A 47029-nucleotide genomic window follows, 5' to 3' on the forward strand; every position below is an offset into this window, starting at 1 on the left:
GCCGGCGGCCGGCGCGGTGGCCGCCTCGGCCGCGCCGACCGGCGATCCGGCGGTCTGGACCCGCAGCACGCTGCGGAACAAGCTGATGGCCGAGATGACCGCCACCGACCCCGGGGTGGCGCTGGCCGACCTGGACAGGATCACCAAGGCCAAGCCGTACACCGTGCGGTTCTGCCACCCGATCGCCCACGAGCTGGGCCACGCGGCGGTCAAGCGGTACAACTACGACTTCGCCAAGGTGCTCTCCTTCCCGCACGACACCTGCGCCTCCGGCTACCTGCACGGCGCGGTCGAGGAGATGCTGGCCGCCTCCACCGACCCGGGCGAGGACCTGCTCAAGCTCTGCCAGCCGCAGATGTCCGGGCCCTGCGTGCACGGCACCGGCCACGGCACCATGTTCGTCACCAAGCAGAACGTGCCGGCCGCCCGCGACCTGTGCAGCCGGTACGGCTCGCAGAGCCGGATCATCACCTGCTCCGAGGGCCTGTTCATGCAGCTCTTCGCCCCGGACGAGGAGGACGAGAACGCCAAGGCGCAGCTGCCCGCCGACAAGCTGGCGAGCGAGCCGTTCTACCCCTGTCCCGAGCAGCCGGCGCTCTTCCAGTCGGCCTGCTACTTCTACGCCCCGACCTACTACCTCTCCTCGCACGACTACCCGAACCACGACGAGGTCTACGGGCAGGCCCTGAAGTGGTGCCTGGGCGCCCAGGCCACCGGCGGGGCCGACGACTGCAGCCGGGGCGTCGGCTCGCGCACCATGAAGTACAACCTGGACCGCGAGGACTGGGTCGGCCACCAGTGCGCCGGTGCGGCGGAGAGCTGGCAGCGCAAGGCCTGCGTGGACGGCATGGTGAGCTACTACACGGTCAACTACACCGACGCCGGTGCCGCGGGCCGGCTCTGCGCCAAGCTCACCGACCAGGAGATCGCCCGCGACTGCCGCTCCACGGCCCACCTCTCCGGTTCGCTGGACTGACCTCGTACGATCGGGCCCATGCCCGAGCCCCTGACCTCCCCGTTCCGGGCGGCCGCCCACGCCGCCGCCGACCTGGTGGCCGACTACCTGGCGGCCGTGCCCGAGCGGCCGGTCTGGCAGCCGATGGCGCCCGCCGCCCGGGAGCGGCTGCTGGCGGCGGCGCTGCCGCAGTCCGGCCGGGAGCTGACCGAGCTGCTGCGGACCATCGAGGCCGAGGTGCTGCCCGCCCCGATGGGCAACGGGCACCCGCGGTTCTTCGGCTGGGTGAACTCGGCGCCCGCCCCGGCCGGGGTGCTGGCCACCCTGGCGGCGGCCGCGATGAACCCGAGCTCGGCCGGCGGCGACCATGCCGACGTGCACCTGGAGCGGACCGTGGTGCGCTGGCTGGCCGAGCTGGTCGGCTTCCCGCACCGGGTCGGGGCCGGGCTGCTGACCTCCGGCACCTCGATGGCCACCATCGTCTGCCTGGCCGCCGCGCGCGGCCGGGCGGCCGCCCGGCTCGGGCACGACGTGCGGGCCGACGGGCTGGCCGGCCTGCCGCCGCTGGTCGGCTACCTGAGCGCGGAGACCCACTCCTGCGTCCGCAAGGCCGCCGAGCTGCTGGGCCTGGGCAGCCGGCAGCTGCGGGTGGTGGCCGGCGACGCCGAGGGGCGGCTGGACCCGGTCGCGCTGCGCGCCGCTATCGCCGCGGACCGGGCGGCCGGGCGGGTGCCGTTCCTGGTGGTGGCCTCGGCCGGGACGGTGAACACCGGCGCGGTCGACGCCTTCGAGCCGCTCGCCGACCTCTGCGCCGAGCAGGGGCTGTGGCTGCACGTGGACGGCGCGTACGGGGCCTTCGGGGTGCTCGACCCGGCCCTGGCGCCGCGGTACGCGGGCCTGGCGCGGGCCGACTCGCTGGCCCTGGACCCGCACAAGTGGCTCGGCGTGCCGGTGGACTGCGGCTGCGCGCTGGTCCGCGACGGCGAGCAGCTGCGGGAGACCTTCAGCCTGGTCCCGGCCTACCTGCGGGACGAGGCGGGTGACGGGCTCGGCTGGTACTCCGAGTACGGGATCGAGCAGACCCGCCCGTTCCGCGCGCTCAAGGTGTGGGCCACCATCGCGCACCGGGGCCGGTCGGGGCTGGCCGCGGACATCGCGCACTGCACCCGGCTGGCCCGCCGGCTCGGCGAGCTGGTCGCGGCCGACCCGGAGCTGGAGCTGCTGGCGCCGGTGGAGACCTCGATCGTGGCCTTCCGGGCCCGCCCGGCCGGCCTGGGCGCGACCGGGCTGAACGCGCTCAACCAGGCGCTGCCGGCGGCGGTGCAGCGGCGCGGCCGGGCCTTCGTCACGGGCACCGTGCTCGCGGGGCGCGAGGCGCTGCGCGCCTGCCTGCTGAACGCGGCCACCACGGAGGCGGACCTGACCGTGCTGCTGGACGAAGTGCGGGCCGCGGCAGGCGATCTGACCACCCGACAGTAGGGCCGGTCGGCGGGCGCGGGACCCGGGAGACATTTACCGGGCGGTCATAACCGATTCGTGATCGTGAAACACCACTGCGTCATGGTGGGCTCATGACCGATTCCCCGCGCCCCCTCCAGGGCTCCCGGCCGCACCGCCCGGAGCCGTCCCGCGCCCAGCGCCGACTCGCCCGGGCGGACCGCTGGCGCCGCTCGGCCGTCGAGCTGGCCGGCGTCTTCGTCGCGGTGGCCGCCGCCGACCTGATCGCGAACGTGGTGGTGCACGGCCACGACGGCCCGGTGCTGCTGGCCGCCTCAGCCGCCGCCCTGCTCGCCACCGCGGTGTTCCACAGTTGGTGGGCACACCGCCATCCGCACGGACCGCCGGGCGAGCCGCTACCGCCCGCCGCCGACCGGCCGGTCTCCGACGCGCTGGACGCCGCCCTGCCGGAGCCGACCCGGCTGTGGCGGCTGCGCACCACCGTCTCCGACGCACCCGGCTCGCTGGCGGCCGTCTGCACCGCCCTGGCCGCCCTGCGGGTCAACATCCTCGCGCTGCAGACCCACCCGCTGCCGGCGGCCACCGTCGACGAGTTCCTGCTGCGCACCCCGCAAGCACTCCCCCGCGCCACGCTGACCGAGGCGGTGGCCCGGGCCGGCGGGCGGGAGATCTGGACCGACCCGGCCGACGCGCACGACCTGGTGGACGTCCCGACCCACGTGCTGGCGCTGGCCACCCGGACCGCACTGGACACCGCCGAACTGCCGGTGGCGCTGCGCCAGCTGTTCGGGCAGGTCACCATCCGCCAGTTCCCCGGGCGCGAGGCGGAGCGCGCCGGGGCGCCCCGGCTGGCCGGCACCGTGATGCGGCTGCCCGCGCCCGGCGGCGAGCTGATCGAGCTCAGCCGCCCGCACCTGCCGTTCACCCCGACCGAGTTCGCCCGGGCCAAGGCGCTGGTCGAGCTGGACGGGCTGCTCGGCCCCCGGGTGCCGAAGGTCTCCGACCGGCTGCGACTGCCGGCCGGCAGCGCGGGCGGGCAGGCCGAGCTGACCGTCCGCCGGGCCGCCCCCGCGGACAAGGCGGCCGCCCTCGCGCTGCACCGGCGCTGCTCCCCGGCCACCCTGCGCCGCCGCTACCACGGCCCGGTGCGCGACGCCGACCGCTACCTGGACCACCTGCTCGACCCGCGCCACGGCCAGTCGCTGACCGTGGAGAGTGCCGACGGCCGGCTGGTCGCGCTGGCCCACCTGATGTGGGACGACGACAGCGCCGAGCTCGCGGTGCTGGTCGAGGACGCCTGGCAGCGCCGCGGCCTGGGCCTGGACCTGCTGCGGCGGATGGCCGCGCTGGCCGCCGAGGCGGGCGCCGGCACCGTCTACGCGGTCACCCAGGCCGGCAACACCGCTCTGATCGCGGCCATGCGCCGGCTCGAACTCCCGCTCGACTACCAGGTCTCCGACGGCACCCTGGTGATCACCGCCCACCTGGCCGGCGCCGCCGAGCAGCTGCCCGCCGCCTGGCCCGGCCTGGTCTGACGCTTCGTACGGGCACGGCCTCCGGTCGCCGGGAGCGCCGCAGGTGACCGGGGTGCCGGGTGGTGGCCTGATCAGGCACGGCAGGATGGGGGCGTGGCTCGGCCTGCTTCCCATGAGCCGTTAGGCTGGCCCCGTCCCCGCCGCCCGACGGCCCCGTACGAGGTCGAGGGGGGCGCCAGCTAGAGGAGGAACCCCTGAGCAGCACCGGATCGGAGGCCGCCGCCACCGGCGCGCGGGACTCCTCACTGCCCGCCCGCTCCAAGCTCGCCGTCACCGCGGGCCGGGTGGCCGCCGCCGCCTCGCGCTCGGTCGGGCGCGGCAGCGGTTCGGTGATCGGCGGCAAGGTCGCGCTGCGTTTCGACCCGGACCTGCTGGCCCGGCTCGCCGACCACCTGGACGTGGTCCTGGTCAGCGCCACCAACGGCAAGACCACCACCACCCGACTGATCGCCGAGGCGCTGCGCGCCGCCGGCCCGGTGGTCTCCAACGCGCTGGGCGCCAACATGCCCGCCGGCATCACCTCGGCGCTGGCCGGCGGCTCGGACGCCCGGTACGGCGTGATCGAGGTCGACGAGAAGTACCTGGCCGGCGTCGCCCGGGACACCCGCCCCAAGGCCATAGCGCTGCTGAACCTCTCGCGCGACCAGCTCGACCGCGCCGCCGAGACCCGGATGCTCGCCGAGAAGTGGCGCGAGGGCCTGCAGGGCACCGAAGCGGTGATCATCGCCAACGCGGACGACCCGCTGGTGACCTGGGCCGCCTCCTCCTGCCAGCGGGTGGTCTGGGTGGCCGCCGGGCAGGCCTGGAAGGAGGACGCCTGGTCCTGCCCGTCCTGCGGCGGCGTGATGCAGCGCCCCGGGGACGACTGGTACTGCCAGGAGTGCGGCTTCCGCCGCCCGCAGCCGCACTGGGCGCTGCAGGGCACCCACGTGATCGACCCGAACGGCGCCGCCTGGCCGATCCAGCTGCAGCTGCCGGGCCGGGCCAACCTGGCCAACGCCACCAGCTCCGCCGCGGTCGCCGCGGTCTTCGGCGTGGCCCCGCAGGCGGCGCTGGAGCGGATGCAGTCGGTCACCGCGGTGGCCGGCCGCTACGACGTGGTCAACTACCAGGGCCGCGACGTGCGCCTGCTGCTGGCCAAGAACCCGGCCGGCTGGCTGGAGACCTTCTCGCTGATCGACGGCCCGCCGGCACCGGTGATCCTCTCGGTCAACGCGATGGACGCGGACGGCACCGACACCTCCTGGCTGTGGGACGTCGACTACGAGCGGCTGCACGGGCACCCGATCTTCGTGATGGGTCAGCGCAAGCTCGACCTGGCGGTCCGCCTGGAGGTGGCCGGCCTGCAGTTCCACGTGGTGGAGACGCTGGAGGAGGCGGTCCGGATGGCGCCGCCCGGGCGGATCGAGGCGATCGCCAACTACACCGCGTTCCAGCAGCTGCGCAAGGTGGTGGCCTCGTGACCACGCCCCCGCCCGGGTACCCGCAGCAGCCCGGCTACCCCCAGCACCCCGGCCAGCCGCAGCACCCCGGCCAGCCCCAGCAGGGCTACCCGCAGCACCCGGGTCACCCCGGTCAGCCGCAGCCGGGCTACCCGCAGCAGCCGCAGCACCCGGGCCAGCCGCAGCAGGGCTACCCCGCACCGCACCCGGGCCAGCCCTACCCCGCCCAGCAGCCGCCCGCGGGCTACCCGCAGCAGCCGCAGCACCCGGGTCAGCCCCAGCAGGGCTACCCACAGCAGGCGCAGCAGCCCTACCCCGCGCAGCCGGGGCCGCAGGCCCAGCCGCCGCAGCAGGCCGCCCCGCACGGCCGGCAGCAGCCGGGCCAGCAGCAGCCCGACCCGCAGCACTACGGAAGGTCCTCCAGGATGAGCGACAGCAGCCTGCGGCTGGTCTGGGTCTACCCGGACCTGCTCAGCACCTACGGCGACCGCGGCAACGCGCTGGTCGTGGAGCGCCGGGCCCGCCAGCGGGGGCTGAACGTCCAGCGGATCGACGTCCGCTCCGACCAGCCGGTGCCGACCAGCGGCGACATCTACCTGATCGGCGGTGGCGAGGACCGCCCGCAGCGGCTGGCCGCCGAGCGACTGCGCGCGGACTCCGGCCTGCCGCGGGCCGTGGACAACGGCGCGATCGTCTTCTCGGTCTGCGCCGGCTACCAGATCCTGGGCCACGAGTTCATCAACGACCTGGGCCAGCGCGAGCCGGGCCTGGGCCTGCTGGACGTCTGGTCCACCCGCGGCGAGGGCGCGCGCAGCGTCGGCGACGTGCTGGCCGAGGCCGACCCGCGCCTGGGCCTGCCCACCCTGACCGGCTTCGAGAACCACCAGGGCGTCACCCACCTCGGCCAGGGGGTCTCCCCGCTGGCCCAGGTCACGGTCGGCGGCGGCAACGGTGACGGGAACGGCACCGAGGGCGCCTGGCGGGACACCGTCTTCGGCACCTACCTGCACGGTCCGGTGCTGGCCCGCAACCCGCTGGTGGCCGACATGCTGATCAAGCTCGCGCTGGACGTCAACGCGCTCCCGCCGGTCGACACCACCTGGTACGACGCGCTGCGCACCGAGCGGATCGCCGCCACCAACCAGTCGGCCTGAGCCGACCCCCGCCGTCCACCGCGACGGCCCGCACACCGTCAGGAAGGGCAGCCTGACACCGGGTCCGGACCACGGCGCCTCGAGCAGGCGTCGATCGGTCCGGACCATCCTGGATCCCGCTGGCACCCCGTCAGCCGAACCAGGTGAACGTTTCCCGCCCGCCGGGTGTCCAGCATCCGGCGGCGGGAGATTCCGCGACACGGAATTGCGACAATAAGCTCGTCGGATGCAACCCTCCTCGGCACCCGGCACCATCGCGCGGGCGCGCCGACGACGCCGCCCCCGTGCCTGCTCCCACCCGGCCGGAGGTGGGGGCCGCTAAGCTCAGCATCGGGCCGAAATGTCCGATTCTGACCCGCCCGTTCACGGTGGTTGTCCGGCTGTCCGGTTCTTCCTCCCAGCCCGAGCGGCTGGGAGGTGCCCCCAGGGGAGTTGCAAAACAGATGCGTATTGGTGTGCTGACCAGCGGCGGCGACTGCCCCGGACTGAACGCCGTGATCCGCTCCGTGGTCCACCGGGGGGTGGTCGACCACGGCGACGAGATCATCGGCTTCCAGGACGGCTGGCGCGGCCTCCTCGAAGGTGCCCACCGTCCGCTGACCCTCGACTCGGTCAGCGGCATCCTGGCCCAGGGCGGCACCATCCTGGGCTCCTCCCGGGTCCAGCCCAGCCACCTGCGCGACGGGGTGGAGCGGGCCAAGCGCTACTGCGCCGACCTGGGCATCGACGCGGTGATCCCGATCGGCGGCGAGGGCACCCTGAAGGCCGCCAAGCTGATGAGCGACGCCGGTCTGCCGGTGGTCGGGGTCCCGAAGACCATCGACAACGACATCGCCTGCACCGACGTCACCTTCGGCTTCGACACCGCCGTCTCGGTGGCCACCGAGGCGCTGGACCGGCTGAAGACCACCGCCGAGTCGCACCAGCGGGTCATGGTGGTCGAGGTGATGGGCCGGCACACCGGCTGGATCGCGCTCAACGCGGGCATGGCGGCCGGTGCGCACGCGATCGTGGTGCCCGAGCGCCCGTTCCACATCGACAAGCTCACCGAGGTGGTGCGCGAGCGCTTCGAGCGGGGCAAGAAGTTCGCCATCGTGGTCTGCGCCGAGGGCGCCAAGCCGGAGGCCAACACCATGCACTGGGAGGAGGGCTCCCGGGACATCTACGGCCACGAGCGGTTCGCCGGCATCGCCACCCGGCTCTCCGGCGAGCTGGAGCACCGCCTGGGCAAGGAGGCCCGCCCGGTGATCCTCGGCCACACCCAGCGCGGCGGCACCCCGACCGCCTACGACCGGGTGCTGGCCACCCGCTTCGGCTGGCACGCGGTGGAGGCCGCGCACAAGGGCGCCTTCGGGCACATCACCGCACTCCAGGGCACCCAGATCAACCTGGTGCCGCTGGCCGAGGCGGTGGCCGACCTGAAGACCGTGCCCGCCGAGCGCTACACCGAGGCCGAGACGGTCATCTGACCGACCGTCCGAGCCCAGCGAGTCAACCCCCGATGCCCCGCCGCCCCGGCGGGGCATCGGCGTTCCACGGCCGGGGGCCGCTTACCGTGACGCCATGGAGATCCTCGCCTACGGCGTGCAGGCCGACGAGCAGCCGCTGCTGCGGGCCGCCTTCGACGCCCGCCACCAGCTGCGCACCCTGGCCGTCTTCCTGAACCACGACACCGCACCGCTGGCCGCCGGCTACCCGGCGGTGAGCAGCGGCGTCAACGCCGAGCTGGACGCCGAGACGCTGGAGATCCTGGCCGCCGGCGGCACCCGGCTGATCGCCCAGCGCGCCACCGGGTTCAACAACATCGACCTGGAGGCGGCCGCCGAGTTCGGCCTCACCGTGGCCCGGGTCTCGCACTACAGCCCGCACGCGGTGGCCGAGCACGCCTGGACCCTGGCGCTGGCGGTCAACCGCCGGCTGGCCCGCGCGGTCGGCCGGGCGCGCGAGTTCGACTTCCGGCTGGACGGGCTGCTCGGCCGGGACGTCCACGGCATGACCGTCGGGGTGATCGGCACCGGCAGGATCGGCGCCTGCTTCGCCCGGATCGCGCACGGCTTCGGCACCGAGCTGCTCGGCTGGGACCCGACCGAGAACCCGGACTGCCTGCGGCTGGGCCTGCGCTACGTGGCACGCGAGGAACTGCTCGCCCGCAGCAACCTGGTCAGCCTGCACCTGCCGCTGGTGCCCGCCACCCACCACCTGATCGACGCGAGCGCCCTCGCCCTGCTGAAGGACGACGCGATCCTGGTCAACACCAGCCGCGGCGGCCTGATCGACACCACGGCCCTGGTCCGGACCCTGCGCGCGGGCCGGCTGGCCGGCGTCGGCCTGGACGTCTACGAGGAGGAGACCGGGGTCTTCTTCCACGACCGCTCGCTCGAAGGCATCGACGACGACCTGCTGGTCCGGCTGATCAGCTTCCCGCAGGTCCTGGTGACCTCGCACCAGGCCTACTTCACCCGCACCGCCGTCGGCCAGATCATCGAGGCCACCCTGCGCAACGTCGACGACTTCGAGGCCGGCCGCAGCAGCGAGAACGTGCTGGTCCCGCGTCCCGGCACGCGAGCGCTGGGGGTGCCCGCACCGGGGCGGTGAGGCGGCCGTAGTCTGGATGCCGACGAAAAACGGACGAACCGGACCTCAGACGGCCCGGGACGTCCGCTGGCACGACGGAAAGCGGGACCGCCGATGGACGGCATGTCGGGGATGCACCACCACGGCGGGGAGGGGCTCGCCCCGTTCTCGCTCCACGCGGTGCTCACCTGGTCGCCCGACTGGCCGTTCCTGCTGGGGTGCCTGGTGGCACTCGGGCTCTACGGGGCGGGGGTGGTCCGGCTCGCCCGGCGCGGCGACCGGTGGCCCGTCGGCCGCTCGGTGGCCTGGGCGGCCGGGGTGCTGACCGTCGTCGCGGTGACCTGCTCGGGGCTGAACGACTACGGCATGGCGCTGTTCAGCGCGCACATGATCCAGCACATGGTGCTCAGCATGCTGGCGCCGATCCTGCTGCTGCTCGGCGCGCCGATCACGCTGGCGCTGCGCTCGCTGCGGCCGGCCGGCAAGGGGCGCCCGCGCGGGCCGCGCGAGCTGCTGGTGGCGCTGCTGCACAGCCGCTACGTCAAGGTGGTCTCGCACCCGGCGTTCACCATCCCGCTCTTCATCGCGAGCCTGTACGGCCTCTACTTCACCCCGCTGTTCGACACCCTGATGCAGTCCCGGATCGGGCACCTGGGGATGATGGTCCACTTCCTCGCCGTCGGCCTGCTCTTCTTCTGGCCGATCATGGGCGTCGACCCGGGCCCGCACCGGCCGGGGTACGTGATGCGGATCATCGAGCTCTTCATGGGGATGCCGTTCCACGCCTTCTTCGGCGTCGCGGTGATGATGGCGACCCACCCGCTGGTGACCACCTTCGGCTCGGCGACGGCCCCGCCCGGCACCGACCTGATGGCCGACCAGAAGATGGCCGGCGGCATCACCTGGGCGTTCGGCGAGATCCCGACCGCGGTGGTGCTGATCGCGCTGGTCTTCCAGTGGTCCAAGTCGGAGCAGCGCCACGCCACCCGCAAGGACCGGGCCGCGGAGCGGGACGGCGACGCGGAGCTGGCCGCGTACAACGCCTACCTCGCCTCGCTGGAGCAGCGCGGCAACCGGCCGGCCCAGGCCGGCTGAGCCCCGAGGAGCCCGCGCGGGCCCCGTTCGCCGACGTGGCGGGCGGGGCCCGCGGCGTTCGTGGGGTGGACGAACCGTGCGGGCGACGGTTGTCCGAAAGTGCCGGTTTGGCACGGGTGTTCGCAGGACTCCGCGACGATCTGACGATCCGTCACGATATAACCGTGCTCCCGACTTTCACCGTGGGGGGAAATCATGAAGATCGCACGCACCCTTGCGTGTTCGCTGCTCGCCCTGGCCGGCGCGCTGGCCACCGCGCTGCCCGCCGCCGCCGACCCGCCGACCGCCGGTCAGGACGAGTCGGTCGGGCTCTACAGCGAGATCATCCCGGGCTACATCGGCATCGTCGGCGTCAGCTGGGAGCCGAGCGGCAACACCGCCACCAGCGGCCCCACCCAGATCACCCTGGACGTCCCGGCCGGCCTGAAGATCATCGACGCCCTGATGTACTCGATGCCCTACGACTACACCTGGGCCCAAACGCTCTCGCCGGACGGGCAGCACTTCACCGCCACCTTCACCGGCCTCCGCCAGCCCGGCCACTCGGACTTCATGAAGGTGCACGTGTGGGCCCCGAAGACGGTCCCGGCCGGGGTGATCACCGCGACCGTCTCGCACCGGAACGACGTGAACCCGACCAACAACGTGGCCAGCACCACCACCACGGGCACCGCGCTGACGCCGGTCATCCCGCCCGCGCCGCGGGTGCACAAGGTGGACGGGTTCTTCGGCCCGGGCGCCGGCGGCACCCCGGTGACCATCACCGGGCGCCACCTGACCAACGCCATGGTGCTCTTCGGCGACACCCCGGCCACCAGCGCCACGTGCACCGACACCAGCTGCACCGCCACCTCGCCCGGCGGGCTCGGCGTGGTTCCGGTACGCGTGGTCACCCCCGGCGGGACCGACGACTTCGCCTCCGTCTTCGGCTACTACGGGCCGCCGCCCGTCGTGCCGGCCCCCGCGGTGTCGACGGTGTACATCAAGAGCGGCCCGGCGGCCGGCGGCACCACCGTCTACCTGGCCGGCAGCAATCTGGCCGGCGGGCGGTTGTACTTCGGCGGCGTGCCCGGGACCGACAACTCCTGCGGCACCTCCTTCTGCGACGCCACCGCACCGGCGGGCACCGGCACGGTCGACGTCACCGTGGTCACCCCCGGCGGGGCCAGCCCGACGGTGAGCGCCGACCAGTACACCTACACCGGCTGACCGGGGATCCGATGAGACTCGCACGCATCCTCGCCGCCTCCGCGCTGGTCCTGGCCGGTGCGCTGGGCACCGGCCTGCCGGCGACGGCGGACCCGCCGGTGACCGGCACCGACGAGGCGGTGTCGCTCAGCGCCGTCCTGCCCACCGGGCAGCCCGGCTGGGTGACCGTCGACTGGAACCCGGTGGGCACCGCCGACACCTCCGGCACCACCCAGATCACCGTCGACCTGCCGGACGAGCTGACCGTGGACCACCTGCAGGGCACGCTGGTCCCGGAGGACTACACCTTCGACGACACCGTCTCACCGGACGGCCACCACGTCACCATGCGGTTCACCGCGACCCGCAAGCCCGGCGCCGACTCCTGGATGAAGGTCTACGTCGACGGGCCGAGCACCCTCCAGCCGGCCGTGGTCACCGCCACCGTGGCCAACCCCGACGACGTGAACCCGACGAACAACACCACCGGCATCGGCATCGGCGGCGCCCCCGACCCGGCCCCGGTGACCGCGCCCGCGCCCACCGTCACCGCGGTCGACACCGCCACCGGGCCCGGCACCGGCGGCACCACGGTGAACCTCACCGGCACCGCGCTCGACCACGGCATGGTGCTCTTCGGCAGCGCCGTGGCGAGCAGCTACACCTGCACCGACACCGGGTGCACCGCCGTCGCGCCCGGCGGCACCGGGAGCGTGCCGATCACCGTGGTCACCCCCGGCGGCAGCGCCGCCGCCCCGGCCGCCTTCGCCTACACCGGCCCGCCGCCGCCCGCTCCCCCGGCGCCGGTGCTCGGCGGGGTCTACGGCTCCAGCGGCCCGGCGGCCGGCGGCAGCACCGTCGAGCTGCCCGGCGGCAACCTGCTGAACGGCCAGGTGTCCTTCGGCGGGGTGCCGGCCACCGACGTCTCCTGCGGCCCCACCCTCTGCTCGGTGACCGCGCCCGCGGGCAGCGGCACGGTCGACGTCAGCATCACCACCCCCGGCGGCAGCACCGCGATCACGCCGACCGACCAGTACACGTACACCGGTTGAACACGTACACCGGTTGAACACGGACACCAGCTGAACACGTGCACCGGCTGAACACGGGCACCGGCTGAGCCGGCGGCTGCGGTCAGCCCCCCAGCGTCCGCCGCAGCACCAGGGCGTCCGGGGCCAGCGCGACCAGCAGCCGCGCATCGTCGCCGGGGAGGAGCAGGCTCGCCGACTCCGCCCTGGCGACGGCACCCGGGTCCGCCCCGGCCGCGGCGGCGGGGCCGGGGCACCCGACGGTGAGCAGTTGGCCCGCGGCGCGGTGCGGGCCGAGCACCGCGGGGCCGTCCCAGCCCGCGGCGCCGGGGCCCAGGTCGCTCTGCTGGTCGAGGAGCAGCCGGCCCTGCTGCCGGACCGTCAGCCGGGTGGTGAGCCGGCCCGGCCGACCGTGCACCAGCCAGTCGTGGTCCCGCCCGAGCACCAGTTCCTCGCGCAGCCGCAGCACCGCGCCCGCGGCCAGCTCGACCCGGGTGTGCTGGACCAGGTGACTGCCGGCCGCGGCCACCACCGGCTCGGGCAGCCACTCCAGCAGGCCGCCGGCCGCCACCGCGAGGTCCAGCGCGTACTCGGCCGGGCCGTCGCCGGGCAGGCTCACGGTGGCGGCCGTGCTGCCGACCCGCAACCGGGCGCCGGCCGCCACCACCACCCGCACGGCCAGTCGGTCGCCGCCCAGCGGCGCAGCCATCGCCCCGACCAGCGCCACCTCCGCCGTCCCGGCGGCCGTCGGCCCGGGGAGCACCCCGGTGGCCCGCAGCCGGCGCAGCGCGAGCGGCCCGGCGCCGACCAGTTCGGGCAGCGCGGTGCGCCCGCGCCCGTCGCACTCCGCACGGATCCGGGCCACGGCCGTCGGCGTCACCCGTGCGCCCAGGCGGCCAGCCGCTGTCGCACCCAGGCGGCGACCTCGGCCACCCCGCCGGGTCGGGCCAGCGAGCAGAAGACCACCGGGAGCTCGCCGCGCTGGGCCCGGGCGTCCCGGGCCATCACGTCGAGGTCGGCACCGACCAGCGGGGCCAGGTCGGTCTTGTTGACCACCAGCAGGTCGGCGGTGCGGATGCCGGGCCCACCCTTGCGCGGGATCTTGTCGCCGCCGGCCACGTCGATCACGAAGACCTGGGCGTCCACCAGGCCGCGGCTGAAGGTGGCGGTGAGGTTGTCGCCGCCGGACTCGACCAGCACCAGGTCCAGCCGGCCCAGGGTGGCCTCCAGTTCCTCGACCGCCTCCAGGTTGGCGGAGATGTCGTCGCGGATCGCGGTGTGCGGGCAGCAGCCGGTGGCCACCGCGGTGATCCGCTCGGGCGGCAGCACCGCGTGCCGGAGCAGGAACTCGGCGTCCTCGGTGGTGTAGATGTCGTTGGTCACCACGGCCAGCGACAGCTCCTCGCGCAGTTCGCGGCAGAGCGCGGCGACGGTGGCGGTCTTGCCGGAGCCGACCGGGCCGCCGAGCCCGATCCGCAGCGGGCGCCGGCGGCCCGACGCGGGCGGGGCCGCCGTGGCGGCGGGGGCGCCGGGCGCGCCGAAGGGGTCGGTGGGGTGGTCACGGTGCAAGGGCTTCACCTTCCGGGAGGGGTGGCGGGCGCCGGGGTCAGGAGGCGGGCGCGGTCGAGGGGCGACCGCGGTCACGGGGTGAGCGGGCTCAGGAGGTGAGCGGGGTCAGGAGGCGAAGAGCTTCACCGCCCAGCCGTGGTGGCGCTCGGCGAGGAGGTCGAGCAGCGGCGCACCGGCGCAGGGCAGCAGGTCGGGGTCGGCGTGGCGGTCGGCGGCCCGGGCCGCGGCGGCGGCCTCGGCGGCGACCGCGTCGACCGCGGGGGCCAGCCGGGCGAGCAGGCCGACCACCTGGTACGGGTCCAGGCCGAGCAGTCGGACGGCGGCGGTGGCCGGGCCGTTGACGCTCTCGTGGGCGGCGACCACCGCGGCCTGCTCCGGCGCCAGGCCGGCGGCGCGGGCGAGCAGGCCGAGCACCACCGGGTGGTGCGGGTCGGTGAGCGTCGCCCACTGCGGGTCGGGCCAGCAGGCCCGGGCGGCGCGCAGCAGTTGGCGGCCGAGCCGGCGGCTCGCGGTGCGCAGCGCGGGTGCGGGGGTGCGGGCGTCGGCCGCCTGGTCGAGCAGTTGCGGGTCCAGCCCGCCGGCCGCGGCCGCGGCGAGGCCGGCGGCGGTGCGGCCCGCGGTGTGCAGGCGGCCGGTCAGGAAGCCGGTCAGGGTGGCGAGGTCGGTCACGCCGCCGGCGGCGACGGCGGCCTCGATGCCGCCGGAGTGCGCGTGGCCGCCGGCCGGGAAGCGGCCGTCGGCGAGCAGCAGCAGGGCGGAGCCGGGTCCTCCCCGGGGGTGCTCCATCGCCGGCTCAGAAGAGGAAGTAGCGCTGGGCCATCGGCAGTTCGGCCGCGGGCGCGGGCACCACCGGCTCGCCGTCGATGGTCACCCGGAAGCTGTCCGGGTCGACCCTGACCTCCGGCCGGGCGCTGTTGTTGATCAAGTGGTCCTTGGTCACCGCCCGGGTGTCCCGGATCGCCCGGAACTCCTTGCCCAGGCCGAGCCGTTCCGGCAGCCCGTCGGCCATCGCCTGCTGCGAGGTGAAGTTGACCGAGTTGGCGGCCGGCGCCCGCCCGAAGGCGCCGAACATCGGCCGTGGCAGCACGGGTTGCGGGGTCGGGATGGAGGCGTTGGCGTCCCCCATCTGGGCCCAGGCGATCTGGCCGCCCTTGACCACCAGGTCGGGTTTGACGCCGAAGAAGGCGGGGTGCCAGAGCACCAGGTCCGCCAGCTTGCCCGGTTCGACCGAGCCGACCTCGTGGTCGATGCCCTGGGCGATCGCCGGGTTGATGGTGTACTTGGCGACGTAGCGCCGGGCCCGGGCGTTGTCCGCCCGCCCGTCGCCGGGCAGCGCGCCGCGCCGGCGCTTCATGCAGTGGGCGGTCTGCCAGGTGCGGCTGATCACCTCGCCGATCCGGCCCATCGCCTGCGAGTCCGAGCTCATGATGGAGATCGCGCCGAGGTCGTGCAGGATGTCCTCGGCGGCGATGGTGCTGGGGCGGATCCGGGACTCGGCGAAGGCGAGGTCCTCGGGCACGGCCGGGTTGAGGTGGTGGCAGACCATCAGCATGTCGAGGTGCTCGTCGATGGTGTTGACGGTGTGCGGCCGGGTCGGGTTGGTCGAGCTGGGCAGCACGTTCAACTCGCCGACCACGGTGATGATGTCGGGCGCGTGGCCGCCGCCGGCGCCCTCGGTGTGGTAGGTGTGCACCCCGCGGCCGCCGATCGCGGCCAGCGTGTCGGCGACGAAGCCGGCCTCGTTCAGGGTGTCGGTGTGCAGCGCGAGCTGGACGCCGGTGGCCTCGCAGACCCGCAGGCAGGCGTCGATCACCGCGGGGGTGGCGCCCCAGTCCTCGTGGATCTTGAAGCCGAGTGCGCCGGCCCGCAGTTGGGCGTGCAGCGCCGCGGGGTTGACCGTGCTGCCCTTGGCGGTCAGCCCGAGGTTGACGGGCGCGTCGTCCAGTGCGGCGAACATTCGGGCCAGGTGCCAGCCGCCGGGCGTCACCGTGGTGGCCTTGGTGCCCTCGGCCGGGCCGGTGCCGCCGCCGATCATCGTGGTGATGCCGGAGCCGATCGCCTCCCGGACCAGCTGCGGGGCGATGAAGTGCACGTGGGCGTCGATCGCCCCGGCGGTCAGGATCCGTCCGTTGCCGGCGATCACCTCGGTCTCCGGGCCGATCACCAGCGCGGGGTGCACGCCGTCCATGGTGTCCGGGTTGCCGGCCTTGCCGAGGGCGACGATCCGGCCGTCCCGGATGCCGAGGTCGGCCTTGACCACGCCCCAGTGGTCCAGCACCACCGCCCCGGTGATCACGGTGTCCGGGGCGCCCTCGGCCCGGCTGGTCCGGGCCTGCCCCATCGACTCGCGGATCACCTTGCCGCCGCCGAAGACCACCTCGTCGCCGCCCGCGCAGTGGTCCAGCTCGACCTCGACCAGCAGGTCGGTGTCGGCCAGCCGGATCCGGTCGCCGGCGGTCGGGCCGTACAGCTCGGCGTACCGCTCGCGGGAGAGCCGCAGTCCGGGCTCAGTCATCGAGCGGCCCGCCGACCGCACCGCGCAGCCCGGGCACCTCGCGCCGCCCGCCCAGCGGCACCAGCGCGACCTCCACCGGGATCCCCGGCTCGAACCGGACGGCCGTGCCCGCGGGCACGGCGAGCCGCTGTCCGTGGGCGGCCGCGCGGTCGAACTCGAGGCCCGGGTTGGCCTCCGCGAAGTGGTAGTGGGAGCCGACCTGGACCGGGCGGTCGGCCAGGTTGCGGACCCGCAGCCGGGTCACCGGGCGGCCCGCGTTCAGCGTGATGTCGCCCTCCCCGGTGATGATCTGACCGGGGGTCGGCTCGTCCGCCGGCCCCTCGTCGGGCTCGGGCCGGGTGCCGGTCACTGGATCGGCCCGTGCACGGTGACCAGCTTGGTGCCGTCCGGGAAGGTGGCCTCGACCTGGACGTCCGGGATCATCTCGGCGATGCCGTCCAGCACGTCGGCCCGGGTCAGCACCCGCCGCCCGGACTCCATCAACTCGGCCACGCTGCGCCCGTCCCGGGCGCCCTCCAGCAGGTGCGAGGTGAGCAGGGCGACCGCCTCCGGGTGGTTCAGCCGCAACCCGCGGGCCCGCCGGGCCCGGGCCACCTCGGCGGCGACGTGGATCAGCAGGCGTTCCTGCTCGTGGGGGGTGAGCCTCATCTGCGCGCACCTCGAGGGGAGTTCAGAGGGCGCGGACACAGCGCTGTGCCGCGGGGTCTGGTGGCCGTAACCGTAGCGGACCGGCGCCCCGCACGGGAGGGCGCCGCGGGCGCGTGTCGCGGGCGGGGCGGGCCCCCGTCCGCTCCGGCCGGGGGTTGCCGTCACCCGGATCGGTGTACCGCAGCGGGACACCCGAGCCATCACACGGGAGGGTGAACAGCTCGCGATCGGCCACCGGATGGTGGCAGGCTGGAGAGGCGGCAGGCGGTGATCACGATGACGGTGTTCTACGGCGGCACACACCACGGCCGGACCTTCCGGGACCGGGCCGAGGCCGGGCGGGTGCTCGGCGAACGGGTGGCGGACTGGGCCGCCGACACCCCCGTGGTGATCGGCCTGCCCCGCGGCGGCGTCCCGGTGGCCTACCCGGTCGCGCAGGCGCTCGGCGCCCCGCTGGACATCCTGGTGGTCCGCAAGATCGGCGCCCCGGGCCAGCCGGAGCTGGCGCTCGGCGCGGTCGGCGAGGGCGGCATCCGGCTGTACAACCACGACATCATCGCGGCGCTCGGGATCACCCCCGACCGCCTGGAGCGGCTGGCCGACGCCACCGCCGCGGAGGTCGCCGAGCGCACCGGGCAGCTGCGCGGCGACCGCCCGCCACTGGAGGTGGCGGGGCGGGCGGTGGTGCTGGTCGACGACGGGATCGCCACCGGCGCCACGGTCCGGGCGGCGATGGCGGTGCTGCGCCGCCGCGAGGTGGGCGAACTGCTGCTGGCCGTCCCGGTCACCGCTCCCGAGGCGCTGCGGGTGCTCGGGCCGCTCGCCGACGACCTGGTCTGCCTGACCGCTCCCCCGTCCTTCCAGGCCGTCGGCCAGTTCTACAACGACTTCGAGCAGACCACCGACCAGGAGGTGCGCCGGCTGCTCGACCTGGCGGCCGCTCCTGTCGCTCCTGCCGCACCGGCCGCTCCTGCCGCACCGGCCGGCGATGCCGGCGCGGCCCCGGGCGACGCCGGGTAGCGACCGGCGGGGGCGCCGCGAGGGCCGGGGCCGGGTGGGTCCAGCCCCCCTCCAGCGGTGCCCGACGGAACCTGCTCACCCTCGGAAGGGACGGCCATCCGCACGGACCGAGGACGGAACCCATGGCAACCGCACGGCGAGGTCGACCCGCTGCCCACCCGGACCGCCCGCGGCTCCGCCCCACCGACGCGCGGCGGCCGCGGTGAGCGCGCCGTGGGGGCCGGCGCTGGCGGCCAACCGGGACCTCTGGGACGACTGGGCCCGGCGCAACGACGAGCACGTCGCCCGGCACACCCGGGCGCTGCTGAGCGGCCGGAGCACGTTGCGGGACTACGAGCTCGAGGAACTCGGCGACGTCACCGGGAAGTCGCTGCTGCACCTGCAGTGCCACCTGGGCACCGACACCATCGGCTGGTCCCGGCTCGGCGCCCGGGCCACCGGCGTGGACTACTCGCTGGAGTCGATCACCATCGCCCGCCGGATCGCCGCCGAGGTGGGGACCGACACCAGGTTCCTGTACACCGACGTCTACCACCTCCCCGAGCGCACCAACCAGCGGTTCGCCATCGTCTACGCCTCCCGCGGGGTGCTCAGCTGGCTGCCCGACCTCGACGCCTGGGCCAAGGTGGTGGCTCAACTGCTCGCCCCGGGCGGCGTGTTCTACCTCACCGACGTGCACCCGGTCTTCACCGCGCTGCGCGAGGAGAGCGCCGAACCGCGGATCGGGCACCCCTACTTCGCGCGGCCCGAACCGGTCACCGTGCCCGCCCGGCTGACCGCGCCGGAGTCCGCCGACGGGCCCGCCGCGCCGCTCCAGCACCTGTGGCCGCACAGCATGGGCGAGGTGATCACCGCGCTCTGCCAGGCCGGTCTGACCCTGAGCTTCTACCACGAGTTCCCGTGGGTGGACCGGGGGCGGCCGTTCCTGCGCAAGCGGGACGAGGGGACCTGGACCCTCAAGGACGGCGAACTGCCGCTCTACTTCTCGCTCAAGGCGGTGCTGGCCCCCGGGGCCCGCTGACGACTGCCGACCGACCGACGGCCGGCCGGCGTTCGGCGGGGTCAGCCCGCCAGGAAGGTGAACTGGGCGCCCAGCTCGCGGAACCCGAGCCGCTCGGCCACCCGGCGGGAGGCCGGCACCCGGGCCCGCCACTGCGGCAGCAGGCCGGCGGCCAGGGCGTGCGCGGCCGCGGCCGAGGCGGTGGTGCGGGCCAGGCCGCGGCCGCGGTGCGCCGGGTCGGCGAGCACGCACAGGTGGGCGATGCCCCCGGGCCAGGTGCGGTAGCCGGTGGCGGCGAGCACCCGGCCGGCGGGGTCCAGCACGGTGAAGGCGCTGGAGGTGATCTCGTCCAGGCCGGCCTCGTTGGCGTCGTCCGGGGCGACCCGGGCGATCAGCCCGCGGACCTCCGGGTGGCGCGGGCGCAGTTCGGTGACCACGCCGGCCGGCTCCGCGCCGCCGTCGGGCCGGAAGGCGGCCGGCTCCAGGTAGGCGAGGGCGGCCGGCCCGAGCACCCGGGTGGCCCCGAGCGCCGCGCCGAGGTCGAGCGGCGCCGTGCCGGCCGGCACGGACCGGATCCGCGCGGCGCCCGGCTGGTCGGGCGCGGTGATCAGCGGCCGGCCGTCGAGCACCACCACGCCGACCCAACCCGGCGGGCAGAGCCCGGAGTCGGGCGAGACGAGGACGGCGGGCAGCTCGGTGCCGGCGGGCGCCTTGGCCAGGTGCAGCCAGCGGCGCTCGACCTGGCGCAGCAGGTGGTCGGTGGTCACCGGGGCATCCTGGCACGGGAACTGCGCGGGCTGCCGCCGCTTTTCCGCGGCCCGCCGGTCCGGCCCGCTCAGCCGGCGGCCAGGCGGTCGACCAGCGCCAGCGCGTCCTCCACCGAGCCCGCGGGGTCGGTCACCGGGTAGAGGACGCCGCGCACGGTGCGGCGGGCGTCCAGCACCAGGGTGAGCCGCTTGAGCCGGTCCACCCCGGCCGCCCGGAAGGTGGGCAGACGGAGTGCGGTGGTCAGCCGCAGCTCGGCGTCGGAGAGCAGCGGGAAGGGGATCCGCTGGTGCTCGGCGAACGCCGCCAGCTGGTCCGGCCGTTGCGTGCTCACGCCCAGGACCTGCGCGTCGCGGGCGGTGAACTCGGCCATCCGGTCCCGGTAGCTGCAGGACTCCAGGGTGCAGCCGCGGGCGCCGGGGATGCTGCTCCAACCGGGCGGGTAGTCCAGGCCGCCGGGCGCGTACGCACCGGGGAAGCAGTAGAGCACCGTCCAGGCGCGGTCGGCGACCGGGTCGACCGCCTCGCCGCCGGCGGCGGTGAGCGCCAGTTCGGGCAGCCGGTGGCCGACCAGCGCGTGCACCCGGCGGGTCTCGACGGAGTCGGCCGTGCTGGTGGCGGAGAGCGAGCCGTCGCCCAGGACGTGCCGGCCGCCCCAGTCCTGCAGGGCGACGAGCACCGGCAGCAGGCCGCGCCCCGCGGGCGTCAGGTGGTACTCGTAGCGCGGCGGGTGCGGGTGGTAGAGCCGCTTCTCCAGGACCCCGTCGGCGACCAGTGCCTTGAGGCGTTCGGTGAGGATCTTCCGGCTGATGCCCAGGCCGGTGCGCAGCGCGTCGAACTGGTGGGTGCCGCCGGCGACGTCCCTGATCAGCAGCAGGGTCCAGGCGTCCCCGACCACGGCGAGGGCCTGCGCGATCGCGCAGTCGGGATCGGTGGCTTCCGTGTGGCGCATGATCACTGAGTATAGTGAGTCTCTATTGGAGACTCACTCGTCCCGGGTCGGCGGCGCAGCCGGCCGCACCCGGGACCGGGGCGGACGAGGGGGCGGACGTGACGACGCAGACGGTGGACGCGGCACGACAGGAGGCCCGACCGGGCGGTGCGGCTGGGCTGTTCTGGCGCTACTGGAGCGCGTCGACGGTCAGTCAGGTCGGCGATGCGGTGAGCACGGTGGCGCTGCCGCTGGTCGCCGTGGTCACGCTGCACGCCACCGCCTTCCAGGTCAGCCTGATCACCGCCGCCCGCTACCTGGCCTGGCTGCTGATCGGGCTGCCGGCCGGGGTGCTGGTGCAGCGGCTGCCGCTGCGCGGCACCCAGGTCGCGATGGACCTGGCCCGCGGGGCCGCGGTGGCCTCGGTGCCGCTGGCGGCCGGGCTCGGGGTGCTGCGACTGCCACAGCTGGTCGCCGTCGCGCTGGTGATCGGCCTGGCGAGCGTGGTCTTCGACGTCGGCAACGCGACCTTCCTGCCGTCGATCGTCCCCAAGGGCGAACTGACCGCCCGCAACAGCCTGACCTCCGCGAGCAACGCGGCCACCCAGCTCGCCGGTCCCTCGCTCGGCGGCGTGCTGGTCCAACTGCTCGGCGGTGCCGCCTCGATGCTGGTGGACGCGGTCAGCTACCTGGCCTCCGCGGCGCTGCTGCGCAGCCTGCCGCGGGCCCCGCACCCCGGCGGCGCCGCGCCCGGCGGCCTCCGGGCGCAGATCCGCGAGGGCTGGCGGTACGTCGTCCGGCACCCGGTGATCGGGCCGTGCGCCGCGGTCGCCACCGCGATCAACTTCGTCTGCGGCGGGCTGATGGCGCTCACCCCCGTCCACCTGGTGCGCACGCTCGGTGCGCCGTCCGCCGTGGTGGGCGTGCTGCTGGCGACCGGCGGGCTGGGCAGCCTGCTCGGCGCCACCCTCACCCCCAGGCTGGTCGCCCGGTTCGGCAACGGCGCCGCGCTGCGCGGGTCGGCCCTGCTGTCCGGCTGCGCTGCCTTCCTGCTGCCGGCCGCCGGGGCGGGCTGGGCGACGCTGCTCTTCGCCGTCGGCAACAGCGGCTTCTTCGCCGGCGTCGTGGTGACCAGTGTCGTCACCCGGACCCACCGGCAGGCCGCCGCCCCGCCGGAGCTGCTCGCCCGGGTGATGGCGACCGTGCGGTTCGTCTCCTGGGGCATCATCCCGGTCGGTGCGCTGGCCGCCGGTGCCGCCGCCGCGCAGTGGGGCACCCGCACCGCGCTCTGGCTGCTGGCGGTGGGCAGCATCGCGAGCCCGTCGATCCTCTACGCGAGCCCGGTGCGGCGACTGCGTGAACTGGCCTGACCGGCGGGCTCAGCCGACCGGGAGGGTCACGGTGGGGGTGGCGGTCGCGGGTGACGGGTGCGGGGTGACGGCTGCCGGGTGACGGCTGCGAGGTGACGGCTGCGGGCGCGGTTCAGCGCGGGCGGCGGAGGTGGTCGCCGCCGGCCAGGATCGCCTCGGCCAGGGCGGCGGCCGGGCCGCGTGGGCTGCCGTGCCGGGTGCTGAGGACGAACTCGGTGTCGCCCAGCAGCGGCAGTTCGGGCTGCGCCGGCAGGGCGTGCAGCCCCGGCGGGATCAGGCCCTCGGCGTGCGCCACCACCCCCAGGCCGGCCAGCGCCGCGGCCCGCACCCCGGAGAGGCTGGCGCTGGTGCAGGCGATCCGCCACGGCCGGCCGGCGCGGTCCAGCACCTCCAGCGCGCGGGCCCGGGTGATGCTCGGTGCGGGGTAGACGATCAGCGGGACGGGCGCACCGCGCTCCAGGCGGTGGCCGGGGGCGCCGATCCAGACCAGCCGGTCGCGCCAGACCAGCCGGTCCGCCGCCGGGGCCGCCCCGGGAGACCCGCCGGCCGCGGGCGCCTCGGTGATCCGCTTGCCCAGCACCAGGTCGAGCCGCCCGTCCGCGAGTTGCTCGGCCAGCACCGCGCTGCGGCCCACCGTCAGCTCCAGGTCGACCTCCGGATGCCCGCGCCGGAAGGTGCGCAGCAGCTGCGGCAGCTCGGTGAGCACGAAGTCCTCGGACGCCCCGAACCGCACCCGCCCGCGGACCGGGGTGCCGGCGAAGTACGCCGCCGCCTGTTCGTGCGCCTCCAGGATCGACCGGGCGAAGCCCAGCATCGCCTCGCCCTCGGCGGTCAGCGCCACCGAGTGGGTGTCCCGCTCGAAGAGCCGCCGCTCGGCGGCCTCCTCCAGCCGCCGGACGTGCTGGCTGACCGTGGACTGCCGCAGCCCCAGCCGCTGCGCGGCCCGGGTGAACCCGCCGGTCTGGGCGACCGCGAGGAAGGACCTGAGCTGAACCGGATCGAACACACCCTCACAGTACTGCGGTTATCGTATTTTGTGATCGCAGTAAGTCCGCTCAGCGGGATTCACAATCAGCGCGCCGCCGACCAGGCTGGAGGTACCCAGCCCGGTCCCCGCCCGCGATGGAGCACGCCCATGCCCGCACCGACACCGTCCCGCCGCCTGCCGTTGGATCCGTTCATCACGGCGCTGCTCGCCACCGTGGGCCTCGCCCTGGTGCTCCCGGCCCGCGGCGCGGCGGCGACCGGCGTCTCGCACGCCGCCGTCGGCGCGGTGGGGCTGCTCTTCTTCCTCTACGGCGCCCGGTTGTCGCCCCGCGAGGCACTGGACGGCCTGCGGCAGTGGCGGCTGCACACCCTGGTCCTCGCGGTGACCTTCGGGCTCTTCCCGTTGCTCGGCCTGGCCGCCCGCCTGTTGGTGCCCGCGGTGCTCCCGCTCCAGCTCTACCAGGGCCTGCTCTTCCTCTGCCTGCTGCCCTCCACCGTGCAGTCCTCCATCGCGTTCACCTCGATCGCCCGCGGCAACACCGCCGCCGCGGTGTGCAGCGCGAGCTTCTCCAGCCTCTTCGGCATCGTGCTGACCCCGCTGCTCGCCGCCCTGCTGCTCGACACCCACGGCGGGATCGGCGCCGGCGCGGTGCTGGGGATCGCCGGGCAGTTGCTGCTGCCCTTCCTGGCCGGCCAACTGCTGCGCCGCCGGCTCACCGGCCTGCTCACCCGGCACGTCCGGGTGCTCGGCCTGGTGGACCGCGGCTCGATCCTGCTGGTGGTCTACAGCGCCTTCGGCGCGGCCGTCACCGGCGGCCTCTGGCATCAGGTGTCGATACCCCGGCTGCTGGTGCTCGGGGCGGTGGAGGCGCTGCTGCTGGCGACGGTGCTGGCGGCCACCACGCTGCTGGCCCGCCGCCTCGGGTTCGGGCGGGCGGACCGCACGGCGATCGTCTTCTGCGGCTCCAAGAAGAGCCTGGCGGCCGGGATCCCGATGGCGACGGTGCTCTTCCCCGGGCCGGCGGTGGGGCTGGTCGTGCTGCCGCTGATGCTCTTCCACCAGCTGCAGTTGATGGTCTGCGCCGTCCTCGCCCGCCGCTGGGGTGCGGCGGCGGACCGGGCCGAGCAGGCCGAGCAGGCCGCCCTGGCTACCGCCGCGGTGCCCGCTCAGCCGGCCACGGCCCGCATCAGGTCCGTGATCAGCTCCCGGGCGTCGTCCAGGTAGCGGGTCAACTCGCCTTCCAGATGCGCGGTTTCGCCCGCCTCCAGCAGCGCGGTGAGCTGCCGGTTGCGGCGCAGGAACGGCTCGTGCAGGTCGTAGGCGGAGGGCATCGCCCCCCAGGCCAGGCGCAGTTCGGCGAGCAGCTGGCGCATGGCGTCGTCGATCCGCTCGCTGCCCGCCAGTGCGGCGATGGCCTGGTGGAAGTGCAGGTCGGCCGTGCCGACCGCGAGCCAGTCGGCCCGTTCCTCGGCGGCCAGCGCGTCCGCGAGGGCCGCACCGACCGCGGCCCGCCGCTCGGCGGGCGCCGCCGCCGCGGCCCGCACGCCCGCGGTCTCCAGCGCGGTGCGCATGGTGTAGATGTCGGCGACGTCCGCCGGGGTCAGGGCCCGGACGAAGACCCCGCGGTTCATCTCGTGCACCACCAACCGCTCCTCGGCGAGCAGCCGGAACGCCTCGCGCAGCGTGTTGCGGGAGATGGCGAGCGCCTCGCCGAGCGCCTCCTCCGAGAGCCGGGTGCCGGGGGTCAGCTGACCGGCGATGATCCGGTCGCGCAGCACCTCGGCCACCCGCTGGGCAGCGCCGGCCCGGACCAGTCGTCCCCGGTCGGCCGCCAGGGCGTCAAGGGCGGCGGACCGACTCTGTCGTGTTCCGGCCATGATGACTCCTCCACTCCCACCCTCGGGCCCCTTGTGGGATTGTTGAACAAAACCTTAGCCTCCCTTGCAACCCCACCCCGCCCACCCGGCGGGTCCCCCGCATGGAAGGCAAACCCTCCATGATCGTCCTTCTCGGCGTGCTCGTGGTGGTGATCGGCTTCGCCACCAGGCGCAATCCCGTGCTGATCGTCGGTGTCTCCGGCATCGCCACCGGACTGCTGGGCAAGCTCTCGCCCCACCAGGTCCTGGCCGCCTTCGGCACCGGCTTCGCCTCCAGCCGCTCGGTCACCCTCTTCGTCATCACCCTGCCGGTGATCGGCCTGCTGGAGCGCGGCGGCCTGCAGGAACAGGCCCGGACCCTGATCGGCAAGCTCGGCCGGCTCACCACCGGCCGGCTGCTCGCCGTCTACCTGGTGGTCCGTCAACTCGGCGCCGCCCTGGGCCTGACCGGCATCGGCGGCCCCGCCCAGGCCGTGCGCCCGATGGTCGCCCCGATGGCCGAGGCGGCCGCCGAGCGCCGGCACGGCCCGCTGCCGCCGGCGCTGCGCGAGCGGATCCGCTCCTTCGCGGCCAGCGCGGACACCGTCGGCCTCTTCTTCGGCGAGGACTGCTTCCTGGCGGTCGGCTCGATCCTGCTGATCACCGGGTTCGTCAACAGCGTCTACCACACGCACCTGGAGCCGATGCAGCTCGCGCTCTGGGCGATCCCCTCCGCGCTCTGCGCCACCGTCGTGCACGGCCTGCGGCTGCTCCGACTGGACCGCACGCTGACCGACGCCGCCCGGGCCGGCGGACCGCCCGGCGCCGCGGGACCGACGGCGATGCGGAAGGCGCCGGCTCCGACGGTGGCGGCCCAGACGGCGGCGGACCGCGCCGGTGAGCGCTCGACCGCGGAGGAGGCGCAGTGATCAGGACGGAGTGGCTCTACTGGCTGGTCGGCGCCGTCTTCCTGGCGATGGCCGCGCAGATGGCCGGCGACCGCAGCAATCCCAAGCGGTACGGCTCGGCCGCGTTCTGGGGCCTGCTCGGCCTCAGCTTCGTCTACGGCACCTGGGTGACCCGGAAGACCGCCCCCGCCGAACCGCTCGGCGTCGCCGTGCTGGCCATGATCGCCCTGGCCGGCTTCGGCTTCACCGGCCGCGGCACCCCGCGCACCACGACGGCCGAGCAGCGCACCGCCTCCGCCGCCCGGCTCGGCAGCCGGCTGCTGCTGCCCGCGCTCACCATCCCGCTGGTCGCGGTGGTCTGCAGCACCCTGGTCAAGCACTGGCGGCTCGGCGGCAGGCCGGTGCTGGAGGCCGGCGGCGAGACCATCCTCGGCCTCGGTCTCGGCGCGGTCGCCGGGCTGGTCGTGGCCATGGTGGTGCTGCGCGAACGCAACCCCGCCGTCCCACTGCACGCCGGCCGCGGCCTGCTGGAGTCGATGGGCTGGGCGGTGCTGCTGCCACAACTGCTCGCCGTCCTGGGGACCATCTTCCAGGCGGCCGGCGTCGGCACCCAGGTCGGCCGGCTCACCACGCACGTGCTGCCCGACGGCCACAAGTACCTCGCGGTGACGCTCTACTGCGTCGGCATGGCGGTCTTCACGGTCATCATGGGCAACGCCTTCGCCGCCTTCCCGGTGATGACGGCGGCGATCGGCTGGCCGGTCCTGATCACCCAGCTGCACGGCAAGCCACCGGTGGTGCTGGCCGTCGGCATGCTGGCCGGCTTCTGCGGCACCCTGGTCACGCCGATGGCCGCCAACTTCAACCTGGTTCCGGCGGCCCTGCTCGAACTCAAGGACCAGTACGGGCCGATCAAGGCGCAGCTGCCGACCGCGGGTGCACTGCTGGTCTGCAACATCGCGATCATCTCGCTCTTCGCGTTCTGACACCCCGCCGCACCCACCCGAAAGGCCGTGCCCATGACCCGGGTTCTGCTCACCGGCTTCGAACCCTTCGACGGCGCCACCGCCAACGCCTCCTGGGAGGCCGTCCGACTGGTGGCGGACGCGCCGCCCCCCGGCCTGGCGGTGACCGCCGTCCGGCTCAGCTGCGTCTTCGGGTTGGCCGCCGAGCAACTGCGCGCCGCGATAGCCGAGCTCGACCCCGCCCTGGTGCTCTGCGTCGGCGTGGCCGACGGCCGCCCCGACCTGACGGTGGAACGGATCGCGGTCAACCTCGACGACGCCCGGATCCCCGACAACGCCGGGCGCCAGCCGATCGACCGTCCGATCGAACCCACCGGCCCCGCCGCCTACTTCACCACCCTGCCGGTCAAGGCCTGCGTCGCCGCCGTCCGGGCCGCCGGCCTGCCGGCCTCGGTCTCGCACACCGCGGGCACCTTCGTCTGCAACCACGTCTTCTACCGGCTGATGCACCTCATCGCCACCGAACGCCCGGCCGTGCGCGGCGGTTTCGTCCACCTGCCCGCGCTGCCCGAACAGGTGCTGGCCGCCGCCCGGCCCTGCCTCCCGGCCGCCACGGCCGCCAGCGGCCTGCGCGCCCTGCTGACCGCCGCGACCTTCCACCGGGCCGACCTCCCCCTGGTGGGCGGGGCCCTGCACTAGGGCGTGTCTTTCGGATCACGCCGTGACCGGTTGCGCGCCCGCCCGCCGGTGCTCAGCCGGCGAGCGTCGCGTGCATCTCCCAGACCAGCACCTCCGCCGGGGTCACCGCGGTGAGGCGCGGGCCGCCGGTGGCGGTGAAGCGGACGGCGTCGCCGGCGGTGAGCGGGCCGACGCCTTCGAGGGCCAGGTCGCCGCGGGGGACGAAGAGGTGGAGGAAGGGGGCGTCGGGGAGTTGGACCTGCTCGCCGGGCTGCAGGCGGGCGGCGTGCAGGGCGGCGTAGCGGTTGCGGATCCGGATGGCGGCTTCGTCGGCGTGCCGGTCGAGGCCGGAGGCGACCGGGACCAGGCCGCCGGCGAGGAGCTCGTGTTCGATCTCCAGCTGCTGGTAACCAGGGGTGGTGCCGGGCTCGTCCGGGACCACCCACATCTGGACGAAGTGCACCGGCTCGGTGTGGGCGGCCTCGCCGGACAGGCGCCAGGAGTCGTTCTTCTCGGAGTGCAGGATGCCGGTGCCGGCGCTCATCCGCTGGGCGAGGCCGGGGTAGATCACCCCGGAGTGGCCGGTGGAGTCCTGGTGGACCAGGGAGCCCTGGAGGACCCAGGTGACGATCTCCATGTCCTGGTGCGGGTGGGTCTCGAAGCCGGTGCCGGGACGGACGATGTCGTCGTTGTTGACCAGCAGCAGGCCGTGATGGGTGTTGGCCGGGTCGTGGTGGCGGCCGAAGGAGAAGGAGTGCTTGGAGTCCAGCCAGCCGGCCCGGGTGGCGGCCCGGTCGGCGGCGCGGCGGACCTCGATCCGGGGGCGGAGCTGCTGGGTGGTGGGCTTGGTGGTCATGGCGGGTCCTCTCCGTTCGGCAGCGGCGTGGCCGGTGCTCCGTGCGCCAGCCGGTGCTCCGTGCGCCAGGGAGAACATAATTCATCGTTCAACTATTTCGGTGCGCCGCCCGCTGCCCCGCCGGCGCCCGTCAGCGGCCGCTGCGCTCGGCCCGCCAGCGGCTCGGCGAGAGGGTCGTCTGACGCTGGAAGAAGGTGGTGAAGTTGGCCGCGTCCGCGAAGCCGACCCGCTCCGCGCAGCCGGCGACCGGCAGTTCGGTGTGCGCGAGCAGCCGCTTGGCCTCCAGCAGGATCCGGCGGTCCAGGTACTGCTTGGCCCCCAGCCCGGTGGCCGCGCGGGTCGCCCGGGTCAGGGTGCGGCGGTCGTAGCCGAGCGAGCGGGCGTAGTCGGCGACCTGGTGGCAGGCGGCGAAGCGCTGCTCGACCGCGGCACGGTAACGGGCGAACACCTCGGGGTCGGCCGCAGCCCGGGCCGGCCCGGCCGCGGGCGGCGGGGCGGTCGGCAGCACCCGCAGCAGCAGGACCGCCAGCAGGTGGGCCAGCAGCGCCGCCGAGGCCGGCCCGGGGTCGGCCAGCGCCGCCGCGTGCTCGATCGCCAGGTGGTCGGCGGCCAGCACCGCCGGCGTCCAGTGCTCCTCGTCCAGCTGCCAGGTCGCGGCACCCGGACCGGCCGGCGCCTGCGGGAGCGGCAGGTCCGCGGGGAGGAGACCCGGCTCGAACAGCACCAGCGCCCCGGTCAGCCGGTCGACGTCGCTCCAGCGGTGCACGGTGCCCGGGCGGATCCAGACCACGCTGCGGGCCGCCAGCGGGTAGTCGACGAAGTCCGCCTGGTGGCGGCCGCTGCCCGAGCGGACCAGGGCCAGCAGGTGGAAGTCCGGGCGCTGCGGCCGGGTGCGGTCGCCGTCCGGGTCCGTCCGGCGCAGCTCGGCGAAGTCGAGCACCTCGACGCCGAAGCGCGCGCCGGCAGCAGGGGCGTAGTGGAGCTGCCGGATCCCCGCGGGCTGACCGCTTTCCACCAGGTCCCGCCTCGTTCGACCGGGTTCGGGCTACCTGTTCACCGTACCGTCGACGGCGCACCGGGCGCTCGGCGCGCCCGGCCGGCCCGACCGGCGCCGGGCGGCCCGACCCCGTGGCGCGGCGGACGGGGCACGCGTAGTCTCCAGCACCGGTATCCGCAGGACTCGGGAGGCAGTTGATGGTGGTTCGGATCGATCGGCACGGGCCGGTCACGGTGGTCGGCCTGGACCGGCCCGAGGTGCGCAACGCGGTCGACGCCGAGCACGCGGCCCTGCTCACCGAGGCGTTCGAGGCCTTCGACGCCGATCCGACCGCCTCCGTCGCGGTGCTGTACGGGCAGGGCGGCAACTTCTGCGCGGGCGCGGACCTGAAGGCGGTGGCCCGCGGCGACGTGGTGGTGGGCGCGCCGGGCGAGGGACCGGCCGGGATGGGGCCGAGCCGGCTGCGCCTGGGCAAGCCGGTGATCGCCGCGGTCGAGGGGTACGCGGTGGCCGGCGGCCTGGAGCTGGCGATCTGGGCGGACCTGCGGGTGGCCGCCCCGGACGCGGTGTTCGGGGTGTTCTGCCGCCGCTGGGGCGTGCCGCTGATCGACGGCGGCACGGTCCGGCTGCCGCGGTTGATCGGCGAGTCGCACGCCCTGGACATGATCCTCACCGGCCGCCCGGTCGGCGCCGAGGAGGCCCTGCGGATCGGCCTGGCCAACCGGCTCAGCGCCCCCGGGCAGGCGCTGGCGGAGGCCGTGGCCCTGGCCGAGCAACTGGCCGCCTTCCCGCAGACCTGCCTGCGCCGGGACCGGCTCTCGGTGTACGAGCAGCACGGCCTGCCGCTGGCGGCGGCGCTGGCCAACGAGTGGCGGCACGGCGAGGTCTCGCTGGCCAGTGACACGGTCGCCGGCGCCACCCGGTTCAGCCGGGGCAGCGGTCGGCACGGCAGCTTCGCGGCGGAGTGACGGGCGGGTGGTGGTGACGGGTGGGTGGTGGTGATCCACTCCCGTGGTGATCCACGCGCCGCTCAGTGCCCGCAAGCGCGGTCCAGCGCCGCCCGGTCACGCAGCTTCACCCGCTCGCCCCGGCCCAGCGCGGCGGCCAGCTCGTGTTCGGCGGCGTCGATCCGCAGCCACTCCCGGCAGCTGACCGGGCGCACCCCGGCCGCGCCGAGCAGCTCGCCCAGCTGCCGGTCTGGGGCCGCCGCCCGCGGGGCCGGGGCGGCGGCCCCCGGGCGGTGGGTGTGGTCGGCGAGCAGGGACCGGACGGTCTGCGCGGCGTCGGACTTGTTGCTGCCGATCACCCCGGTCGGCCCGCGCTTGAGCCAGCCGGCCACGTACTCGCCCGGCCGCGGCCGGCCGTCGGGGCCCAGCACCCGGCCCTCGTGGTGCGGGACGACGGCCCGCACCCGGTCGAACGGCACGCCGGGCAGCGGCTCGCTCCGGTAGCCGACCGAGCGCAGCACCAGCTGCACCGGGAGCTCGGTCAGCTCACCGGTGCCGCGCAGCTCCCGCGTCCCGGTCGGGGCGCTGGTCCGCTCCAGCCGGAGCGGACCAGGTCGGTGCCCAGGAGCGCCACCGGGCGGGCCCAGAACCGCACCGCCACCCGCCGCGTGCCACCGTGCGTCGCCCGGCCGGCCCAGTCCCGCAGGACCTCCAGGTTGCCGCGCACCCGCCGGTCCGCGCCGGCCGGCGGCCCGGGGGCGCGGGGCTCGGTGCGGTCGGGCTTGGTGCGGTCCTCCTCGGTGCGTTCGGGCTCGGTGCGGTCGTCGGGCTCGCCCGCCGGGGTCACCGTGATGTCGGCGCCCGGCAGCTCGCTCAGCGCGCGCAGCTCCTTCGGGGTGAACCGGGCCTCGGCCGGCCCGCGGCGGCTGATGAGGTGGACCTCCCGGACCCGGCTGGCCGCCAGGGCCTGTCCTCAAACCCCCGTCGTCCGCCCGAAGGGCGGGCGCGGCGGCTCCCCCAGCGCCCCAGCCTTCGGCCGGGAGGGACCCCCAGGCGGCTGGGAGGTGCCCCCACGGGTGCGTGCATCGGCGGCGCCGAGGATGGGGGGGTACCTCCCGGCCGCCAGGCTGGGGGCCATCGGCGACTGACGAGAAGCCGGCGGTGTCCCGGATGCGGGAGCGGCGCGGCCGGGTCACCGTGTGGGCATGGATCTGATCGCCCTGCTGGAACTCGACGAACCGGCCAACCTGCGCCTGCTCCCCACTGACGACCGGCCAGACCTGCTACGACTGCCAGTCGTTCGTGTACATGCAACCCGGCTCCCCGCCACCGACAGCACGGCCGCCCGCACCCTGTGCGGGCTGCCCGCCCACCGCATGCAGAGCGTGCCCGGGCACCTGGCGAGCGCGGACGCATGGTGCCCGCCGACCTGGCAGCGCCGGGCCTGCCCGGTGTGCGGCACCCTGATCGCCGGGGCACCGAGCCTGCCCGCCCCGCCCGGCAGCGCGGCGGACCGGCCCACCACCGCCGCGGACCGGCCCGCCACCGCGGACCGGCCCACCACCGCGCCCGCCGCCGAGACCCCGGAGGACGCCGCCGACCACTGACACCCACTCTCCTCCGGACTCCGCCCCCACCCCCACCGGCGCGCGTCGTCCGCCCCACCCGGCCAGGCCCACACCACGCGGGCCGCCCGTCCGTCACCCCTCCTCGCACCCCCGCCCGCGCCCCACCCCCGTCCGATGACCCCCCGCCCACGGGCTCACAGCCCCCCGAACGGCGGGGGCACGCCCCTCCCGACCTTCGGGTACCCGGCGGACGGCAGGCCCGGCAGACTTTGGCGGCAGCGGCGCGGGTGATTCGGCCGGCGGGGGCAACGATCCACAACTCCCCTACCCTGCCCGGCTGATGCCCGCACGCCCGCGCCGCCCACGGCAGCGCCGCCCACCGCGCACGACCACGCACCACCGTGCCCGAGCGTGCCCGACGGCGCACCGATCCGCACGGCCGCCCACGGCAGCTCGCTGCGGGCCGCGCCGCGGCACCGGGGTGTCCGGGCACCGCGTTCGGGTTCGCCCGTCCCCCACGTCATACCGTCGCGCGCCGACCGGCCCGCGCGACGCCGCTCCGAAGGAGAGCCCTTGTCCTCCAGGACCCTGCTGCGCGCTGCTGCGCTGGCCGCCACCGCCACGCTGTCCGCCACCGCCTTCCTGCCCGCGAGCGCCGGTGCGGCCGCCGCCGCGGCCACGCCCGGCCCGCGGGTCGTGCCGGTGCCGGCCAGCGCGGGCCAGGCGCACAAGCTCGCCGCGCCGCAGCCGCTGTCCACCTCCGAGTGCCAGGCCAAGATGCACCGGGACTGCTACGGCCCGCTGCAGTACCGCGCCGCCTACGACCTGCAGCCGCTCGCCGACGCCGGCATCGACGGCTCCGGGCGGACCATCGTGATCGTCGACTCCTTCGGCTCCCCGACGATCCAGCACGACCTGGAGGTGTTCGACCACCAGTACGGCCTGCCGAACACCCAGGTCGAGGTGATGAAGTGGGGCAACGTCCCGGCCTTCGACCCGACCAACTCGGACATGACCGGCTGGGCCGGCGAGACCACCCTGGACGTCGAGTACGCGCACGCCATGGCCCCCGGCGCGCACCTCCTGCTGGTCGAGACCGGCACCTCGGAGGCCGAGGGCACCGCCGGCTTCCCCGAGATGATGGACGCCGTCAAGAGCCTGGCCCACCAGGGCCGCGGCGACGTGTTCAGCTTCAGCCTGGGCGCGACCGAGGGCACCTTCGCCCAGCAGGCCGGCAAGCCCGGTGACTACCACCTGCTGAAGGACCTGCGCTACGGCCTGAAGGCGGCGGTCGACGAGGACGCCACCGTGCTGGCCGCCTCCGGCGACAACGGCGCCACCGACATGCAGCTGGACGGCAAGACCTTCTTCACCGACCGCCAGGTCGGCTGGCCCGCCTCCGACCCGCTGGTCACGGCGGTCGGCGGCACCCGCCTGCACCTGGACGACAACGGCAAGCACACCGCGCCCGACGAGGTGTGGAACGGCGGCGACGGCGGCGCCTCCGGCGGCGGCGTCTCGCAGGTCTTCAAGCGCCCCGACTACCAGGACGACGTCGCCAAGGTCACCGGCCACCAGCGCGGCATCCCGGACATCAGCATGAGCGCCGCGCCCGACGGCGGCGCCTGGGTCTACAGCAGCTTCGACCCCAAGGACACCGGCTGGGACATCATCGGCGGCACCAGCCAGGCCACCCCGATGATGGCCGGCGTGGTCGCGCTGGCCGACCAGGCGGCCGGCTACCGGCTCGGCAACATCAACCCCGCGCTCTACGACCTCGGCGCGGACAAGGACAGCGACGACCCGAACGGCATCGTCGACGTCACCAAGGGCAACAACACCGCCAACGGCGTGACCGGCTACCAGGCCGGCCCCGGCTACAACCTGGCCACCGGCTGGGGCACCATCGACGGCTACCAGTTCGTCAAGTCACTGGCCGAGCGCGACGACCTGTGAGCCCGCTCGCCCGGCGAGTGCGGTGACGTGAGCTGAGCAACCGTCAGCTCACCCCGGCCTGACCAGCGGCCCGCCGGCGTGGATCCGACCGATCCCCGCCGCCGGGCCGCTGCGTCGTTGCGCGGACGCCAGGGCCACTCCTACGAATCTTGCCGGGCGCGCGGCTCCCCCAGCCTTCGGCCAGGAGGTACCCCCACGAACGCACCGGCGGACCCTCCACGTACGACCCCGTACGAGGACGATCCGCCGGCACGCCCAGCCGGGATGCCCGGTGTCGCGCGCCCGGCAAGCTCCATAAGAGAGGCCCTGGGCACCACGGCGCCCGCAGGGCCTCGGCCAGGCCCCGTTCGGCGCACCGCGCGGCGTCGGCGATCAACTGCGGGTAGCCCGGGCCGGGCGGGTCGGACAGCAGCACCGCCTCGACCACGATCAGCAGCCCGACGCCCAGGGTGGTGCCGCGTCCTGGCGCATCGCCGTGTCCCGGGGTCGCTCGCCCTGGGGCTGCGTGTCCTGGCTGCGCGCCCTCCCGGGCCGCACCCGTCCGTCCCAGCATCCCACCGGCGGAGCGGGCCGGCCTCAGGCGATGGGCGTCGGCAGGTCGCCGCTCAACAGCTCCTGCGGGACCTGGCTGAAGGCCCAGCCGTCGCCACTGCGGGTGAAGACCCAGACCACGTCGAACCGGGCGTCCGGCCAACCGGTCGGCGGGGCCGGGGTGACCGGGCCGAGCTTGGCGACGATGGCGGGGATGCTCTCGTGCTCCCAGGCCACCAGGACGGCTCCGGACAGCGTCTGCAGCGCGGCGGCGAGTTCGGCCTCCTGCCCCTTGGCGAACCGGGTGTCGGGGGTGCCGCCGAGCGCGGCCGCGACGGGGGTGACGGTCTGGTACGGGCGCTTGCTGGCACCGGTCGGATCGGCGGCGTAGACGGCGGTCGGACGGGTCAGGCCGGGCGGCGCGGCGGCCGGGGCACCGGCGGCGGTGCGCGGCGCGAAGAGTCCGACCAGCGCACCGGCGCGGGTCCAGCCCTGCACGGTCAGGGACTTGGCGTCCTGCTCGCCGTCGGGGGTGAGGCCGTAGGGCGCGCCGGAGCCGGTGGGCTTCTCGGCGTGCCTGATCAGCATCAGCACCTTCGGCTCGCCGCCCGCCGCACCGGCGAGCGCCGGCCCGGCCGCCGGGGTCGCCGCACCGGCCGCCGCCGCCTTGCCCTTGTGATGACCACTGCTGCAACCGCTCACCGCGGGGGCGGCCGCCAACACCGCCGCCGCGGAGAGCAGTATCCGCCGCCGCGGTTGGAGCCCGTCGGTCCTGTCGGTCATGCCCACCTCCGTGATCTTGGACTGTGCGGCTCCAGTATCACCCGCGCCGGGACGCGAACGATCGATCGTAGGAGAACGGACCCCGCCCCCGCAGCTGCGCGCATCCGAACCGGGCGGCGACGGGTAATGACCGATACGGTCGGCAAATCGGCCGACTCAGCGGAAAAGCGGTCAGAAGACTGCATCTTCCGGCATTCCCACCCACCGGCTTGCCCCGTCCTGACACTGGTGCCAGGAGCGAGGACGGGAGGAATCTTGGCAGGCACCTCTACCCCGAAGGCCCTGGCGGAGATCGTCGCCGCGGTTGAGAGAACCCCAGGTTGGAGCGTGAAACGCAACGGCCGGAAGGTCACCGTCTGCCCGCCGGCCGGTGCCCTGGTCACCTTCAACCTGGGTGGCAGCGGCGGGTGCAAGGTGGACAACGTCAGTGCTCGGCTGCGCCGCGCCGGCTGGCGCTCCGGGAGCGCCGAGCAGCAGCGGGCCCGGGTCGCCCGGCAGCGGGTCAGCGAGGATCAGCGGCGCGCCGAACTCGCGGTCACCCAGGCACAGTTGGCCGGGCAACGGCGGGCCCACGCGGAGGCCCTGACCCGGGCCAGGACCGAGCTGGAGCAACACCGGGCGGCCGTGCTCGCCGCCGAACACCTGCTGGCCACCGCACGGACCCGGCAGGCCGCGGCCGCCCAGCGGGTCAGCAGTCTCGAATCACACCGGCCCTGAGGATCACTCCGACCCTGAGAACCACACCGGCCCTGAGGAGGAGTCAGGTCGATCCGGCAGGCCGCCGCCGGGTCACCGGCGGCCGGCAGGTGTTCGGCGGCGAGCCCGGGCGCCCGGGGGCAAGGTCCGGGGCGAGCGGGCCCGGAGCGCCGCCCACCGCCGCACCGTCCCCCTGCCCGACCCGCCGTCACCCCCAGGCGTGACGTGCGCCGCCGGACGCACCCGTTCGCCGGAGCGGGCCGGCGCCGGGGCGCCGCTCGGCTGCCACTGTGAACGGGCGCCGCCCTCCCCCGGCGCCCCCAGGACGCAGGAGTTCCATGGATCAGTACCCCGAGCGGCCCGCCACGGTCGGCAGCGCGGACGGCCGGCGCCGGGCCGTGATCCGCGTCCTGCTCGGCACGGCCGCGGTCAGCTACAACGACTGGGTGCTGGAGTTCCTGCTGCCCACCGGGCTCGCCCCGGCGAACTCCTACGTCAGCGAGCTCTACGCCGCCGACCAGCCGTTCCGTCGCCTGTTCGCCTCGATCGAGGTGACCACGGCGACGCTGGTCACCACCGGCGCGCTGCTGGCGGTCCGCGCGGCCGGCACGGCCGGTGTGCGGTCTGCGGAAGCGGCCCGGGCAGCCCGCACGGCACGCGGTGGCTGGTGGGCGATGGTCGGCTTCGGCCTCTGCTCGGCGGCCGACGTCGCGCTGCCGATGAGCTGCGCGCCCTCGGTGGAGCCGGGCTGCGAGGCGGTGCACCCCTGGCACACGCTGACCAGCGCGCTGGTGCACTTCTTCCTCTTCCTGTCGATGGCGCTGCTGATCCTGGCCGCCCGCCGCAGCACCGGCACCAGCACAGGCACCGGCGGCCTGCCGGAGCTCGCCGCAATCGGGCGCTGGGGACCGTGGCTGCTGCCGACCGCGATGGCAGCGGCGATCGCCACGGTCGGCCCGCTGCTCGGCCACCCCGGCGGCCAGGGCATCCCGCAGCGGATCCACCTGCTGCTGGTCGGCGTCTGGCTGGCCATGCTCGCCGCGGCCGCCCCACGCTCCGCACCCCGCCTCAACAGCCCCACCCGCACCAGCGCCCGCACCTAGCGCCGGCCGGATGAGGCCACGCCCGGCGCCCGGGGCGGCGCCCGCCCGCCCACTACGCTGCCCCGCATGCCCCGCCTGCTCCCCACCGTCCCCCGCACGCCCGGCGCCGCCCGCACCGCCCCCGCGCTGGCGACGCTGCTCGGGTGCCTGGCGTTCGGCGCAACCATCGACTCCCGGCCGCTGCCCGCGTTGCCCGACCGGGTGTTCCGGCTGCCCGGCGGTGCGCGGGTCTTCCACTGGGACCGGCCGGACGCCGAGTTGGAGCTGCTGCTCTGCCGGTTCGACCCCCGGCGGACGACGGCGCAGGCCGCGGACGACCGCCCGCTCGCCGACTGCTGGGGCGCCGTCTGGCGGGTGGCGGCCCGCCGGACGCTGGAGCGGGTCGAGCTGTCGGCCGCCTTCCCCCACCCGGCCGCCGACGTGCAGTGCGACTACAGCGGCGCGCAGTCCCTGGTCGCGATCGCGCTCTGGAACGACCGGACCGTGCTGACCCTGGGCAGCTCCGACGAGGAGGAGCTGTGCGACCGGGCGACGGGCCGCCACCCCGACCTTCCCCACCGCTGGGGCGACCTGCTGCCGCAGGTCCACGACCGGACCACCACCTGGGGTACGTCCTGCGACTCCGACGCCCGGGAGCTGCGCTGGGCGCTGCCCGCGCTGGCGCCGCGCGAGCACGCCGTGCTGCACTCCGCGGTCGCCTGGCGGCACCCGGAACCCGACGAGGTGGACCCCGAGGAGGACCTCACCACCTTCTGGGCGGTGCTGACCTCCCCCGAGTCCGTCCTGGCCGCGATCCCCGGCCACCCCGGCCACCCCGGCTGACCGGCGACCGCCCACCACCGCACCCGGCACTCCGCGCCCCGCACCCCGCCTCAGAGCACCGTCAGCTCCCGCGGCGTCAGGTTCAGCCGTTCGCCGCCCTCGGCCGTGCAGACCACGATGTCCTCGATCCGCGCCCCGAACCGCCCGGCCAGGTAGATGCCGGGCTCGACCGAGAAGGCCATGCCCGGCTCCAGCGGCCGGGCCGAACCGGCGACGATGTACGGCTCCTCGTGGGTCTCCAGCCCGATGCCGTGCCCGGTGCGGTGCAGGAAGGCGGGGCCGTAGCCGGCCGCCGTGATGACGTCCCGGCCGACCGCGTCCAGCTGCTCGGCGGTGATGCCCGGGCGCACGGCGGCGGTCTGCGCCCGCTGGGCCTCCAGCAGCACCTGGTACAGCCGGCGGTACTCGGCGGGCGGCTCGCCGAGGCTGTAGCAGCGGGTCGAGTCGGAGCAGTAGCCGGCCGCGGTGGTGCCGCCGATGTCGACCACCACCGGGTCGCCGGCGGCGATCACCCGGTCCGAGAGCTCGTGGTGCGGGCTGGCGCCGTTCGGACCCGAGCCGACGATCACGAAGTCCACCTGGACGTGACCCTCGGCCGCGATCGCCTCCGCGATGTCCCGGCCGACCTCCCGCTCGGTGCGTCCCACCCGCAGCCACTCGGCCATCCGGGCGTGCACCCGGTCGATGGCCGCGCCGGCCTCCCGCAGGGCCGCCACCTCCTGCGGCGTCTTGCGCATCCGCAGCTCGCTCAGCTGCGGGCCGGCGAGCACCTGCCGCCCGCCGGGCAGGGCGTGCCGGAAGGCCATCACCTTCTCGGCCCACATGTGGTTGTCGAGGCCGAAGGTGCCGCCCGCGGGCAGCCGCGCGGCGGCGATCGCGTACGGGTCGGCCGTCTCCGCCCAGCCGACGATCTCCACGCCGAGACCGCCGGCGGGGGACGCCTGGGCGGCGGGCCGCTCCAGCTCCGGGACCAGCAGGAAGGGGTCGCCCGCGACCGGCAGCACCAGGCAGGTCAGCCGTTCCAGCGGCAGGGCGTGGTAGCCGGTCAGGTACCGCAGGTCGGCGCCGGGGGTGATCAGCAGCGCGTCGATGCCGGCGCGCGCCGCGGCGTCCCGCGCCTGCTGGAGCCGCGCCGTGGCGGGCGTGGCGGGCGCCGGGTGCGTGGCGGCGGTCGGCTGGACCGGGTCGGACATGCGGGCTCCGTAAGTCGTCGGGCGCCCCGGGAGGGCCGGATCGGCGCCACCTTACATACCAAACGCTTGTTACGCACCTACCTCGGAGCGTCCCAATGGCGGTAGCCGCGTCACCCGGACTCATGGTTCGTGGACGCATCGGCACGGCGGACCGCCGGACGACCTGATGATCAGTCGATACTTCGGTCGCACTCGACCCGGCCGGCGCCCCCGCCGGCCCCGCCCGTGACCGGAGGTGGCTGCGATGCGCCCTGCTCGCCGGGTGACCGTGATCGGCGCGGGCGTGGCGGGCCTGGTCGCCGCCTGGGAACTGGAGCGGCTCGGGTACCGGGTCACCGTGCTGGAGGCGGACCGCCGGATCGGCGGACGGATCCTCACCCACCGTTTCGGCAGCGGCCCCGGGGCGCCGCTGGTCGAACTGGGCGCGATGCGGATCCCGGACCACCACCGCCTGACCCTGGAGTACCTGGACCTCCTGCAGCTCAGTGAGCGACTCACCGAGTTCCGCACCCTGTTCGCCGAGGGGAACGCGGTGCTCGCCACCGGCGCCGGCTTCGTCCGGGTCAAGGACGCCGCCGAGCCGCTGATCAGCGACTTCCGCCGCCGACTGACCGAGCCCGCCGACGGCGCCGGGCCGCCTGCGCCGCCGTACTCGGCGTCCACCATCGCCGTCGGCGCCTGGCTGACCGCGGTGGTCGAGGCGGTCGCACCGCCGGAACTGCGGGCGGAACTGGCGGCCGACCTGCGGGACCAACTGCTCGGGCTGGTCGAGCAGTTGGCGGTGCCGGGCCACCCGCTCCGGGCGGACGGACGGGTGGACCTGCACGCGCTGTTCGCCGCCCACCCCGACCTCCGGGCCGGGTGCAGCCCGCGGCTGAACAGCTTCCTGGACGACATCCTGGTGGAGACCGGCCCGACCCTGCTGCGGCTGCGCGGCGGGATGGACCAGCTGACCGACCGCCTGGCGGGCCGGCTGCGCCGCCCGGTCGTCCTCGGGCGCGAGGTGGTCCGGATCGAGGTCCGCGAACGCGAGGTGCTGGTGCACGCCCGCAGTGCCGGGCCGCACCCGGACGTCCACCGGGCCGACTTCGCGGTCTGCACCGTGCCGTTCCCGGCGCTGCGCCGGATCGCCATGACCGGCCTGGACGCCGACAAGCGGGCCGTGCTGGACGAGGTGGACTACTGCCCGGCCACCAAGGTGGCGCTGCACTGCCGCGAGCCGTTCTGGCAGCACGCGGGCATCACCGGCGGCGCCTCGTTCACCGCCGGCGGGATCCGGCAGACCTACTACCCGCCCGCCGAGGAGACCGCGGACCCGCTCGCCGACGCCGGCGCGGCCCTGCTCGCCAGCTACACCCTGGGGGCCGAGGCGGAGCACCTGGGTCGCCTGCCCGGCGCACTGCGACACCGCCGGGTGCTCACCGAGCTGGCCGCGGTCCACCCCGAACTGCTGCGCCCCGGCATGGTGCTGGGCTGTGCCAGCGCCGCCTGGGGGCAGTCGCCGTGGGCCGGCGGCTGCGCGACCCGCTGGGGGCAGGACGCGGCGAGCTGCGAACGGGAGCGGGCCCGGGCCGCCCGGCCGGTGCACCGGCTCTTCTTCGCCGGGGAGCACTGCTCGACCGCACCGGCCTGGATCGAGGGCGCGATCGAGTCGGCCCGGCAGACGGTGGCGGAGCTGGCAGCCTTCCCCGGCGGCGGCCGGTCACGCGGCGGACGGGCGGGCGGCCGACAGGCGGGCGGCGGCCGGGCGGGGGCAGCCGGATGAGCGTCCTGGAGCTGCCCCGGCTGCACTTCGCCGGCACCGCAACCACCAGGCTGCCCACCGGCCCGCGTTGCGGTCTGGTCGACTTCGCCGGCCACCGGGTGCGCACCGCGGCCGGGCCCGTCCCGCCGGACCGGCCGGCCGCCGAGTTCCACGACCACCTGCAACGGCTCGGCCCGCACTTCGACGCCGCCGGCCGGTGGACCGCCGACGGGCCGTTCAGCCTGGCCAAGGGCTGGAACTTCGCCGGCAACGGCCACTTCTGGCTGGACGCCCGGATCACCGCGGTGGAGACCGCGGAACCCGCCGGGCCCGACGCGCCGGCCACTGCGGCGCCGCCCGACCCGGTGCTCGGCCGCGCCGTCGACGTCTGGGGCCACTACAACCCCTACCTGCGCACCACCGTGAACCGCGCCCGGGTCTTCGACCTGGACCCGGCCTCCCGGTCCACCATGACGCTGATGGTCGGGCGGTTCGCCTTCGGCCGGCTCGGCCGCTCGCACGACCACGGCTACCTGGCCAGCGGCGAGGTGCGCGGCCTGCAACCGCCGCGCTGGGTGGGCTTCAGCCGCTTCCGGCAGCCGCCCGACCGCGCGCTGGCCGACCAGCTCGGCTACAGCGCGGTGCACCAGTTCGCGGTGGCCCGGGAGGAGGGGCTCTGCTGGCTGCCGGACCGGCTCGGCTCGCCCGCGGTCGCCGAACTGCGCCGGGCGGCCACCGCCACGGACGGCCTGGTGGTCCAGTTCGCGCTGGACCTGATGGCCGCACCACCGGCCCCGGACGCGCCGAACAGCTGGCGGGTGCGGGGCACCATCGCCCCGTGGCACGCCACCGAACTGCGCAGCTACCCGGCCGGCCGGCTGCTGGTGCCGCGCGGCGCGGGCGGCCTGGGCCCGCTGACCGTCCGGCTGGCCGACGGGCGGGCCACCCTCAACCTGGTCACGGCCGTGCCGCTGACCCACCACGGCACCCCGCCCGGGCCGCCGACCGACTTCGGCGACCTGGAGCTGCGCACCGCGAGCGGCCGGCTGCTGGCCCGGGTGCCCGGCCCGGCCTACCGGGCCGAGCGGACCGCGGGCATCGTCACCGTGCCCGCCGACGCCGACGGAGCCGAGCGGGACGAGGGGCTGCTGCTGGTCGGCGACGGCGTCGACCTGGTCGAGCGGCAACTCCACGTCCAGAGCGACCAGGCGTTCCTGACGCTGCACCACCGCGACGCGGCGCGCGGCCGGGACCACGCCGCCCGGGTGCCGCTGCGCGGGTACCTGCGCGGCGAGCCGGCCGCCGGCGCGACCGTCCGGCCCCGCCCGTACCCGAACCCGGCCACCGGCGGGCCCGCCGAGCTGCTCACCCTGCCGGGCCGGGTGCGGCTGGACGCGCACGGCACGGGCGTCCTGGAGCTGCGCGGCGACCGCGCGGGCTGCGGCCGGGTGCTGCTCACCGCCGTCCACCCCACCGAAGACGCCGACGACGCCCTCGACCCGACCGGCTTCGACGACGCCGATCCGCAGGCCCGCTGGGCGGGCGCGGGCGCGCTGGCCGTCCGGGTGCTGCCGGACGACTGGCACCTGGACCGGATCCCCGACCACGAGGTGGACTTCGCCCTGCTGCACCGCGAGGTCTTCGCCTTCTACGAGCAGCTCTCGCCCTTCATGACCGCCGAGGTGTTCAGCCTCGCCGACCGCTGCAAGGTCGCCACCTACGCCGAACTGATCTGGCAGATGTGCGACCCGGCCAACCGGGACCGCACGTACTACATGCCGCCCACCCGCGACCTGACCGACGCCAAGGCCCGGCTGCTGCTGGCCTACCTGCGCAACCAGCAGGCGGCGGCCCGGCTGCCCGAGCCCGCACCCGGACCCCCGGCCACCGCCCGTCCGCTGCGCACCCGCGGCGAACTGCTCACCGCCCTGCGGCAGGCCGTCACCCTGGAGCTGGCGGTGATGCTGCAGTACCTGTACGCCGCCTTCTCGCTGCCCACGCACGGTGCGGCGCTCCGCCTGGTCCGCCAAGGACAATGGTCCGAGCGGCAGTTGGCGCTGGCCTGCGGCCGGGGCGGGGCCACCCTGGACGACGGGATGCGCGGGGCGCTGCTGGCCGTGGCCCGCGAGGAGATGATCCACTTCCTGCTGGCCAACAACATCCTCACCGCGCTGGGCGAGCCGTTCCACCTGCCGGCGATCGACTTCGGCACGCTCAACGCCGAGTTGCCGGTCCCGCTGGACTTCGCGCTCGAAGGCCTGCACATCGGAAGCGTCAGCCGGTTCGTCGCGATCGAGCAGCCGGCGGGGCTGGTCCCGGCGCTGGCCGGAGACCCGGGCGGGCACGGCTGGGGCTCGATCAGCGAGCTGTACGCGGCGATCCGGGACGGCCTGCAGCGGCTGCCGGACCTCTTCCTGGTGCAGCGCGGCCGGGGCGGCGGCGAGCACCACCTGTTCCTCCGCGAGTCGGTCGAACGGGTCCACCCCGACTACCAGTTGGAGGTGGACGACCTGGCCTCCGCACTGGTCGCGGTGGACCTGATCACCGAGCAGGGCGAGGGCCGTGGCGCCACCGGAGCGGCGGCCGAGCCCTCGCACTTCCACACCTTCTGCGGGATCAGCCGGACCCTCGCCGACGAACGGGTCACCGGCCCGCACGGCCTGCTGCTGCCCTGGCAGCCCGCCTACCCGGTGCTGCGCAACCCCACCCTGGGCGACGGCGACGCGGCCAAGGACCCGGTGACCACCCCGACCGCGCGCGCCGTGCTCACCCTGTTCAACCACTGCTACGGGCTGGCGCTCCAGTTGATGGCGCAGCACTTCGCGGAGAGCCCGGACGCCAGCCTGCGCCGCTCCCGGCTGATGAACGCGGCGATCGACGTGATGACCGGCCTGCTCCGGCCGCTCGCCGAGGTGCTGGTCACCCTGGAGTCCGGGCGGGCCGGGCGCACCGCCGGCCCCTCCTTCGAACTGCCCGCTCCGCCGCGGCCCGTCGCCCGCCCCGACGTGGCCCGCCGCTCGTTCGCCGCGCGCTTCGCCCGCCTGGCCCGGGCGGCCGGCGAGGTCGCCGAGGTGCCGACCGCGGTGGTCGAACTGCTGGCGTTCTACGCGGACTTCTTCGACCGCGCGGCCCGGGCGTGAGGCCGGCGCAGGCGCACTCCGGCACGTCGGGGCGGACGCCCCCGCGCACGCCGCCCACGTGCGCCGCGCGGCGGCGCACCCGCCCCGGCCGCCGGGCCCGACACGCGCGGACGGCCCGGCTCCGCGACGTTCGTGGACTACCGTGTTGGGCATCCGGCCCTGGAGGAACCCCGTGCGCGTCCTGGTCACCGTCACCGGCTCCACCTCCCACGTCAACGCGGTGCTGCCGCTGGTCAGCGCGCTGGCCGCCGCCCGGCACCGGGTGCTGATCGCCGCCCCGCCCCGGCTGCTCGGCCCGCTCACCGACCTGCCGGTGGACCTGGCCCCGGTGCTGCCCGACCCGCTGGACCACCGCCCCCCGGCCGACCGGCCCGACCTGGAGCAGGTGCTGGCGCGGTTCGCCGGCCCGCACCTGAACGAGGGCTACCAGGCCCTGCTCCCGCCGGCCCGCGCCTTCGCCCCGGACCTGGTGCTGCGGGACGGCGGCGAGTTCACCGGCCACCTGGTCGCCGAGGCGCTCGGCGTGCCGCAGCTCGCCGCCCCCTCGGGGGTGGCCAACCACCTGGCCCCCGCCACGCTGCTGCCGGCGCTGAACCGCCGCCGCGCCGACCTCGGCCTGCCCGCCGAGCCCGACCCGGCCGCGCTGCACCGGTACGGGCGACTGGACTGCATGCCCGCGGAGTACTCCTTCACCGGCTGGGCCGGCCCCACCACCGTGCTGCGGTACCAGCAACCGGCCACCGTGCGGCCCGGCGCCGCGCTGCCCGCCTGGCTGGCCGAACTGCCCACCGAGCAACCCCTGGTGCTGGCCACCATCGGCACCGTGCTGCCCATCGGCGTGTTCGACGCCACGGGCCTGCTGGAGACCATCGTGGCCGGGCTGGCCGAGCTGGACTGCCACTCCGTGGTCGCCACCGGTGGCGTCCCGGTGGACCCGGCGCTCGCCTCGGAGCGGGTGCACCTGGTGGACGCCGTCGACCAGTCGCTGGTGCTGCGCTGCGCCCAGCTGCTGGTCACCCACGGCGGCTACAACAGCGTGCGGGAGGCCGTCGGGGCCGGGGTGCCGATGGCGGTGCTGCCCTGCTTCGGCGACCAGCCGGCCAACGCGGACCGGGTCCAGGAGCTCGGCCTCGGCCGCCGACTGCCCACCCCCGCGAGCCCCGCCGACCTCGCCGCCGCCTGCCGCGCGCTGCTCGCCGACCCCGCCACCGCCGCCCGGGCCCGCGCCGCCCAGCGCCGGATGCTCGCGCTGCCACCGGTCGACGCGCTGCTCGGGCGGCTGGAGAAGCTCGTGCGCGAGGCGAGCTGACGGCACGGACGACACCACGGAGGCCGACATGGCGGCGGGCGGGCTGGACTGCGAGGTGGTGGTCGTCGGGGCCGGCCCGACCGGCCTGGCGCTGGCGATCGGACTGCACCAGCACGGGCTGGCGGTGCGGTTGCTGGAGAAGCAGGACCGCGGCAAGCGCGAGGCCCGGGCCGGGGTGATCTGGCAGCGGGCGCTGGAGGTGCTCGCCGACCTGGGTTGCGCCGACCGGTTCGCGGCGCACGGCCTGCCGGTGCAGTGCGCCGAGCTGGTCGCCGCCGGACACCCGGTCGCCGTGCTCGACCTGACCATGCCCGGCACCCGCCACCCGCACGCCCTGTCGATCGAACAGGACGACACCGAGCGGCTGTTGGCCGAGCGGCTGGCCGAGGTGGGCGGCGCGATCAGCTGGTCGACCGAGGCGGTGGCGGTGCGGCTCGGCACCGACCACGCCGAGGTCGACGTCCGCACGGCCGACGGCGACCGGCAGACCCTGCGGTGCGGCTGGGTGGTCGGCTGCGAGGGCTCGCGCAGCCTGGTCCGGGAGGCGGCCGGCCTGACCTTCGACGGTGCGCCGCGCCCCCGGCTGCGGGTCAAGCAGATCAACGCCGAGGTCGAGTGGAGCCGGCGCTACGACCCGGGCCGCAGCTACTTCTTCCTGGACCGTGGCCTGTCGGCCGGCTGCGCGCCGAGGCCCGGCGGCGGCTACCGCCTCTTCGGCTTCACCGACGAGCCGGACGACGCCCCGATGACCCCGGTGACCACGGCCGAGATGCGCGACTTCCTGGCCCACGCCGCCCGCGAGCCCGAACTGCGGCTGCTGCCGACCGATCCGCCGTGGGCCAACCGGGCCCGCTTCCAGGACCGGTTCGCCGGCTCACTGCGCGCCGGCCGCGCCCTGCTCGCGGGCGACAGCGCCCACCTGTGGGCACCGGTCGGCGGGCACGGCCTGAACACCGGTCTGCGCGGCGCCCACAACCTGGCCTGGAAGCTGGCCGCCGTGGCCCGCGGCCGCGCGCGGGCGGAGCTGCTCGACACCTACGCCGATGAGCAGCTGCGCACCGCCCGGCGGGTGCTCCGCCGCACCCGCTTCGACGTGCTGGAACTGCCCGCCACCCGGTGGAGCCTGCTCGGCCTGCGGCTGGCCGGCGGCCCGCTGCTGCGCACCCGCCTGGTCTCCGGCGCGATCCGCACCGGCCTGAGCGACCTCGACCTGCACCACCGGGAGAGCGCGCTCTCCGCCGCGGGCGGCGGGGACCGCCTGCCGGACCTCGCGGTGTGGACCGCGACCGGCCGGCGGCGGCTGCACGACCTGCTGGACTACGGGCACTGGACGCTGCTCCAGGTCACCGGGGCCACCGCGCCCGACCCCCGGCTGACCGCCGCGCTGGCCGCCCACCCGGTGCCGCTCACCGTGCACCGGCTGCCGCCCTCCCCCAGCACCCGCCGCCTGCTGCCCCCGGGCGCCCTGCTCCTGGTCCGCCCGGACCGCCACCTGGCGCTGCGCACCCACCGCACCGAGGAAGTCACCGGCTACCTGCAGCGCTGGTACCCGAGGACCGATCGGTGATCTCCGTCACCGCGGCGCGGCCGTAACCCTCAGGAGCGCCCGCGCGGCTTGCCCCGCTTGGCCGCCGCACCGCCGCCACCGGACCCGCTCCGGGGCCGCCCGGCCCCGGCCCCGCGCATGCCGCCCGGCGCGGGCTTCTTCCGCGGCTGGGCGCCCTTCTTCGCGCCTGCGCCCG

General features: G+C 75.5%; 43 protein-coding genes and 1 pseudogene. 27 read left to right on the plus strand and 17 right to left on the minus strand.

The window, feature by feature from the left end:
* From ACQRUO_RS17005 to ACQRUO_RS17020, 4 genes and pseudogenes are all read left to right on the plus strand, one after another.
* Window positions 1–976, plus strand: a pseudogene (locus tag ACQRUO_RS17005) (hypothetical protein); the annotation flags it as partial.
* Window positions 977–994: 18 nt separating this feature from the next.
* Window positions 995–2434: a pyridoxal phosphate-dependent decarboxylase family protein gene (locus tag ACQRUO_RS17010; protein WP_428316766.1), complete on the plus strand. Its 1440-nt coding sequence runs from the start codon at window positions 995–997 to the stop codon at window positions 2432–2434.
* A 92-nt stretch (window positions 2435–2526) separates the two neighbouring features.
* On the plus strand, window positions 2527–3948 hold the full coding sequence (locus ACQRUO_RS17015; protein ID WP_428316767.1) for a GNAT family N-acetyltransferase: 1422 nt from the start codon (window positions 2527–2529) through the stop codon (window positions 3946–3948).
* 245 nt (window positions 3949–4193) lie between these two features.
* Window positions 4194–5411, plus strand: coding sequence for a MurT ligase domain-containing protein (locus ACQRUO_RS17020; RefSeq protein ID WP_428316806.1), 1218 nt, complete (start codon window positions 4194–4196; stop codon window positions 5409–5411).
* On the opposite strand, the gene ACQRUO_RS17025 is transcribed toward ACQRUO_RS17020, so the two are convergent.
* Complete coding sequence (locus ACQRUO_RS17025) at window positions 5369–5797, minus strand: hypothetical protein (RefSeq protein WP_428316768.1); 429 nt, start codon at window positions 5795–5797, stop codon at window positions 5369–5371. The genes ACQRUO_RS17020 and ACQRUO_RS17025 overlap by 43 nt on opposite strands.
* A gap of 18 nt (window positions 5798–5815) precedes the next feature.
* Here ACQRUO_RS17025 and ACQRUO_RS17030 point away from each other — a divergent pair, with 18 nt between their 5' ends.
* The 6 genes from ACQRUO_RS17030 (at window position 5816) to ACQRUO_RS17055 (ending at window position 12453) form a co-directional block, all read left to right on the plus strand.
* Window positions 5816–6544: a type 1 glutamine amidotransferase gene (locus ACQRUO_RS17030; RefSeq protein ID WP_428316769.1), complete on the plus strand. Its 729-nt coding sequence runs from the start codon at window positions 5816–5818 to the stop codon at window positions 6542–6544.
* A gap of 443 nt (window positions 6545–6987) precedes the next feature.
* Window positions 6988–8013 carry a 6-phosphofructokinase gene (locus ACQRUO_RS17035; RefSeq protein WP_428316770.1) on the plus strand — a complete coding sequence of 342 codons (1026 nt, stop codon included), beginning with the start codon at window positions 6988–6990 and terminating at the stop codon, window positions 8011–8013.
* 94 nt (window positions 8014–8107) lie between these two features.
* Window positions 8108–9139, plus strand: a complete 1032-nt coding sequence (locus ACQRUO_RS17040; protein WP_428316771.1) for a 2-hydroxyacid dehydrogenase — start codon at window positions 8108–8110, stop codon at window positions 9137–9139.
* 111 nt (window positions 9140–9250) lie between these two features.
* A complete protein-coding gene (locus ACQRUO_RS17045) occupies window positions 9251–10213 on the plus strand; it encodes a cytochrome c oxidase assembly protein (RefSeq protein ID WP_428316807.1) in 963 nt (320 codons plus the stop codon).
* Window positions 10214–10408: 195 nt separating this feature from the next.
* Window positions 10409–11422 carry an IPT/TIG domain-containing protein gene (locus ACQRUO_RS17050; protein ID WP_428316772.1) on the plus strand — a complete coding sequence of 338 codons (1014 nt, stop codon included), beginning with the start codon at window positions 10409–10411 and terminating at the stop codon, window positions 11420–11422.
* An 11-nt stretch (window positions 11423–11433) separates the two neighbouring features.
* On the plus strand, window positions 11434–12453 hold the full coding sequence (locus ACQRUO_RS17055; protein ID WP_428316773.1) for an IPT/TIG domain-containing protein: 1020 nt from the start codon (window positions 11434–11436) through the stop codon (window positions 12451–12453).
* Window positions 12454–12535: 82 nt separating this feature from the next.
* Here the strand turns inward: ACQRUO_RS17055 and ACQRUO_RS17060 are convergent, their stop codons facing one another.
* From ACQRUO_RS17060 to ACQRUO_RS17085, 6 genes are all read right to left on the minus strand, one after another.
* Complete coding sequence (locus tag ACQRUO_RS17060) at window positions 12536–13294, minus strand: urease accessory protein UreD (protein ID WP_428316774.1); 759 nt, start codon at window positions 13292–13294, stop codon at window positions 12536–12538.
* Window positions 13295–13305: 11 nt separating this feature from the next.
* Window positions 13306–13998 carry an urease accessory protein UreG gene (gene ureG, locus ACQRUO_RS17065; RefSeq protein WP_428316775.1) on the minus strand — a complete coding sequence of 231 codons (693 nt, stop codon included), beginning with the start codon at window positions 13996–13998 and terminating at the stop codon, window positions 13306–13308.
* Window positions 13999–14103: 105 nt separating this feature from the next.
* Window positions 14104–14784 (minus strand): urease accessory protein UreF, encoded by a 681-nt coding sequence (locus ACQRUO_RS17070; protein ID WP_428316776.1) that lies wholly within the window; start codon window positions 14782–14784, stop codon window positions 14104–14106.
* 7 nt (window positions 14785–14791) lie between these two features.
* A complete protein-coding gene (locus ACQRUO_RS17075; protein WP_428316777.1) occupies window positions 14792–16513 on the minus strand; it encodes an urease subunit alpha in 1722 nt (573 codons plus the stop codon).
* Window positions 16506–16862, minus strand: coding sequence for an urease subunit beta (locus ACQRUO_RS17080; protein WP_428316778.1), 357 nt, complete (start codon window positions 16860–16862; stop codon window positions 16506–16508). The genes ACQRUO_RS17075 and ACQRUO_RS17080 overlap by 8 nt, the downstream gene beginning before the upstream one ends.
* Entirely contained in the window at window positions 16859–17161 is a 303-nt protein-coding gene (locus ACQRUO_RS17085; protein ID WP_428316779.1) for an urease subunit gamma, read from the minus strand. The genes ACQRUO_RS17080 and ACQRUO_RS17085 overlap by 4 nt, the downstream gene beginning before the upstream one ends.
* A gap of 276 nt (window positions 17162–17437) precedes the next feature.
* Between ACQRUO_RS17085 and ACQRUO_RS17090 the strand changes: the two genes are divergently transcribed.
* Together ACQRUO_RS17090 and ACQRUO_RS17095 are read left to right on the plus strand one after the other, a co-directional pair.
* Window positions 17438–18181 carry a phosphoribosyltransferase gene (locus ACQRUO_RS17090; RefSeq protein WP_428316808.1) on the plus strand — a complete coding sequence of 248 codons (744 nt, stop codon included), beginning with the start codon at window positions 17438–17440 and terminating at the stop codon, window positions 18179–18181.
* Between the two features lie 202 nt (window positions 18182–18383).
* A complete protein-coding gene (locus ACQRUO_RS17095; protein ID WP_428316780.1) occupies window positions 18384–19202 on the plus strand; it encodes a class I SAM-dependent methyltransferase in 819 nt (272 codons plus the stop codon).
* 41 nt (window positions 19203–19243) lie between these two features.
* On the opposite strand, the gene ACQRUO_RS17100 is transcribed toward ACQRUO_RS17095, so the two are convergent.
* Window positions 19244–19948: a GNAT family N-acetyltransferase gene (locus ACQRUO_RS17100; RefSeq protein WP_428316781.1), complete on the minus strand. Its 705-nt coding sequence runs from the start codon at window positions 19946–19948 to the stop codon at window positions 19244–19246.
* A gap of 68 nt (window positions 19949–20016) precedes the next feature.
* Window positions 20017–20898 carry a winged helix-turn-helix transcriptional regulator gene (locus ACQRUO_RS17105; protein WP_428316782.1) on the minus strand — a complete coding sequence of 294 codons (882 nt, stop codon included), beginning with the start codon at window positions 20896–20898 and terminating at the stop codon, window positions 20017–20019.
* Window positions 20899–20996: 98 nt separating this feature from the next.
* Between ACQRUO_RS17105 and ACQRUO_RS17110 the strand changes: the two genes are divergently transcribed.
* Window positions 20997–22247, plus strand: coding sequence for an MFS transporter (locus ACQRUO_RS17110; RefSeq protein WP_428316783.1), 1251 nt, complete (start codon window positions 20997–20999; stop codon window positions 22245–22247).
* A 112-nt stretch (window positions 22248–22359) separates the two neighbouring features.
* Here ACQRUO_RS17110 and ACQRUO_RS17115 read toward each other — a convergent pair whose 3' ends face one another.
* Window positions 22360–23253 (minus strand): LysR substrate-binding domain-containing protein, encoded by an 894-nt coding sequence (locus tag ACQRUO_RS17115; protein WP_428316784.1) that lies wholly within the window; start codon window positions 23251–23253, stop codon window positions 22360–22362.
* 129 nt (window positions 23254–23382) lie between these two features.
* Here ACQRUO_RS17115 and ACQRUO_RS17120 point away from each other — a divergent pair, with 129 nt between their 5' ends.
* Window positions 23383–24459: a bile acid:sodium symporter family protein gene (locus ACQRUO_RS17120; RefSeq protein WP_428316785.1), complete on the plus strand. Its 1077-nt coding sequence runs from the start codon at window positions 23383–23385 to the stop codon at window positions 24457–24459.
* Here the strand turns inward: ACQRUO_RS17120 and ACQRUO_RS17125 are convergent.
* Window positions 24402–25112 (minus strand): GntR family transcriptional regulator, encoded by a 711-nt coding sequence (locus ACQRUO_RS17125; RefSeq protein ID WP_428316786.1) that lies wholly within the window; start codon window positions 25110–25112, stop codon window positions 24402–24404. The two genes, ACQRUO_RS17120 and ACQRUO_RS17125, sit on opposite strands and share 58 nt — an antisense overlap.
* 119 nt (window positions 25113–25231) lie before the next feature.
* Between ACQRUO_RS17125 and ACQRUO_RS17130 the strand changes: the two genes are divergently transcribed.
* The 3 genes from ACQRUO_RS17130 to pcp are packed head-to-tail and all read left to right on the plus strand — an operon-like array spanning window position 25232 to window position 27663.
* Window positions 25232–26020 carry a DUF969 domain-containing protein gene (locus tag ACQRUO_RS17130; RefSeq protein WP_428316787.1) on the plus strand — a complete coding sequence of 263 codons (789 nt, stop codon included), beginning with the start codon at window positions 25232–25234 and terminating at the stop codon, window positions 26018–26020.
* Window positions 26017–26985 carry a DUF979 domain-containing protein gene (locus ACQRUO_RS17135; RefSeq protein WP_428316788.1) on the plus strand — a complete coding sequence of 323 codons (969 nt, stop codon included), beginning with the start codon at window positions 26017–26019 and terminating at the stop codon, window positions 26983–26985. The genes ACQRUO_RS17130 and ACQRUO_RS17135 overlap by 4 nt, the downstream gene beginning before the upstream one ends.
* Before the next feature lie 33 nt (window positions 26986–27018).
* Window positions 27019–27663: a pyroglutamyl-peptidase I gene (gene pcp, locus ACQRUO_RS17140; RefSeq protein ID WP_428316789.1), complete on the plus strand. Its 645-nt coding sequence runs from the start codon at window positions 27019–27021 to the stop codon at window positions 27661–27663.
* Between the two features lie 52 nt (window positions 27664–27715).
* Here the strand turns inward: pcp and ACQRUO_RS17145 are convergent, their stop codons facing one another.
* Window positions 27716–28498 carry a pirin family protein gene (locus ACQRUO_RS17145; RefSeq protein WP_428316790.1) on the minus strand — a complete coding sequence of 261 codons (783 nt, stop codon included), beginning with the start codon at window positions 28496–28498 and terminating at the stop codon, window positions 27716–27718.
* Between the two features lie 130 nt (window positions 28499–28628).
* A complete protein-coding gene (locus ACQRUO_RS17150; protein ID WP_428316791.1) occupies window positions 28629–29513 on the minus strand; it encodes a helix-turn-helix domain-containing protein in 885 nt (294 codons plus the stop codon).
* A 179-nt stretch (window positions 29514–29692) separates the two neighbouring features.
* Here ACQRUO_RS17150 and ACQRUO_RS17155 point away from each other — a divergent pair, with 179 nt between their 5' ends.
* On the plus strand, window positions 29693–30463 hold the full coding sequence (locus ACQRUO_RS17155; protein WP_428316792.1) for a crotonase/enoyl-CoA hydratase family protein: 771 nt from the start codon (window positions 29693–29695) through the stop codon (window positions 30461–30463).
* A 62-nt stretch (window positions 30464–30525) separates the two neighbouring features.
* On the opposite strand, the gene ACQRUO_RS17160 is transcribed toward ACQRUO_RS17155, so the two are convergent.
* Window positions 30526–30972: a hypothetical protein gene (locus ACQRUO_RS17160; protein WP_428316793.1), complete on the minus strand. Its 447-nt coding sequence runs from the start codon at window positions 30970–30972 to the stop codon at window positions 30526–30528.
* Between the two features lie 11 nt (window positions 30973–30983).
* Window positions 30984–31289: a hypothetical protein gene (locus tag ACQRUO_RS17165; protein WP_428316794.1), complete on the minus strand. Its 306-nt coding sequence runs from the start codon at window positions 31287–31289 to the stop codon at window positions 30984–30986.
* Between the two features lie 358 nt (window positions 31290–31647).
* Here ACQRUO_RS17165 and ACQRUO_RS17170 point away from each other — a divergent pair, with 358 nt between their 5' ends.
* Window positions 31648–32049: a hypothetical protein gene (locus ACQRUO_RS17170; RefSeq protein ID WP_428316795.1), complete on the plus strand. Its 402-nt coding sequence runs from the start codon at window positions 31648–31650 to the stop codon at window positions 32047–32049.
* A gap of 534 nt (window positions 32050–32583) precedes the next feature.
* Window positions 32584–33966 (plus strand): S53 family peptidase, encoded by a 1383-nt coding sequence (locus ACQRUO_RS17175; RefSeq protein ID WP_428316796.1) that lies wholly within the window; start codon window positions 32584–32586, stop codon window positions 33964–33966.
* 576 nt (window positions 33967–34542) lie between these two features.
* Here the strand turns inward: ACQRUO_RS17175 and ACQRUO_RS17180 are convergent.
* Window positions 34543–35280, minus strand: coding sequence for a hypothetical protein (locus tag ACQRUO_RS17180; RefSeq protein ID WP_428316797.1), 738 nt, complete (start codon window positions 35278–35280; stop codon window positions 34543–34545).
* A 327-nt stretch (window positions 35281–35607) separates the two neighbouring features.
* On the opposite strand from ACQRUO_RS17180, the gene ACQRUO_RS17185 reads away from it, so the two are divergent.
* The 3 genes from ACQRUO_RS17185 (at window position 35608) to ACQRUO_RS17195 (ending at window position 37901) form a co-directional block, all read left to right on the plus strand.
* Entirely contained in the window at window positions 35608–35997 is a 390-nt protein-coding gene (locus tag ACQRUO_RS17185) for a hypothetical protein (protein ID WP_428316798.1), read from the plus strand.
* A gap of 317 nt (window positions 35998–36314) precedes the next feature.
* Window positions 36315–37079: a DUF998 domain-containing protein gene (locus tag ACQRUO_RS17190; protein WP_428316799.1), complete on the plus strand. Its 765-nt coding sequence runs from the start codon at window positions 36315–36317 to the stop codon at window positions 37077–37079.
* 66 nt (window positions 37080–37145) lie between these two features.
* The gene (locus ACQRUO_RS17195; protein WP_428316800.1) at window positions 37146–37901 is read left to right on the plus strand and encodes a hypothetical protein; all 756 of its coding nucleotides are present in this window, start codon (window positions 37146–37148) and stop codon (window positions 37899–37901) included.
* 50 nt (window positions 37902–37951) lie between these two features.
* Here the strand turns inward: ACQRUO_RS17195 and ACQRUO_RS17200 are convergent, their stop codons facing one another.
* Complete coding sequence (locus ACQRUO_RS17200; protein ID WP_428316801.1) at window positions 37952–39094, minus strand: M24 family metallopeptidase; 1143 nt, start codon at window positions 39092–39094, stop codon at window positions 37952–37954.
* Window positions 39095–39338: 244 nt separating this feature from the next.
* Here ACQRUO_RS17200 and ACQRUO_RS17205 point away from each other — a divergent pair, with 244 nt between their 5' ends.
* The 4 genes from ACQRUO_RS17205 to ACQRUO_RS17220 all read left to right on the plus strand — a co-directional run bounded on the left by ACQRUO_RS17205 (window position 39339) and on the right by ACQRUO_RS17220 (window position 46854).
* Window positions 39339–40859 carry a flavin monoamine oxidase family protein gene (locus tag ACQRUO_RS17205; protein WP_428316802.1) on the plus strand — a complete coding sequence of 507 codons (1521 nt, stop codon included), beginning with the start codon at window positions 39339–39341 and terminating at the stop codon, window positions 40857–40859.
* The gene (locus ACQRUO_RS17210; protein ID WP_428316803.1) at window positions 40856–43978 is read left to right on the plus strand and encodes a ferritin-like domain-containing protein; all 3123 of its coding nucleotides are present in this window, start codon (window positions 40856–40858) and stop codon (window positions 43976–43978) included. The genes ACQRUO_RS17205 and ACQRUO_RS17210 overlap by 4 nt, the downstream gene beginning before the upstream one ends.
* Before the next feature lie 172 nt (window positions 43979–44150).
* Window positions 44151–45287, plus strand: a complete 1137-nt coding sequence (locus ACQRUO_RS17215; protein WP_428316804.1) for a glycosyltransferase — start codon at window positions 44151–44153, stop codon at window positions 45285–45287.
* A 28-nt stretch (window positions 45288–45315) separates the two neighbouring features.
* Entirely contained in the window at window positions 45316–46854 is a 1539-nt protein-coding gene (locus ACQRUO_RS17220) for an FAD-dependent monooxygenase (protein ID WP_428316805.1), read from the plus strand.
* Window positions 46855–47029 lie beyond the last annotated feature (175 nt).

The organism is Kitasatospora sp. LaBMicrA B282 (assembly GCF_050325825.1).
Lineage (GTDB): Bacteria > Actinomycetota > Actinomycetes > Streptomycetales > Streptomycetaceae > Kitasatospora.

What these genes read in the sequence shown, in the direction of transcription:
- ACQRUO_RS17010 (WP_428316766.1), top strand. Translation starts at nt 995, where the DNA reads ATGCCCGAGCCCCTGACCTCCCCGTTCCGGGCGGCCGCCCACGCCGCC.
- ACQRUO_RS17015 (WP_428316767.1), top strand. Translation starts at nt 2,527, where the DNA reads ATGACCGATTCCCCGCGCCCCCTCCAGGGCTCCCGGCCGCACCGCCCG.
- ACQRUO_RS17030 (WP_428316769.1), top strand. Translation starts at nt 5,816, where the DNA reads ATGAGCGACAGCAGCCTGCGGCTGGTCTGGGTCTACCCGGACCTGCTC.
- ACQRUO_RS17035 (WP_428316770.1), top strand. Translation starts at nt 6,988, where the DNA reads ATGCGTATTGGTGTGCTGACCAGCGGCGGCGACTGCCCCGGACTGAAC.
- ACQRUO_RS17040 (WP_428316771.1), top strand. Translation starts at nt 8,108, where the DNA reads ATGGAGATCCTCGCCTACGGCGTGCAGGCCGACGAGCAGCCGCTGCTG.
- ACQRUO_RS17045 (WP_428316807.1), top strand. Translation starts at nt 9,251, where the DNA reads ATGCACCACCACGGCGGGGAGGGGCTCGCCCCGTTCTCGCTCCACGCG.
- ACQRUO_RS17050 (WP_428316772.1), top strand. Translation starts at nt 10,409, where the DNA reads ATGAAGATCGCACGCACCCTTGCGTGTTCGCTGCTCGCCCTGGCCGGC.
- ACQRUO_RS17055 (WP_428316773.1), top strand. Translation starts at nt 11,434, where the DNA reads ATGAGACTCGCACGCATCCTCGCCGCCTCCGCGCTGGTCCTGGCCGGT.
- ACQRUO_RS17070 (WP_428316776.1), bottom strand. Translation starts at nt 14,784, where the DNA reads ATGGAGCACCCCCGGGGAGGACCCGGCTCCGCCCTGCTGCTGCTCGCC.
- ACQRUO_RS17075 (WP_428316777.1), bottom strand. Translation starts at nt 16,513, where the DNA reads ATGACTGAGCCCGGACTGCGGCTCTCCCGCGAGCGGTACGCCGAGCTG.
- ACQRUO_RS17085 (WP_428316779.1), bottom strand. Translation starts at nt 17,161, where the DNA reads ATGAGGCTCACCCCCCACGAGCAGGAACGCCTGCTGATCCACGTCGCC.
- ACQRUO_RS17090 (WP_428316808.1), top strand. Translation starts at nt 17,438, where the DNA reads ATGACGGTGTTCTACGGCGGCACACACCACGGCCGGACCTTCCGGGAC.
- ACQRUO_RS17105 (WP_428316782.1), bottom strand. Translation starts at nt 20,898, where the DNA reads ATGCGCCACACGGAAGCCACCGATCCCGACTGCGCGATCGCGCAGGCC.
- ACQRUO_RS17120 (WP_428316785.1), top strand. Translation starts at nt 23,383, where the DNA reads ATGCCCGCACCGACACCGTCCCGCCGCCTGCCGTTGGATCCGTTCATC.
- ACQRUO_RS17125 (WP_428316786.1), bottom strand. Translation starts at nt 25,112, where the DNA reads ATGGCCGGAACACGACAGAGTCGGTCCGCCGCCCTTGACGCCCTGGCG.
- ACQRUO_RS17130 (WP_428316787.1), top strand. Translation starts at nt 25,232, where the DNA reads ATGATCGTCCTTCTCGGCGTGCTCGTGGTGGTGATCGGCTTCGCCACC.
- pcp (WP_428316789.1), top strand. Translation starts at nt 27,019, where the DNA reads ATGACCCGGGTTCTGCTCACCGGCTTCGAACCCTTCGACGGCGCCACC.
- ACQRUO_RS17145 (WP_428316790.1), bottom strand. Translation starts at nt 28,498, where the DNA reads ATGACCACCAAGCCCACCACCCAGCAGCTCCGCCCCCGGATCGAGGTC.
- ACQRUO_RS17155 (WP_428316792.1), top strand. Translation starts at nt 29,693, where the DNA reads ATGGTGGTTCGGATCGATCGGCACGGGCCGGTCACGGTGGTCGGCCTG.
- ACQRUO_RS17170 (WP_428316795.1), top strand. Translation starts at nt 31,648, where the DNA reads ATGGATCTGATCGCCCTGCTGGAACTCGACGAACCGGCCAACCTGCGC.
- ACQRUO_RS17180 (WP_428316797.1), bottom strand. Translation starts at nt 35,280, where the DNA reads ATGACCGACAGGACCGACGGGCTCCAACCGCGGCGGCGGATACTGCTC.
- ACQRUO_RS17190 (WP_428316799.1), top strand. Translation starts at nt 36,315, where the DNA reads ATGGATCAGTACCCCGAGCGGCCCGCCACGGTCGGCAGCGCGGACGGC.
- ACQRUO_RS17195 (WP_428316800.1), top strand. Translation starts at nt 37,146, where the DNA reads ATGCCCCGCCTGCTCCCCACCGTCCCCCGCACGCCCGGCGCCGCCCGC.
- ACQRUO_RS17200 (WP_428316801.1), bottom strand. Translation starts at nt 39,094, where the DNA reads ATGTCCGACCCGGTCCAGCCGACCGCCGCCACGCACCCGGCGCCCGCC.
- ACQRUO_RS17205 (WP_428316802.1), top strand. Translation starts at nt 39,339, where the DNA reads ATGCGCCCTGCTCGCCGGGTGACCGTGATCGGCGCGGGCGTGGCGGGC.
- ACQRUO_RS17210 (WP_428316803.1), top strand. Translation starts at nt 40,856, where the DNA reads ATGAGCGTCCTGGAGCTGCCCCGGCTGCACTTCGCCGGCACCGCAACC.
- ACQRUO_RS17220 (WP_428316805.1), top strand. Translation starts at nt 45,316, where the DNA reads ATGGCGGCGGGCGGGCTGGACTGCGAGGTGGTGGTCGTCGGGGCCGGC.